47 protein-coding genes and 1 pseudogene are annotated in these 56,500 nt (G+C 69.7%); 26 read left to right on the top strand and 22 right to left on the bottom strand.

The annotated features are described in order from the left end of the window. The first annotated feature begins 59 nt into the window (after positions 1 to 59). The 4 genes from KW843_RS00240 to KW843_RS00225 all read left to right on the top strand — a co-directional run bounded on the left by KW843_RS00240 (position 60) and on the right by KW843_RS00225 (position 3,731). Positions 60 to 1,649 carry an ATP-binding protein gene (locus KW843_RS00240; RefSeq protein WP_218293101.1) on the top strand — a complete coding sequence of 530 codons (1,590 nt, stop codon included), beginning with the start codon at positions 60 to 62 and terminating at the stop codon, positions 1,647 to 1,649. Next, positions 1,646 to 2,269, top strand: coding sequence for a response regulator transcription factor (locus KW843_RS00235; protein WP_218293100.1), 624 nt, complete (start codon positions 1,646 to 1,648; stop codon positions 2,267 to 2,269). Before KW843_RS00240 ends, KW843_RS00235 begins: the two co-directional genes overlap by 4 nt. 185 nt (positions 2,270 to 2,454) lie before the next feature. Next, the gene (locus KW843_RS00230) at positions 2,455 to 2,952 is read left to right on the top strand and encodes a heme-binding protein (protein WP_218293099.1); all 498 of its coding nucleotides are present in this window, start codon (positions 2,455 to 2,457) and stop codon (positions 2,950 to 2,952) included. Between the two features lie 86 nt (positions 2,953 to 3,038). After that, positions 3,039 to 3,731 carry an ankyrin repeat domain-containing protein gene (locus KW843_RS00225; protein ID WP_218293098.1) on the top strand — a complete coding sequence of 231 codons (693 nt, stop codon included), beginning with the start codon at positions 3,039 to 3,041 and terminating at the stop codon, positions 3,729 to 3,731. Between the two features lie 52 nt (positions 3,732 to 3,783). Here the strand turns inward: KW843_RS00225 and KW843_RS00220 are convergent, their stop codons facing one another. From KW843_RS00220 to dbpA, 4 genes are all read right to left on the bottom strand, one after another. After that, positions 3,784 to 4,602: an amidohydrolase gene (locus tag KW843_RS00220; protein ID WP_218293097.1), complete on the bottom strand. Its 819-nt coding sequence runs from the start codon at positions 4,600 to 4,602 to the stop codon at positions 3,784 to 3,786. A 3-nt stretch (positions 4,603 to 4,605) separates the two neighbouring features. After that, positions 4,606 to 5,616: a tripartite tricarboxylate transporter substrate binding protein gene (locus tag KW843_RS00215; protein ID WP_218293096.1), complete on the bottom strand. Its 1,011-nt coding sequence runs from the start codon at positions 5,614 to 5,616 to the stop codon at positions 4,606 to 4,608. Between the two features lie 122 nt (positions 5,617 to 5,738). Next, complete coding sequence (locus KW843_RS00210) at positions 5,739 to 6,482, bottom strand: GntR family transcriptional regulator (RefSeq protein WP_218293095.1); 744 nt, start codon at positions 6,480 to 6,482, stop codon at positions 5,739 to 5,741. A 197-nt stretch (positions 6,483 to 6,679) separates the two neighbouring features. Then, a complete protein-coding gene (gene dbpA, locus KW843_RS00205) occupies positions 6,680 to 8,083 on the bottom strand; it encodes an ATP-dependent RNA helicase DbpA (protein WP_218293094.1) in 1,404 nt (467 codons plus the stop codon). 139 nt (positions 8,084 to 8,222) lie between these two features. On the opposite strand from dbpA, the gene KW843_RS00200 reads away from it, so the two are divergent. From KW843_RS00200 to KW843_RS00190, 3 genes are all read left to right on the top strand, one after another. After that, the gene (locus tag KW843_RS00200; protein WP_218293093.1) at positions 8,223 to 10,319 is read left to right on the top strand and encodes a bifunctional diguanylate cyclase/phosphodiesterase; all 2,097 of its coding nucleotides are present in this window, start codon (positions 8,223 to 8,225) and stop codon (positions 10,317 to 10,319) included. Between the two features lie 66 nt (positions 10,320 to 10,385). Further along, on the top strand, positions 10,386 to 11,867 hold the full coding sequence (locus tag KW843_RS00195; protein WP_218293092.1) for an AMP nucleosidase: 1,482 nt from the start codon (positions 10,386 to 10,388) through the stop codon (positions 11,865 to 11,867). A gap of 30 nt (positions 11,868 to 11,897) precedes the next feature. Further along, positions 11,898 to 13,034, top strand: a complete 1,137-nt coding sequence (locus KW843_RS00190) for a diguanylate cyclase (RefSeq protein WP_218293091.1) — start codon at positions 11,898 to 11,900, stop codon at positions 13,032 to 13,034. A gap of 27 nt (positions 13,035 to 13,061) precedes the next feature. Here the strand turns inward: KW843_RS00190 and KW843_RS00185 are convergent, their stop codons facing one another. Together KW843_RS00185 and KW843_RS00180 are read right to left on the bottom strand one after the other, a co-directional pair. Then, complete coding sequence (locus tag KW843_RS00185; protein ID WP_218293090.1) at positions 13,062 to 13,688, bottom strand: FMN-binding negative transcriptional regulator; 627 nt, start codon at positions 13,686 to 13,688, stop codon at positions 13,062 to 13,064. A gap of 73 nt (positions 13,689 to 13,761) precedes the next feature. Continuing rightward, on the bottom strand, positions 13,762 to 14,568 hold the full coding sequence (locus KW843_RS00180; RefSeq protein WP_218293089.1) for an AraC family transcriptional regulator: 807 nt from the start codon (positions 14,566 to 14,568) through the stop codon (positions 13,762 to 13,764). Positions 14,569 to 14,677: 109 nt separating this feature from the next. Between KW843_RS00180 and KW843_RS00175 the strand changes: the two genes are divergently transcribed. Continuing rightward, complete coding sequence (locus tag KW843_RS00175) at positions 14,678 to 15,619, top strand: ATP-binding cassette domain-containing protein (protein WP_218293088.1); 942 nt, start codon at positions 14,678 to 14,680, stop codon at positions 15,617 to 15,619. Positions 15,620 to 15,775: 156 nt separating this feature from the next. Here KW843_RS00175 and purT read toward each other — a convergent pair whose 3' ends face one another. Further along, on the bottom strand, positions 15,776 to 16,978 hold the full coding sequence (gene purT / locus KW843_RS00170) for a formate-dependent phosphoribosylglycinamide formyltransferase (RefSeq protein ID WP_218293087.1): 1,203 nt from the start codon (positions 16,976 to 16,978) through the stop codon (positions 15,776 to 15,778). Positions 16,979 to 17,210: 232 nt separating this feature from the next. On the opposite strand from purT, the gene KW843_RS00165 reads away from it, so the two are divergent. Beyond that, the gene (locus tag KW843_RS00165; RefSeq protein WP_218293086.1) at positions 17,211 to 17,786 is read left to right on the top strand and encodes a DUF3455 domain-containing protein; all 576 of its coding nucleotides are present in this window, start codon (positions 17,211 to 17,213) and stop codon (positions 17,784 to 17,786) included. Between the two features lie 88 nt (positions 17,787 to 17,874). Here KW843_RS00165 and cynS read toward each other — a convergent pair whose 3' ends face one another. Next, positions 17,875 to 18,318 (bottom strand): cyanase, encoded by a 444-nt coding sequence (gene cynS / locus KW843_RS00160; protein WP_218293085.1) that lies wholly within the window; start codon positions 18,316 to 18,318, stop codon positions 17,875 to 17,877. A gap of 142 nt (positions 18,319 to 18,460) precedes the next feature. On the opposite strand from cynS, the gene KW843_RS00155 reads away from it, so the two are divergent. Genes KW843_RS00155 through KW843_RS00145 form a run of 3 tightly spaced genes read left to right on the top strand, consistent with a single transcriptional unit; the run spans position 18,461 to position 21,178 of the window. Continuing rightward, positions 18,461 to 19,315, top strand: a complete 855-nt coding sequence (locus tag KW843_RS00155) for an ABC transporter permease (RefSeq protein ID WP_218293084.1) — start codon at positions 18,461 to 18,463, stop codon at positions 19,313 to 19,315. Positions 19,316 to 19,331: 16 nt separating this feature from the next. Then, positions 19,332 to 19,826 (top strand): hypothetical protein, encoded by a 495-nt coding sequence (locus tag KW843_RS00150; RefSeq protein WP_218293083.1) that lies wholly within the window; start codon positions 19,332 to 19,334, stop codon positions 19,824 to 19,826. After that, a complete protein-coding gene (locus KW843_RS00145; RefSeq protein ID WP_218293082.1) occupies positions 19,823 to 21,178 on the top strand; it encodes a GAF domain-containing protein in 1,356 nt (451 codons plus the stop codon). Before KW843_RS00150 ends, KW843_RS00145 begins: the two co-directional genes overlap by 4 nt. Before the next feature lie 4 nt (positions 21,179 to 21,182). Here the strand turns inward: KW843_RS00145 and KW843_RS00140 are convergent, their stop codons facing one another. Then, on the bottom strand, positions 21,183 to 21,920 hold the full coding sequence (locus tag KW843_RS00140; RefSeq protein WP_218293081.1) for a hypothetical protein: 738 nt from the start codon (positions 21,918 to 21,920) through the stop codon (positions 21,183 to 21,185). 190 nt (positions 21,921 to 22,110) lie between these two features. Next, positions 22,111 to 23,700: a GMC family oxidoreductase gene (locus KW843_RS00135; RefSeq protein WP_218293080.1), complete on the bottom strand. Its 1,590-nt coding sequence runs from the start codon at positions 23,698 to 23,700 to the stop codon at positions 22,111 to 22,113. Between the two features lie 116 nt (positions 23,701 to 23,816). On the opposite strand from KW843_RS00135, the gene KW843_RS00130 reads away from it, so the two are divergent. From KW843_RS00130 to KW843_RS00085, 10 genes are all read left to right on the top strand, one after another. Continuing rightward, a complete protein-coding gene (locus KW843_RS00130) occupies positions 23,817 to 24,665 on the top strand; it encodes a 3-hydroxybutyryl-CoA dehydrogenase (RefSeq protein ID WP_218293079.1) in 849 nt (282 codons plus the stop codon). Positions 24,666 to 24,748: 83 nt separating this feature from the next. Then, a complete protein-coding gene (locus tag KW843_RS00125) occupies positions 24,749 to 25,570 on the top strand; it encodes a crotonase/enoyl-CoA hydratase family protein (protein ID WP_218293078.1) in 822 nt (273 codons plus the stop codon). Positions 25,571 to 25,755: 185 nt separating this feature from the next. Then, on the top strand, positions 25,756 to 26,220 hold the full coding sequence (locus KW843_RS00120; RefSeq protein WP_218293077.1) for a MarR family winged helix-turn-helix transcriptional regulator: 465 nt from the start codon (positions 25,756 to 25,758) through the stop codon (positions 26,218 to 26,220). A gap of 77 nt (positions 26,221 to 26,297) precedes the next feature. Next, entirely contained in the window at positions 26,298 to 26,714 is a 417-nt protein-coding gene (locus KW843_RS00115) for an organic hydroperoxide resistance protein (protein WP_218293076.1), read from the top strand. Between the two features lie 3 nt (positions 26,715 to 26,717). Further along, a complete protein-coding gene (locus KW843_RS00110) occupies positions 26,718 to 27,104 on the top strand; it encodes a DUF1304 domain-containing protein (RefSeq protein WP_218293075.1) in 387 nt (128 codons plus the stop codon). Between the two features lie 145 nt (positions 27,105 to 27,249). Continuing rightward, positions 27,250 to 28,008 (top strand): metallophosphoesterase, encoded by a 759-nt coding sequence (locus KW843_RS00105; protein ID WP_218293074.1) that lies wholly within the window; start codon positions 27,250 to 27,252, stop codon positions 28,006 to 28,008. Positions 28,009 to 28,119: 111 nt separating this feature from the next. Then, positions 28,120 to 29,571: a bifunctional serine/threonine-protein kinase/universal stress protein gene (locus KW843_RS00100; protein ID WP_218293073.1), complete on the top strand. Its 1,452-nt coding sequence runs from the start codon at positions 28,120 to 28,122 to the stop codon at positions 29,569 to 29,571. A gap of 74 nt (positions 29,572 to 29,645) precedes the next feature. After that, positions 29,646 to 30,746, top strand: a complete 1,101-nt coding sequence (locus KW843_RS00095) for a DUF2855 family protein (protein ID WP_218293072.1) — start codon at positions 29,646 to 29,648, stop codon at positions 30,744 to 30,746. Positions 30,747 to 30,791: 45 nt separating this feature from the next. Then, positions 30,792 to 31,856, top strand: a complete 1,065-nt coding sequence (locus KW843_RS00090; RefSeq protein WP_218293071.1) for a serine/threonine protein kinase — start codon at positions 30,792 to 30,794, stop codon at positions 31,854 to 31,856. 199 nt (positions 31,857 to 32,055) lie between these two features. Continuing rightward, on the top strand, positions 32,056 to 32,748 hold the full coding sequence (locus KW843_RS00085; protein ID WP_218293070.1) for a response regulator transcription factor: 693 nt from the start codon (positions 32,056 to 32,058) through the stop codon (positions 32,746 to 32,748). Between the two features lie 210 nt (positions 32,749 to 32,958). On the opposite strand, the gene KW843_RS00080 is transcribed toward KW843_RS00085, so the two are convergent. Continuing rightward, complete coding sequence (locus KW843_RS00080) at positions 32,959 to 36,369, bottom strand: IPTL-CTERM sorting domain-containing protein (RefSeq protein WP_255594463.1); 3,411 nt, start codon at positions 36,367 to 36,369, stop codon at positions 32,959 to 32,961. A 381-nt stretch (positions 36,370 to 36,750) separates the two neighbouring features. Between KW843_RS00080 and KW843_RS00075 the strand changes: the two genes are divergently transcribed. Next, positions 36,751 to 37,059: a hypothetical protein gene (locus KW843_RS00075; protein WP_218293068.1), complete on the top strand. Its 309-nt coding sequence runs from the start codon at positions 36,751 to 36,753 to the stop codon at positions 37,057 to 37,059. Positions 37,060 to 37,205: 146 nt separating this feature from the next. Here the strand turns inward: KW843_RS00075 and htpG are convergent, their stop codons facing one another. Then, positions 37,206 to 39,182 (bottom strand): molecular chaperone HtpG, encoded by a 1,977-nt coding sequence (gene htpG / locus KW843_RS00070; RefSeq protein ID WP_218293067.1) that lies wholly within the window; start codon positions 39,180 to 39,182, stop codon positions 37,206 to 37,208. A 329-nt stretch (positions 39,183 to 39,511) separates the two neighbouring features. Between htpG and aqpZ the strand changes: the two genes are divergently transcribed. After that, the gene (gene aqpZ / locus KW843_RS00065) at positions 39,512 to 40,207 is read left to right on the top strand and encodes an aquaporin Z (RefSeq protein ID WP_218293066.1); all 696 of its coding nucleotides are present in this window, start codon (positions 39,512 to 39,514) and stop codon (positions 40,205 to 40,207) included. An 11-nt stretch (positions 40,208 to 40,218) separates the two neighbouring features. On the opposite strand, the gene KW843_RS00060 is transcribed toward aqpZ, so the two are convergent. The 6 genes from KW843_RS00060 to KW843_RS00035 all read right to left on the bottom strand — a co-directional run bounded on the left by KW843_RS00060 (position 40,219) and on the right by KW843_RS00035 (position 47,634). Continuing rightward, complete coding sequence (locus tag KW843_RS00060) at positions 40,219 to 41,154, bottom strand: exopolyphosphatase (protein WP_218293065.1); 936 nt, start codon at positions 41,152 to 41,154, stop codon at positions 40,219 to 40,221. A gap of 111 nt (positions 41,155 to 41,265) precedes the next feature. Continuing rightward, the gene (locus tag KW843_RS00055) at positions 41,266 to 42,555 is read right to left on the bottom strand and encodes a triacylglycerol lipase (RefSeq protein WP_255594462.1); all 1,290 of its coding nucleotides are present in this window, start codon (positions 42,553 to 42,555) and stop codon (positions 41,266 to 41,268) included. Positions 42,556 to 42,619: 64 nt separating this feature from the next. Next, complete coding sequence (locus KW843_RS00050; RefSeq protein WP_255591278.1) at positions 42,620 to 43,645, bottom strand: pseudouridine synthase; 1,026 nt, start codon at positions 43,643 to 43,645, stop codon at positions 42,620 to 42,622. A 106-nt stretch (positions 43,646 to 43,751) separates the two neighbouring features. Beyond that, entirely contained in the window at positions 43,752 to 46,097 is a 2,346-nt protein-coding gene (locus tag KW843_RS00045; protein WP_218293064.1) for a bifunctional diguanylate cyclase/phosphodiesterase, read from the bottom strand. After that, on the bottom strand, positions 46,097 to 46,675 hold the full coding sequence (locus tag KW843_RS00040; protein WP_218294373.1) for a methylamine utilization protein: 579 nt from the start codon (positions 46,673 to 46,675) through the stop codon (positions 46,097 to 46,099). Before KW843_RS00040 ends, KW843_RS00045 begins: the two co-directional genes overlap by 1 nt. A 68-nt stretch (positions 46,676 to 46,743) precedes the next feature. Continuing rightward, complete coding sequence (locus KW843_RS00035; protein ID WP_218293063.1) at positions 46,744 to 47,634, bottom strand: DUF4394 domain-containing protein; 891 nt, start codon at positions 47,632 to 47,634, stop codon at positions 46,744 to 46,746. A 394-nt stretch (positions 47,635 to 48,028) separates the two neighbouring features. Between KW843_RS00035 and KW843_RS00030 the strand changes: the two genes are divergently transcribed. Continuing rightward, entirely contained in the window at positions 48,029 to 49,732 is a 1,704-nt protein-coding gene (locus KW843_RS00030) for a methyl-accepting chemotaxis protein (protein WP_218293062.1), read from the top strand. 13 nt (positions 49,733 to 49,745) lie between these two features. Here the strand turns inward: KW843_RS00030 and KW843_RS00025 are convergent, their stop codons facing one another. Next, the gene (locus KW843_RS00025; RefSeq protein WP_218293061.1) at positions 49,746 to 50,483 is read right to left on the bottom strand and encodes a Crp/Fnr family transcriptional regulator; all 738 of its coding nucleotides are present in this window, start codon (positions 50,481 to 50,483) and stop codon (positions 49,746 to 49,748) included. A 160-nt stretch (positions 50,484 to 50,643) separates the two neighbouring features. Here KW843_RS00025 and KW843_RS00020 point away from each other — a divergent pair, with 160 nt between their 5' ends. Next, positions 50,644 to 51,831 carry an ABC transporter substrate-binding protein gene (locus KW843_RS00020; protein WP_218293060.1) on the top strand — a complete coding sequence of 396 codons (1,188 nt, stop codon included), beginning with the start codon at positions 50,644 to 50,646 and terminating at the stop codon, positions 51,829 to 51,831. An 82-nt stretch (positions 51,832 to 51,913) separates the two neighbouring features. On the opposite strand, the gene KW843_RS00015 is transcribed toward KW843_RS00020, so the two are convergent. The 3 genes and pseudogenes from KW843_RS00015 to KW843_RS00005 all read right to left on the bottom strand — a co-directional run. Then, the gene (locus KW843_RS00015; protein ID WP_218293059.1) at positions 51,914 to 54,319 is read right to left on the bottom strand and encodes a glycosyl hydrolase family 18 protein; all 2,406 of its coding nucleotides are present in this window, start codon (positions 54,317 to 54,319) and stop codon (positions 51,914 to 51,916) included. 564 nt (positions 54,320 to 54,883) lie between these two features. After that, on the bottom strand, positions 54,884 to 55,744 hold the full coding sequence (locus KW843_RS00010; RefSeq protein ID WP_218293058.1) for a general secretion pathway protein GspB: 861 nt from the start codon (positions 55,742 to 55,744) through the stop codon (positions 54,884 to 54,886). Between the two features lie 2 nt (positions 55,745 to 55,746). Continuing rightward, positions 55,747 to 56,500: pseudogene (locus KW843_RS00005) on the bottom strand (peptidoglycan-binding protein); the annotation flags it as partial.

Below are 56,500 nucleotides of genomic sequence, written 5' to 3'. Positions count from 1 at the left end.
CAGAGCCAGAGAGGCTGCGCCGCGCAGCCACCGCCAGGGCCCCATGCCAGAATCGGCGCATGACCAGGGCATGGCGCCGCCGTTTCGCGCGGGTTCATTTCACCGGCCTGCTACTGTGGGCCGTGGTGGCCTGCGCGGGCGCGGGCTGGCTGGTTCACGCGCGCCTGCAGCAGCTGCGGGAGGCCTTCGAGACCGATGCCCGCATCGTGCACCGGCTCCTGAGCCAGCGCGTGGTGCAGCACGACGCGGTGATGGCCACCCTGGCCCTGCTGCAGCCTCCGGAGCCAGGCGCCACCCCGGATGCCGCGCGCGCCACCGAAGAGGCCACGGCAGCCTCCCCGCTGCCGCGCCTGCCTTCGGTCTACCCGCAGATCCTTTCCGTGCTGCAGCGGCCTGCGGGGGGCGCATGGCCCACCGCGCTGCAGCCGGCCCTGGCGGCCGCCGAGGCCGCATCGCGCCAGTCAGGCCATGCCGAAATGGCGCTGCCCGACCTGCCTGCGGGCCGCTACCACCTGGTGCTGGCCAGCACCCCCGCAAGCTATGCGCTGCAGATCGACCTGCGCATGACCATCCCCCGGGACGAATGGCCGATGGCCATGGACAGCAGCCCGGTGCGCGTCACGCTCGCCCAGGGCGGCACGGCCTTCGTCGTGCAGCCGGGCCGCACGGAACCGGGCCGCTGGGGCCTGGGCTGGTCGTATGGTTTTCACAAGCTGCTCGCGGCGCCGAGCCAGCCCCTGGATGTGGTGGCGCAGCGCCATGTGGGCCTGCGCGAGCTTCCCTGGCTGGGCATGCTGGGCTGGTGCGTGCTGACCGCCGCGCTGTGGGCGGCGGGCCGGGCGCTGTGGCGCCAGCGCATTGCGCGCCAGCGGGCGGAAGAGCTGCTGCGGCTCGGCCAGGTCGCCCGCCTGAACACCCTGGGCGAGCTGGCCGCGGGCATGGCCCACGAGCTGAACCAGCCGCTCACGGCGCTGCTGTCCAGCACCCAGGCCGCACAGCGGCTGCTGGCGGACGACCCGCCGGATCTGGAGACGGCCCAGACAGCCATGGCGCGCGCGGTGGAGCAGGCCCGGCGTGCCTCCACGGTGGTGGGCCGCCTGCGCCGCCTGGTGGAGCGACCCGACCTGTCGGCGCAGGCCCAGCCGCTGCACCTGGCCACGGCGCTGCAGGATGTGCTGCACCTGCTGGAGCCCGAGCTGGCGCAGCGCGCCATCGCGGCCGAGGTGACGGTGGCGCCCGACCTGGCGCCCGTGCTGGCCGAGCCCGTGGCCTTGCAGCAGATCATCCACAACCTGCTGATGAACGCCATGCAGGCCATGGAGCAGGTTCCCCCCGCCGAACGCCGGCTCACGCTGCGGCTGTCGGCGCGGGATGGCACGCGGATCGCCCTGTCGGTTCGCGACCACGGCCCCGGCGTGCCGCCCGAAGCCCGCGAGCATCTGTTCGAGCCCTTCTTCACCACGCGCTCGGGCGGCCTGGGGCTGGGCCTGACACTGTGCGAAAGCCTTGCCCAGGCCATGGGCGCCAGCCTGGAACTGGCCCCTGCGGCGCCAGGCAACGCCGCCGCCCAACGCGGCGCCGAGTTCGTGCTGGTGCTGCCCGCGGCGCCTGGCACCCCTGCCGCCGCGCCCCCCTCTCCGCAGCCATGAGCGACAGCGCCACGTCCCTTTCCCCCCTCATTCACCTGGTGGACGACGACGCCGCCGTGCGCGACAGCCTGGGCCTGCTCATCAGCACCGTCGGGCTGCGCGTGCAGACCTGGGCCGACCCGCATGCCTTCATGGCCGGATTTGACCGGGCCAGCATCGGCGCCATCGTGCTGGATGTGCGCATGCCCGGCATCAGCGGCCTCGCGGTGCTGGAGCAGCTGCTGGCGCAGGGCGTGGACCAGCCTGTGGTCCTGCTCACCGGCCACGGCACGGTGGAGATGTGCCGCCGCGCCTTCAAGACAGGCGCGGCGGAGTTCCTGGAAAAACCGGTGGATGACGAGGTGCTGATCGAAGCCCTGCAGAACGCCGTGCGCCAGCATGTGCGTTCGCGCGAACGCCACCAGGCCGACCAGCAAGCCCGCGAGCGCTACGCCCAGCTCTCGGGCCGCGAGCGCGAGGTGCTGGGCCTCATCGTCGAGGGCCTGACCAACAAGGAAATCGGCCGGGTGCTGGCACTCTCGCCCCGCACGGTGGAAACCCACCGCGCCAACCTGTTCGCCAAGCTCGGGGCCGAGTCGCTGGCGCAACTGATCCGGCACTACGCCGCCCTGGTGCAATAGCCAGCCCGCGGGCTGCGGATGCGGCCTTCATCCCGCCCACCGCCTGGCGGGCACTGCGTAGTTCTACGGAGGCTCTGGCGTAGGCGTACGAATGGCCGGAATCCACGCCGTTTCCTACAGTTCTCCCACGGCGCCACAACGGGTGGCACCGGACCCGAAACCACCGAACGCCCACGGAGAACACCATGCAGAACACCCTTGCCAAAGCCGCCGCCCTCACCCTGTCCCTGGCCGCCTGCGCCGCCGCCAGCGCCGAAGGCGTGCGCACCGAAAAGAACATCTCGCTGGACCTGGCCAACCAGATCGCCGCCCACACCGTGGCCGCGTGCACGGCCTCCGGCTACAACGTGACCGCCACCGTGGTGGACCGCGCCGGCACCGTGCGCGCCGTGCAGCGTGCCGACAACGCCGGCCCCCACACCCTGGAAGCCAGCCGCCTGAAGGCCTACACCTCGGCATCGGCCAAGAACACCACGCTGGCCATCATGGAAGGCTCGCAGAAGAACCCCGCCGCCGCCAACCTGGGCCAGATCCCCGGCTACCTGCTGCTGGGCGGCGGCGTGCCCCTGAAGGTGGGCAATGAAGTCATCGGCGCCGTGGGCGTGGGCGGCGCGCCCGGCGGCCACCTGGACGAGCAATGCGCCATGGCCGCCATCGCCAAGGTGGCGGACCAGCTGAAGTAAGCCCACAGCGCAGCGCCCCGTCCTGGGGCGCTCGCCCGCTGCGCAGACACCCGCCAAAGCACCACGAACCGCTGAAGGGACACGCCATGAACCGACACACCGCAATGCCCCTGGCCCTGGCCGCTGCCCTGCTGCTGGCGCAGCCCGCCCAGGCGCAGGTGGCGCCCACCGCGGCGCAAACGGCGGCCTACCAGGGCCTGCACGCCGCCGCCGCGCGCGGCGATGTGGGCATGCTGCAAAAGCTCGTGGCGGCACGCGCCGATGTGAATGCCCGCGATGCCCACGGCCGCACGCCGCTGCACGTGGCCGCGTTCGCCCGCCAGCGCGATGTGATCCGGCAGCTGGTGCAGGCCCGGGCCGATGTGAATGCGCTGGAGAACGACCGCTACGACGCCGTGACCATCGCGGCGGTGGCGGACGACGAAGACACCCTGCGCCTGCTGCTGGCCCTGGGCGCCCGCGCCGGGCAGGTGACGAGCCGGTACGACGGCACGGCACTGATCGCCGCGGCCCACCTGGGGCACGACGGCGTGGTGCGCCAGCTGATCGCCGCCGGCGCTCCGCTGGACCATGTGAACAACCTGCACTGGACGGCGCTGATCGAGTCCATCGTGCTGGGCGACGGAGGCCCGCGCCACCAGGCCACGCTGCAGGCGCTGCTGCAGGCCGGCGCCAGCCATTCGCTGACCGACCGGCAGGGCAACACGCCACTGCAGCTGGCCCGCCAGCGGGGCTTCAGCGAGATGGTGCGGATGCTGGAAGCATCGGGCGCCAGGTAGGTAGGTAGCCAGCGGATGCGGGATGCACCCGTGCGGGCGCACTGCCCCCACTTCAGCGGTACAGCGCTGCGCCCGCCATGCGCACCCTGTCGGCGCGTACCGCGCCCAGGGCATTCACCACCGGCTCCCACACACTCGCGTAGGCGGGCATGGAGTCCGGTGCAAATGCGGTATGCGGCCAGTCCGAACCCCACACCAGCCGCTCCCCCGCCAGCCCGGCCACGCGGCGGATCGCATCGTGCAGTTCGGCGTAGGGCGCCGCGGCCTGCAGGCGGTACCAGCCTGACAGCTTGATCCACGCCCCCAGGCCGGCCAGCCTTGCCAGAGCCTGCCAGGCCGCATCGTCCAGCGCCAGGGCCGCATGCATGCCCGCCAGGTGGTCCAGCACGCAGGGCAGGCCCGTTTGCGCATGCAGCTGGGCGATCTGCGCCAGCTGGGCAGGCGCCGCATACCACTGCACATGCCAGCCCAGCGCCTTCAGGCGGGGCGCCAGCGACTGCATGGCCTGCGCCCCGTTGCCCACCGGGGACACCAGATTGAAACGCACGCCGCGCACGCCCAGCGTGTGCATGGTCTGCAGCGCGTCATCGGCAATGTCGGTATCCACCACGACCACCGCGCGGTGCCGACCCGGCTCGCGCGCCAGGGCCTCGAGCACAAGCCGGTTGTCGGTGCCGTACACGCTGGGCTGCACCAGCACGAGGTGCCCCACGCCCAGCCTCGCGGCTTCGGCCTCAATGCGTTCGAGGGGCTGGTGCGCGGGCTGGTAATGCCCGGCCTGGACCGGGGCGGCGGCATCAAAGACATGGACGTGCGTGTCCCATCCCTCCGGGACATCCCGCAACGGCGCGGAGGGGTCCAGCGCACCCATGGGTCAGCCCACCACGATCTTGCGCTCTCGGATGACCTTGCCCCATTGCGCTTGCTGGGCCTGGATGAACCTGCCCGCGCTGGCCTGGGTCGCGTCGGGAAAGGCATCGCCGCCCAGCGCGCGGATGCGGCCCAGCACCTCGGGGTCGGCCAGCGCCTTGCGGATGGCGTTGACCAGCTGCGTGCGCACCTCGGGCGCAATGCCCGCCGGGGCCAAAACTGGGTTCCACTCCAGCACTTCGTAGTCGGCCACGCCGGCCTGCGCCATGGTGGGCACATCCGGCAGCGATCGGGCGCGCAGCGCACTGGTTACCGCCAGCGGCCGCAGCTTGCCCGCCTGGATGTGGCCCAGGGACGAGGCCACATTGGCAAAGAACAGCGGCACCTGCCCGCCCATCACGTCGTTCATGGCGGGGCCGCCCCCCCGGTAAGGAATGTGGGACAGGCGCACGCCCGTGCGCTCTTCAAACAGCGCCCCGGCCAGATGCTGGGCCGAGCCATTGCCGGACGACGCATAGGCCACGTCCTCGGGCTTGGCCTTGGCGCGCGCGATGACTTCCTTGACGGAATTGACACCGAAGCCCGGGTGGCACACCAGCACGTTCGGAAAGGTCGCCAGCACGGCCAGCGGCACAAAGGCGGTGTTGCTGTCGTAGGGCAGCTTGGGATACAGCGATGGATTGACGGCGAACGACGACGCATCGAGCAGCAGGGTCGTGCCATCGGGCGCGGCGCGGGCCACGGCCGATGCGGCCAGCTGGCCGCTGGCGCCGGGCTTGTTGTCCACCACCACGCCTTGCCCCAGCGCCTCGGCCATGCGGGGCGCGATGATGCGCGCCATCAGGTCGGCGCCGCCGCCTGCGGGGTAGGAGACGACCAGGGTCACGGTGCGCCCGCCCCCCACGCCCGCAGCGTGGGTGCGCACCCAGGGCGCTGCCAGCGTGACACCCACGGCAGCCAGCGCCGCACGGCGCGACAGATCTGGTGAATTCTGAGGATCGGATAGATGGTGCATACGGGTCTCCTTGGTTTCGTCTTCAGTCGTTCATGGGAGTGCGCCGGGAGCGGCGCGCCCCAGGCCGGCAGGCGCAGCGGCACGGGTCTTGCCAGGCCCGTGGCACCGCACAGGGGTGCCGTTCATGTAATGGTCACGGTGTAGTGAAAGGCGTGGGCATCGCCGCGCGTGGTGCGCCATTCGATGCAGCGCCCGCCCAGGTCGTAGGCGGCCCGTTGCACCACCACGCCCGGATGGCCTGCGGCCAGCCCCAGGTGGACGGCCTGCGGGGCTGTCAGCATGGCAAAGCCAATGTCGTCCACGGCCCGGTGCACATGCACACCGCAGCGGCGCGCGAACATGGGGTACAGCAGGTCGTCCCACTCGGCGGTGTTTCCTTCTGCCAGGGGCGCAAACACATCCAGCGGCAGCCACAGGTCTTCCAGCAGGCAGGGCTGGTCGGCCAGCAGGCGCAGGCGCTGCAGCCGCAGCACCATCTCGCCCGTCGCCAGGCCCAGCCTGCGGGCCACGGCGGCCGGGGCCGCCATGCGCTGGCGCGACAGGATGCGCGAGCGCGGCATTTCGCCGCCGCCGCTGTCAAACCGGAAAAACCGCAGCATCGAGGCGCCGGCAATGCCCTGGCGCACAAAGGTGCCCCGGCCGTGGATGCGCTCCACCAGCCCTTGCGCCACCAGGAGTTCCAGCGCACGGCGCATGGTGCCCAGCGCCACCTGGTGCTCCGTGGCCAGCAGGCTTTCTGCCGGCAGGGCCGAGCCGGGCGGCCATTCGCCGGCCACCACGCGTGCACGCAGTGCAGCCGCCAGGGCGGCGTACCGGCTCAGGCCCGGGGAGGAATCCAGCGCCACGACTTTTGAAGGGGAGATCATGGCAAAGAACTATAGTCCTCTATAGGTCTTTACACAATAAGTGAATACCACAAACACGGCGGCGGATGCCCAGGCTTCGGAATGGGGGTCCCGTTGCGGACGATCAGCTACCCACAAAAAGGAGCAAAAAAAACCGCCGGACAAGGTCCAGCGGCATTTGCCATCCTGATGGGGGGTGCCCCCTCGGCAAGCCACCATCAATCCGTCACCAGGCGGGCCTTCACGGCCTTGCCCTTCACCCGGCCCTGGTTCAGGCGCTGCGCGGCCTGGGCGCCGATGGCGCGGTCCACCGCCACGTAGGTGGAGAAGTCGTTCACGTTGATCTTGCCGATCTGCTCGCGGCTGTAGCCCATCTCGCCGGTCAGCGCGCCCAGCACATCGCCCGCGCGGATCTTCTCCTTGCGGCCGCCGATGATCTGGATGGTGACCATGGGCGGCACCAGCGGGCCGCTGCCTGCGGGCGTGAGCTCCGCCACCGGGAACCAGCGCGACTCCCGGCCCTGCAGCACCTCGATCTTGCCCACGCTGCCCATCTCGTCCAGGCTGGCCAGGTTCAGCGCCAGGCCCTCGGCGTCGCCCCGGCCCGTGCGGCCGATGCGGTGGATGTGCACCTCGGGGTCGGGCGTCACGTCCACATTGATCACGGCGGCCAGGTTGGCGATATCGAGCCCGCGCGCCGCCACGTCGGTGGCCACCAGCACCGAGCAGCTCCTGTTGGCGAACTGCACCAGCACCTGGTCGCGCTCGCGCTGCTCCAGCTCGCCGTACAGCGCCAGCGCGCTGAAGCCCTGCGCCTGCAGCACGCCCACCAGGTCGCGGCACTGCTGCTTGGTGTTGCAAAAGGCGATCGACGATTCGGGCCGGAAGTGGTTGAGCAGCTGGGACACCGCGTGCAGGCGCTCGCTGTGCTTCACCTCGTACCAGCGCTGCTCGATCTTGCCCTCGGCATGCTGGGCCTGCACCGTGATCTGCACCGGCGCCTTCATGAACTGGGCGCTGAGCTTGGCGATGCCCTCGGGGTAGGTGGCCGAGAACAGCAGGGTCTGGCGGGCCGAAGGGCACTGGCGCGCCACGGTGGCGATGTCGTCGAAGAAACCCATGTCGAGCATGCGGTCGGCCTCGTCGAGCACCAGGGTGTTGAGCGCTTCCAGCGAGAGGTGCTGGCGCTCCAGGTGGTCCATCACGCGGCCGGGCGTGCCCACGACGATGTGGGCGCCGTGCTCCAGGCTCAGCGTCTGGGCGCGCAGCGGCACGCCGCCGCACAGGGTCACGACCTTGATGTTCTCTTCCGCGCGCGCCAGGCGCCGGATCTCGGTGGTCACCTGGTCGGCCAGCTCGCGCGTGGGGCACAGCACCAGCGCCTGCACGGCGAAGCGGCGCGGGTTGAGGTTGGCCAGCAGGGCCAGGGCGAAGGCGGCGGTCTTGCCGCTGCCGGTGCTGGCCTGGGCGATCAGGTCCTTGCCCAGCAGCGCGGGCGGCAGGCTGGCCGCCTGAATCGGAGTCATTTGCATGTAGCCCAGCTGCTGCAGGTTGGACAGCATGGCAGGGCTCAGGGCCAGCGTGCTGAAATCAGTGCCGGCTTGGTTTTCTTTGGAGGTCATGGCCCGATTATCCCGCCCAGGGTATCCGGGCAACTACCTTGCACGCGCGCAAGGTCTATCGGCTATAACGGAAGAACGTGCTGGCGATCTCCACGGGGCCGCGTGCAGACCGCCACACCTTCTCAGCACCGGGTGGGACATGCCAGATTCAATCAACGCAGCCAACGCCCGCCAGGGGGGCTCCAGCGACTCGCTGCTGCGCCTGATCGCCGATTCCGTGCCCGCATTGATGGCGTACTTCGACCTGCCCGGCCTGCGCTGCCAGTTCGCCAACCAGGGCTACGCCGCCTACAACGGCCACACGACCGAATCGATCCTGGGGCTCACGGTGCAGGAAGCCATTGGCGACAAGGCCTGGCAGGTGATCCAGCCGCATGTGGAGCGCTCCACGCGCCGCGAGCACGTGAAGTACACGCGCGAGCAGATCCTGCCCAATGGCGAGACGCGCATGATCGAGGTCAACCTGATCCCGCACTTCGGCGCCGGCTCGCAGCAGCTGGGCTCGTTCGTGCTGATCACCGACATCACCGAGCGCTGGCGCGCGGAACGCCAGGTGCGCCAGAGCGAAGAGCGCATGCGCAAGTTCACCGAGGCCACGGACGAGGCCATCGTGTTCCACCGCGACGGCATCATCACGGACGGCAACGAGGCGCTCACCCGCCTGGTGGGCTACGGGCTGCAGGAGGTGCTGGGGGTCTCGATCTTCCACTTCATCAGTCCCGAATGGCGGGCCGTGGCGCTGGACTACACCCGCAGCGGGCGCGAAGACCCCTACGAAGTGACCATCCGCCACAAGGACGGGCATGCCATCCCCGTCGAGGTGGTGGGCAAGACCATGCCGCTGCACCATGCGGACTACCGCATCGTGGTGGTGCGGGACATCACCGCGCGCAAGCAGGCGCAGGAGCGCGAGGCCTTCATCGCGCTGCACGACACCCTCACGCAGTTGCCCAACCGGCATTTCCTGATGGAGCAGCTGTCGCAGGTGCTGTCGCTGGCGCGCAGGCGCCACGGCCGCGCGGCCGTGCTGTTCGTGAACCTGGACCATTTCAAGACGGTGAACGACTCGCTCGGCCACCACGCGGGCGACCAGTTGCTGTGCAATGTGGCCGAGCGTCTGCGCCAGGGCGTGCGCGATGCCGACGTGGTGGCGCGGCTGGGCGGCGATGAGTTCGTGGTGGTCCTGACCGACGTGCAAAGCCCCGATGACGCCGCCAGGGTGGCCGACAAGCTGCTCGACTCCATGCACGGCGTGTTCACGCTCGACCAGGTGCCGCTGACCGTCTCGCCGTCCATCGGCATCAGCCTCTTTCCGGAGCATGCCGCCACCGGCGACGCGCTGCTGCGCTGCGCCGACGCGGCCATGCACCACGCCAAGGAAAGCGGCCGGGGCAACCGCCAGTTCTACGAACCCAGCATGGAGGCCAGCGCCATCGATGTGCTGCAGCACGAGCGGCTGCTGCGCGAGGCCATCGTCCACAACGCCTTCGTGCTGCACTACCAGCCCCAGATCTGCCTGGAAGACGGCTCGCTGCGCGGCTTCGAGGCCCTGGTGCGCTGGCGCCATCCCCAGCGCGGCCTGGTCGGGCCGGATGAGTTCATCACCTTCTCGGAATCCCGCGGCCTCATCACCCCCATTGGCCGCTGGGTGATGCGCGAGGCCTGCCGCCAGCTCCGGGAGTGGCAGGACCAGGGCTTGGCCATGGTGCCGGTGGCGGTGAACCTGTCGGCCCTCGAATTCCGCCAGCGCGACGTGGCGGGCGAGATCGCGGCCATGCTGCACGAGACCGGGCTGGCACCGCAGTACCTGGAGATCGAACTCACCGAATCCGTGCTGATGCACCAGACGGGCCAGGTGCTGGACACCCTCAATGCCCTCAAGGCACTCGGCGTCGGAATCTCCATCGATGATTTCGGCACCGGGTACTCATCGCTGGCCTACCTCAAGCGCTACCCGATCGACAAGCTCAAGATCGACCGCTCCTTCGTGGTCGACACCCCGGACAACGCCGACGACGTGGCCATCGTCACCGCCATCATCCAGATGGGCCGCAGCCTGCAGATCAGGACCGTGGCCGAGGGGGTGGAGACACAGGCGCAGGTGGATCTGCTGGCGGGCCTGGGGTGCGACCTGATCCAGGGCCATGTGGTGTCGGTGCCCCGGGACGCCGCGTCCATCCTGCGCTGGATGCGCGACTTCCACGGCCTGGAGCCCCTGCTGGCGGTCAATTCCTGAGGCCCTCCGCGGCCCCGGCGCCAGCCCGTCACACAAACACGTTCCCGGCTTGTGGACAATAGGGGCATGCCCCTCATTCCCGACTTCATCGCCCCCACCCGCCACACCGACCCGGCCGAAGCGCTGGCCCAGGTGCAGCGCATCTACCAGCAACAGATCGGCCACCTGCGCGATGCCATGCAGCGCTTCGTGGCGGGCGAGACGCCCGAAAGCGCGGTGCGCGCGTTCTATCCCTTCGTGCGGGTGCACACCACCACGGTGGCACGGGCGGATTCCAAGCTGGCCTACGGCTTCGTGGAAGGCCCCGGGCGGTACGAAACCACCCTCACCCGCCCCGACCTGTTCGCCAACTACTACGCCGAGCAGTTCCGCCTGCTGCGGGCCAGCCACAACGTCGAGCTGGAGGTGGGCACCAGCGCGCACCCCATCCCCATCCACTTCTCGTTCGCCGAGCACGACCACATCGAGGGCACGCTCACGGCCGAGCGCCGCATGCTGATGCGCGACGTGTTCGACCTGCCGGACCTCGCGGCCATGGACGACGGCATCGCCAACGGCACCTGGCAGGCGCGCCCGGGCGAGGCGCAGCCGCTGTCGCTGTTCACCGCGCCGCGCGTGGACTACTCGCTGCACCGCCTGCGCCACTACACGGGCACCGCGCCCGAATGGTTCCAGAACTTCGTGCTGTTCACCAACTACCAGTTCTACATCGACGAGTTCGTGCGCCTGGGCCACGCCGAGATGGCCAGGGAAGACAGCGAGTACGTGGCCTTCATCGAGCCCGGCAACGTGGTCACTCGCCGCGCGGGCCTGCCCGCGCAGCCGGGCGACGAGCTGGGCATCGCCCCGCCGCGCCTGCCGCAGATGCCCGGCTACCACCTGGTGCGCAAGGACGCGAGCGGCATCAGCATGGTCAACATCGGCGTGGGGCCGGCCAACGCCAAGACCATCACCGACCACATCGCCGTGCTGCGCCCGCACGCGTGGATGATGCTGGGCCATTGCGCGGGCCTGCGCAACAGCCAGCAGCTGGGCGACTATGTGCTGGCCCACGCCTACGTGCGCGAGGACCACGTGCTGGACGAGGAGCTGCCGCTGTGGGTGCCCATCCCGGCGCTGGCCGAGATCCAGATGGCGCTGCAGCAGGCCGTCGCCGACGTGACGCGGGTGCCGGAGGACCAGCTCAAGCGCATCATGCGCACCGGCACCGTGGCCAGCACCGACAACCGCAACTGGGAACTGCTGCCCGACAACATGCCCCAGCGCCGGTTCAGCCAGAGCCGCGCCGTGGCGCTGGACATGGAAAGCGCCACCATCGCGGCCAACGGCTTTCGCTTCCGCGTGCCGTATGGCACCCTGCTGTGCGTCTCCGACAAGCCGCTGCACGGCGAGATCAAGCTGCCGGGCATGGCCAACCACTTCTACCGCGAGCGCGTGGACCAGCACCTGCGCATCGGCATGCGCGCCATCGAGATCCTGCGCAACGGCGGCGTGGACAGGCTGCACAGCCGCAAGCTGCGCAGCTTTGCCGAAGTCGCCTTCCAGTGACGACAAGAAAGAAGCAGCGCCCCGTCTCCCATGCCCCTGGACTTCCTCACGCTCATGGCGGCGATGGCCGCCAACCTGTTCATGATCTCGGCCGTCCTGCCGCTCATCATGGGGCGGGATGTGAGCCGCGCCGCACGCCACGTGCAGGCCAGCATGCTGCTGCAGGCGCTGGCCTGGGCCGCCATCATCGCGTCGTCCTCGCTATGGGACCGGGCGCTGTCCACGCTGTCCATCGCATGCAACGCCGCTGCCCAGTGGATGCTCTACCGCGCGCTGGAAGAATGGCTGGGCCCCCGCCCCCTGCGGCGTGTGCTGCTGGCGCTGGTGGTGGCCGCGCCGCTGGGCTACACGCTGGGTTTTGACCACTACGCCTGGCGCGTGGGCTGGGCCAACGGGCTGATGGCGGTCATCCTGTGCATCGTGGCGCGGGCCACGCTGTACCCGCTGGTGCTCGCCGACGTGCGCTGGCGCAGCCTGCTCCTGGGCTGCCTGGCCACCTCGGCCGCCTTCACCCTGGCGCGCGGGCTGCTGGGCGCCTTCACCGACGAGTACCCCAGCTTTCGCACGCCGCACCCGGTCAACCTGGCCGCGGCGCTGGCCACCAACGTGAGCCTGGTGCTGGGCACCGTCGCCGTGCTGGTGGCCTGGCGGTACGAGGCAGAGCAGAAGCTGCGCACGCTGGCCATGACCGATGGGCTCACGGGCCTGCTCAACCGCCGAGGTTTCACCACCCAGGGCGAAAACCTGCTTTCGCATGCATGGCGCCACCGGCTGCCGCTCACCGCGCTGATGCTGGACCTGGACCACTTCAAGCAGATCAACGACACCCACGGGCACGACGCGGGCGACCGTGCGCTGCAACTGTTTGCGCGGCTGCTGGGCGACACCTGCCGCAGCGGCGACCTGATTGCGCGGCTCGGGGGCGAGGAGTTCGGCGTGCTGATGCTGCACAACACGGCGTCGGCGGGCGTCTCGTTCGACCGGCGCCTGCGCCACAAGCTGCATGACGCCAGCGCGGCAGAACTGGGCTTCATCCTGGACTACAGCGCCGGCATGGCCGTGCTGCAGCCCGGAGAATCCAGCCTGGCGGCCCTGATGGCACGGGCCGACAGCGCGCTCTACGACGCCAAGGCCACGGGCCGCGGCCGGCTGACCGCCGCCACCTGAAGACCACCTCCGGGCAACGGCAGGCGGTCAGGGAACGATCAGCGCCGCGACATCGTGCGCCGCCCCCTGGCGCTCCAGCGCCAGGTGCGCGACGAGGCTGGACCGGTCCGCGGGCGTGCGCTGCTGGGACAGGAAGCGCTTGCCCTCGAGGCGGGTGACTTCGATCTCGAAGCCCCGCAGATGCAGCGCCGCCTCGTCGATGAAGGCGGGCGAGGCATCGTGCAGGGACCACGGCTGCGCGCGGTGCGCCTCCTGGGACGCCGTGAGCGCGGCAAGGTGGTCCCTCATCCAGCCGCCGTCGTCGACGAAACGGATTCGCCCCCTGACTTCCACCGCCACATAGTTCCAGCTGGGGGCCAGGCGCGCGCTGCGCTGGCCGTTCACGTACCAGCGCGGAGAAATATAGGCATTGGGACTCTGGAACACCGCGAGCACCTCCGCGCCCTGCGGGACAGACCGCGCCAGCGTGTGCATGCGCGCCACATGGCCCTGAAGCAGCCCCAGGCCGCCGCCTTCGGCCAGCAGCAGAAGCGGAAGCAGGTGGGCCTCCAGGCCCGCGTGCGCCGCCGCGACCACGGTCGCCAGGGGGTAGGAGCGCACCAGGCCCTGCAGTTCGCGGACATCGTCGATGGAGAAGAGGGATTGGCTGTACATCGCACGGGCTCAAAAAAAGAGGGAAGTCTGGCCGTTGCGCACGCGCGCGTCTTGAAGGTTTCGGCCAACGCCGTCAGGGCAAGCAGGGCGCCCGCCGGACCAGCGGCGCCGGTGCCGGCGCGGCGGGCGTGAAGCCCCCGTAGCGGCGGAACTCGCGGGTCATGTGCGCCTGATCGGCATAGCCCGCCGCCAAGGCGACCTCGCCCAGCGAAGGGCGGCCGGCCTGCAGCAGGTCCATGGCGCGCTGAAAGCGCAGGATGCCCGCCAGGCTCCGCAGGGGCAAGCCCGCCACCACCGCCATGTCCCGGCGCAGCGTGCGCGAGGAGGGTACGGCCCAGCCGCCACCGCCTTCCTCCACGGTCTGGCCCTGCCGCACCATCTGCTCGATGGCCGCGAGCGCCCGACCCTGGGCCGCCGCCACCGAGGCCCGGGCCGCCAGCGCGCGGGCGGTGGAGCGCAAGGCCTGCTCCACGCCCCGCAGCGTGCGCGCCTGCAGCAAGGGATTGGTGGCACAAGAAGGACCCAGCATCCGCGCGGCCTCGGCGCCGAAAACCGTCCGGTTGCGCAGCGCCCCGGGCGCCGTGCCCAGGCAGGCGCCGCCCCAGCCCATGTGAAAACGCACCCCGAGGACGACCGTCGCGGCGCGCAGGCTCACGAACGCAGGCTGGTCGGCGGGGCCCGCGATCACCGGCCAGACCGACGCCACCGTGCCATCGTGCCGCAGGGCGCAATGCACCACCAGGTCCATCCTGCCGTCCGGCAGCACCAGTTGCCGGCCTTGGGCCGCCGCGTCGTAGCGCCAGACGGCTTCGATCCGGGTCGCATCCAGGGCGTCCAGTGGCAATTCGACATAGCTGGTATCGGCGGGGCTGGGTTTCATGGTGCAGGCAGGATGGCGCATTTCTCGTTCAAAGGGGCGGGCGCTCTGCGGGGGGGCGGCCATCATCCGCCGCGCGGCCCGAGGTGCCAGCATGGCACACAATCGGGCCATGACCGCACTCTTCGAAGCCCTGCAACTGCGCAAGCGCTATGGCAACACCACCGTGGTGGACGATGTCTCCTTTTCCATCGCTCCCGGCGAATGCCTGGGCGTCATCGGCCCGAACGGCGCGGGCAAGACCACCACCATCCGCATGTGCCTGGGCCTGACGGCGCCCGACGGCGGTGCGGTGCACTTCACACCCGCGCCGGGCGGCGCCCCGCTGCACATGCCGCGCGATGCCCTCGCCATCAAGGCCCAGCTGGGCGTGGTGACCCAGTTCGACACCCTGGACCCCGACTTCACCTGCGCCGAGAACCTGCGCGTGTTCGGCCGCTATTTCGGGCTCAAGGGCCCGGTGATGGACGAGCGCGTGCCGCGCCTGCTCGACTTCGCGGCGCTCACGCACAAGGCGAACGCCAAGCCGGGCGAACTCTCGGGGGGCATGAAGCGGCGCCTGAGCCTGGCCCGCGCACTCGTCAACGACCCGCGCCTGCTGCTGCTGGACGAACCCACCACGGGGTTGGACCCGCAGGCCCGCCACCTCATGTGGGAGCGCCTGCAGTTGCTGCTCCAGCAGGGCAAGTCCATCCTGCTGACCACCCACTTCATGGACGAGGCCGAGCGCCTGTGCTCGCGCCTCCTGGTGCTGGACCACGGCAAGAAGATCGCCGAGGGCCGCCCGCGCGAACTGATCGCGCAGCACCTGGAGCCGGACGTGGTGGAAGTGTTCGGCGTGGGCGCCGTGGCGCTGGCCGAGAATGCCGCCCTGCGGGCCCTGGCGGCGCGCGTGGAGATCAGCGGCGAGACGGTGTTCTTCTACACCCAGAACGCAGGGCCCCTGCTGCAGGCGCTGGGCGCGCACCCGCACCTGCGCACCCTGCACCGGCCGGCCAACCTGGAGGACCTGTTCCTCAAGCTCACGGGGCGGCAGATCCGCGAGGATGGCTGAACTGAAGTCTGGATCAGTGCACTCCGGTGCGCCACGCTTCACGCAACGGCGAAAACTGACGCAGCGCAAGCCGGTGCCACCGTGGAACTGGCTTTGCCAGGCCACGGGTGGCGCCCCCCTCCCGCGAAGCGAGACAGAGGGAAGGCGCGAAGCGGCTCAGGGGGTGCGTGGTTTCACCTTGCTGGCCGCCAGCTTGGCATTGGTGCGCGCCGTCTCCACCTCGGCCGCACGCGCCAGTGCCACGCCCATGCGGCGCTTGGCAAAGCTCTCGGGCTTGCCGAACAGGCGCAGGTCGGTGCCAGGCACGGCGAGGGCCTCGTCCACGCCGTCGAACACGATGCCCTGGGCCTCCACGCCGCCGTAGATGACGGCGCTGGCGCCGGGGTTGCGCAGGCTGGTATCGACTGGCAGGCCCAGGATGGCGCGGGCGTGCAGCTCGAACTCGCTCTGGTGCTGGGTGCACAGCGTGACCAGGCCGGTGTCGTGCGGGCGCGGGCTCACCTCGCTGAACCACACCTGCTCGCCCTTGACGAACAGCTCCACGCCGAACAGGCCCTGGCCACCCAGGTTGTCCGTGACCGCCTTGGCGATCTGGCGCGACTTCTCCAGCGCGGCCGGGTGCATGGGGTGGGGCTGCCAGCTTTCCACGTAGTCACCGCTCACCTGCACATGGCCGATGGGGTCGCAGAAGCTGGTGGCGATCTGGCCGTCCGCGCCCACCGAACGCACGGTGAGCTGGGTGATCTCGTAGTCGAAGTCGATGAAGCCCTCGACGATGACACGGCCATGGCTCACGCGGCCGCCGGCCATGGCGTAGTCCCAGGCCTTTTGCACGTCGGCGGGGCCATCGATCTTGCTCTGGCCCTTGCCGGAGCTGCTCATCACGGGCTTGACGATGCAGGGGTAGCCGATTCCGGCATCGATGGCCGCCTGCAGTTCCTCAAGCGAGTTGCAGAACTTGTACGGGCTGGTGGGCAGGCCCAGCGTCTCGGCGGCCAGCACACGGATGCCTTCACGGTCCATGGTCAGGCGCGCGGCGCGGGCGGTGGGGATCACGCGCACGGTGCCGGCGGCTTCCAGCTCTTCGAGCATGGGCGTGGCGATGGCTTCGATCTCGGGCACCACCAGGTGGGGTTTCTCGGCCTCGACCAGGGCCTTGAGCTGGGCCGGGTCGCTCATCGTGATGGTGCGCTGGTGGTGGGCCACCTGCTGGCCGGGGGCGTTCTCGTACCGGTCCACGGCGATGGTTTCCACACCCAGGCGCTGCAGCGCGATCAGCACCTCCTTGCCCAGCTCGCCCGAGCCCAGCAGCATGACTTTGGTGGCATGGGGCGACAGCGGGGTTCCGAGGGTGGTCATGGGAGGTTTCCAGAAAAAAGTGAGGACGGGCGGCAGAAAGGGTCGTGAAGCCGCGGCGATCGGCCAACTTTAATGCACGGGTTGCGCGCCCCGCCACCCCGGCCACAGGGCGTGCGGACTATTTTTTGCGCCGGGTGGATCCAGGCGGCGCTGGCGCGCGTACTCCCAGGGGCAGCAGACCGTTCTTGGGACCGCTGCGCTTTTTCAACCCACTGAAGAAAAGGGAAATACCATGCACACCCAGCCATTGCGCTCCCGTTTCGCGGCCCTGACGGGCGCATTTGCCGCCACGGCCCTGCTGGCCGCCTGCGGGGCGATGAAGCAGCCCACCCCCAGCCCCATGTTTTCGCAGGACAGCCTGCCGGACGCCATCAAGGTACCCGCCGGCAACCGGGTCGCCATGGAAACCGTCGGCGTGGGCGACATCACCTATGAATGCCGCGACAAGGCCAACGCGCCCGGCCAGACCGAATGGGTGTTCGTGGGCCCCAAGGCGGTACTGAACGACCGCAGCGGCAAGCAAGTGGGCACCTACTACGGCCCACCCGCCACCTGGGAGTCGGCCGATGGCTCCAAGCTGACGGCCACCCAGTTGGCCGTGGCGCCATCGGGTGCAGGCAACCTGCCCTACCAGCTGGTCAAGGCCAACCCCGCCATGGGCAGCGGCGCCATGACAGGGGTGACCTTCATCCAACGCGTGGCCTTGAAGGGCGGCGTGGCGCCTGCCTCGCCCTGTGCGACCGCCAACAAGGGCGAGCGCCAGACCGTGAAGTACCAGGCCGACTACATCTTCTGGAAAGCGGCGTAGGCCGCTGCCCGCCCCGCCGCGCACCGCTTCGCGCATCCATCCGCATTGCGGGGCCAGCGCGGGGGGGGGTAGGGATTGATGGCACGCCCTAGTACTGCTTGTACGGCAGGAACTTGCCCGACAGCACCACCTTCACGCGGTCACCCTTGGGGTCGGCCTCGCGCGTGATGTCCATGCTGAAGTCGATGGCGCTCATGATGCCGTCGCCGAACTCCTCGTGGATCAGTTCCTTGATGGTCGTGCCATACACGCTCACGATCTCGTACCAGCGGTAGATCAGCGGGTCGGTGGGCACGGGCGTGGGCAGCGAGCCCTTGTAGGGCACGACCTGCAGCCACTTCTGCTCCTCGGCCGTGAGGCCGAAGATCTTGCCCAGCACCTTGGCCTGCCCGGGCGATGCGGTCATCTGGCCCAGGCACAGGGCGGTGGTCCACTCCTTGGACTGGCCGACCTTCCTGGCAATGGCATCCCATTGCAGGCCCTTGGCGACCTTGGTGCTGATGATCTTCTCGGTGACGTCGTTGCGGTTCATGGGGGCTCCTTGGGGGCGGGTGTCGGATCAGTGCGCTATGGCACGACCGCAAGCAATGCCCGTGCCTGCCGGCCCCACGGGCCCGTGGGGCGGTGGACACGGCCACCTATCCACCCCCGGCCCGACACAGCACAATAAGCCCATGCAATCCGTATCCCCCTCCACGGCAACCGCTGCCGCCCCGCCCCTTGCCTCCGTCTGGCGCGCGCCCAGCCTCTCGGCGCGCTGGTGGCCCGTGTTCCTGCGAAACCTGCTGGTCTGGCGCAAGCTGGCCATCCCCAGCCTGGTGGGCAACATCGCCGAGCCGCTGATGTGGCTGGTGGCGTTTGGCTACGGCATGGGCGCCCTGGTGGGACAGGTGAACGTGGGGACGGCGGGCGGCGCGACGACGCAGGTGCCGTACATCCTGTTCCTGGCCAGTGGCTCGATCTGCATGAGCGCGATGAACGCCGCCAGTTTCGAGGCGCTGTACTCCGCCTTCTCGCGCATGCATGTGCAAAAGACCTGGGACGGCATCATGAACGCGCCGGTGCGGCTTGACGACGTGGTGCTCGCCGAAATGCTGTGGGCCGCCTTCAAGGCGCTGTTCACGGTGACGGCCATCCTGGGCGTGATGCTCGCGCTCTCCATCAGCCACAGCCCCAAGCTGCTCGTGGCCTGGCCGGTGCTGCTCTTCGTCGGCATCATGTTCTCCAGCATCGCGCTCATCTTCAACGCGCTCGCCAAGGGCTACGACTTCTTCACCTACTACTTCACGCTGGTGCTCACGCCCATGATGTTCCTGTCGGGGGTGTTTTTCCCGCGCGAGCAGCTGCCGCCCATCGTGCGCGCCATCTCGGACTGGCTGCCGCTGACCAATGCGGTCGAGCTGGTGCGGCCCCTGTTCATGGACCAGTGGCCTGCCAATGCGCTGCGCCACGGGCTGGTGCTGGTGATGACCACGGTGGTGGCCTTCTGGGTGGCCCTGGCGCTCACGCGCAGGCGCTTCAAGGCCTGAACCGGCGGCACCCGCCATGGCCCTTCCCCCGCTGCTGGATTCGGACCGCATGGCCATGGTCGCCAAGGGCGTGTCGGCCATCGTGGCATCGTGCAACGCCCAGCTGCAGCCGAGCATCATGCGCGCGGTCGGCTCCCACATCAGCGCGGACGGGCATCAGGTCACCGTCTTCCTGCGCCGCAGCCAGTCGCGGCAACTGCTGCAGGACATTGCCGAGACAGGGCAGATCGCCGTCGTCTTCAGCGAGCCGTCCACGCACCGCACGCTGCAGCTCAAGGCCAGCCGGGCGGTGCAGCGCCCGGCCGCCGCCGCCGACGCGCCGCTGCTGGAGGCGTACCTGCGCTCCATGGAACACGAGGTGGGCCTGGTGGGGTACGGTCCGCGCTACGTGGGCGCGATGCTGGCAGCGCCGCTGGCGGACGTGGTCGCCGTCAGCTTCACGCCGGCCAGGGCCTTTGACCAGACACCGGGGCCGCGCGCGGGCGCCGCGCTGCCCGCGCCGCAGCCATGAGCCAGCCCCTCCTGTCCCTGCACACGATCCGCCCCTGCCTGGAAGGAGCGATACCGGCCGTCATGGCCACCTGCGACGCCGATGGAACCCCCAACGTCGCCTACATCTCGCAGGCGGTGTACGTGGACGAAGGGCATGTCGCCCTGTCGTTCCAGTTCTTCAACAAGACGCGCCAGAACATCCTGCGCAACCCCCGCGCCTCGGTGCTGGTCCTGGACCCGCGCACGGCCAGCTTCTACCGCCTGCACCTCGTCTACCAGCGCACGGAAGCCACGGGCCCGGTGTTCGAGAGCATGCGCGCGCAGCTGGCGGGCATTGCCTCGCACGCGGGAATGGCGGGCGTCTTCGAACTCAAGGGGGCCGACATCTACGCGGTGGGCCGCATCGAATCCGTGGCGGGCGAGAGCCTGCCTCCGCCAGCGCCGCGCCCCGGCATGCTGCACGCGCTGCGGGCCTGCAGCGAGCGCATGGCCCGCTGCACCGCGCTCGACGAGCTGCTGCAATGCACCCTGGCCGCATTGCGCGAGCAGCTGGACATCGAGCACGCGATGGTGCTCCTGCTCGACGCGCCTTCCAGCCAGCTCTACACGGTGGCCAGCTGCGGCTACGCAACCTCGGGCGTCGGATCGGAGATCCGCCTCGGCCAGGGGGTGATCGGCGTCGCGGCCCAGGAAGGGACACCCGTGCGCATCAGCCATTTCACCAATGCCGCCCGCTACAGCCACGCCATCCGCGAGAGCCTGGATGCCCATGCCGGCACCAGCGATCCCCAGCCCGCCCGCGGCCTGGACATTCCCTACCCGGGCCTGGCCCAGCCGCACAGCCAGGTGGCGGTGCCCCTGATGTCCGCCGGGCGCCCGCTGGGCGTGCTGTTTGCCGAAAGCCCCCAGGACATGCGCTTTGGCTCCGAGGATGAAGACCTGCTGGTGGCCATTGCGGGCCAGCTGGCTGCCGCCACCGACCTGCTGCAGGCAGCGCCCGATGCGACCGAGCCCCTGCCCGCCCCCGCTGTAGCAACGCCAGTGAGCGGCAGCGCGCTGCGGGTGCGCCACTTTGCGGCCAATGACAGCGTGTTCATCAACGACGACTACCTGATCAAGGGGGTGGCAGGAGCCATCATCTGGAAGCTGCTGCGCGACCACCAGCACACCGGGCGCGTGGACTTCACCAACCGCGAACTGCGGCTGGACCCCACCCTGCGCCTGCCCGATGTGGCCGATAACCTGGAGGCCCGCCTGCTGTTGCTGCAGCGCCGCCTGCAGGAGAACTGCCCGCACATCCATATCGAAAAAACAGGGCGCGGGCGTTTTCGGCTGTGCGTGCTGCGCCCCGTGGTGCTGGAAGACGCCTGACGCCTCAGTGCACCAGACCAGGCACCACCGGCAGGCCCAGGCTGCGCATCAGCTTGGTCCACTCGGGCTGCGTGAGGTGCGGCTGCACTTGCGCCAGCACGGCGGCCAGCACGGGGGCGGGCGCATGCTGCTGCATGTCCGACAGCATGGCCGTGCGCTCGGCCGGTGACATGTAGGGCACCATCCAGCGGGCTACCATCATCATTTCGTGCGGCGGGATCGAGGCCACCAGCGCATCGTGCACACCCGCCAGTTCCGCGTCGGTGTAGCACTGCCAGAGCACGCGGTTGTGCGCAGTCTCTTCCTCGTGCATGTGCTCGAAGTTGTGTGCCACAAACAGCGCCAGCTGGCGGTACAGGGCCAGGGTGGCCGCAGCCCGTGCGGGCTTGGCACAGGCCATGAGGTGGTTCACCCCGTCTGCCAAGGCCGTGATGGCCTGTTCGTGCTCCACATGCTCACCCGCAATGCTCTGGCTGGAGCCGGGCTGGCGCGCCTCCATGGCGGCGTGCACAAACTGGTTCTCGTGGTGCAGGTGCGCGCGGCACAGGTCCAGCAGCTGCATCACACGGTCGCAGGTGTGGGCGAACTCCAGGTCGTCCTCCACATCCATGCGACCCAGGCCCAGCAGCGTGTCGGCCATGAAGGCGCGCAGCGCCTTGTGGATGCTGGCGTACATGTCCATGCGGGGAGCGGCGGGCTGGGCTTGGGTCAGTGCGGCAATTTCGCGGGCATCAATCTTCATCTGCTTCTTTCATGGCCTCGTGGGGCCTCTCAACACCTTGCTTCTAGGGGTGCCGGGCCGGGTGCACCATGCACCCGCTTCCATGAAAAGAAGTCTAGAAAAGCGCGGCCGGTTTGCCTGTTAAAAACTCCTTAAGCAGACCTTCTTCGAACCTTAAAAACCGCGTTCAGTGCCGCAAATGTGAATTCCTTCACACCCGCGCACGCAGCAGGTCCACCGCCTTCTCCGCGATCATCACCGTCGGTGCGTTGGTATTGCCGCTCACGATGCGAGGCATGATGGACGCGTCCACCACGCGAAGGCCCGACAGGCCATGCACGCGCAGTTCGGCATCCACCACGTCCATGGGCCCCGTCCCCATGCGGCAGGTTCCCACGGGGTGGTAGATGGTGTCGGCGTACTGGCGGATGAACTGCTCGATCTCCACGTCGGTGCGCGCGTTGGCGGATGCCGCCAGCTCCTTGGCGCCGAACTTCGCCAGCGCAGGCTGCGCGAGGATCTCGCGCGTGCGCTGGAAGCCGCGCACCATGCGCCGCATGTCATCGGGGTCGGCGAGGAACTGCGGGTCCACCAGCGGCAGGGCCATGGGGTCTTTGCTCGCCAGCGTCACCGAGCCCCGGCTGCGCGGCTGCAGCAGGCACACGTGGGCCGAGTAGCCGTGGCCGAACACCGTCTTGCGGCCGTGGTCCACGAGCTTGCCGATCACGAAGTGCAGCTGCAGGTCGGGCGCGGGTTCGGACGGATCGCTCTTGATGAAGCCACCGGCCTCGGCGAAGTTGGTGGTCAGCATGCCCGTGCGGCTGCGCCGCCATTCGCGGATGCCGCGCAGGGTTTGCGCCATGCCCGAGAGCGACAGCCCGAACAGGTCCTTGAGCGCGGGCGCATCCATGACCTGCACCACGTCGGGATGGTCGTGCAGGTGCGCGCCCACGCCGGGCAGGCCATGCAGCACCGGGATGCCGTGGCTTTGCAGCTGCGCGCCCGGCCCCACGCCGGAGAGCATGAGCAGCTGCGGCGACAGCAGCGCCCCCGCGCTCAGCAGCACCTCGCGCGAGGCCTTCACCTGCCGCAGCGCGCCGCCCTGGCGGTATTCCACGCCCACGGCGCGCCGGCCGTCAAACAGGATGCGGGTGGCCTGCGCGCCGGTGACGACCTGGAGGTTGGGCCGTGCCAGATGCGGCGTGAGGTAGCCCTTGGCGGCGCTGTGGCGCTCGCCGTTCTTGTGCGTGACCTGGTACGGCCCCACGCCCTCCTGCGTGGCACCGTTGAAGTCGGGGTTGTACGGATGCCCGGCCTGCACCCCCGCGTCGGCGAAGTACTGGCTGAAGCGGTTTGGCGCGCGCAGGTCCGCCACGTTGAAGGGGCCGCCCTGGGCATGCCAGGCATCGGCGCCGCGCTCGTTGTTCTCGGCACGCAGGAAGTAGGGTTTCACATCCTCCCAGCCCCAGCCGGGATTGCCCTGGGCGGCCCAATGGTCGTAGTCGGCATGCTGGCCCCGGATATAGACCATCGCGTTGATCGAGCTGGAGCCCCCGAGCACCTTGCCGCGCGGCTGGTAGCCGCTGCGGTGGTTCAGCGCGGCCTGCGGCGTGGTGTTGAAGCCCCAGCCGTTGAGTTCGAACTTGGCCATCACGGCCAGCCCCGCGGGGCAATGGATGAGCACGCTGCTGTCGGCCGGGCCTGCTTCGAGCAGGCAGACCCGCACGGCGGGGTCCTCGGTCAGCCGGCCCGCCAGGACGGAGCCCGCCGAACCGCCGCCAATGACGATGTAATCGAACATGTTGTGTTGCCTCCTGCGCCGTACATGGCGGCGGTGTGGAGGCACGATAACCGAACGGGCGTTCGATTCGCTTTACCATGCTGCCCGTCTGTTTCACTTTGAAGAGAGCTCTCTATATGACGATTCGAACGGTTGGCATCATCGGCGCGGGCACCATGGGCAATGGCATTGCACAGGCCTGCGCGGTCTCTGGCATCGATGTGGTGATGGTCGACATCTCCGATGCCGCGGTGCAAAAAGGCCTGGCCACGGTGTCGGGCAGCCTGGACCGCCTGATCAAGAAGGACAAGATCACGGCGGCCGACAAGGACGCGGCGCTGGCGCGCATCAAGGTCTCCACCAGCTACGACGACCTCAAGGCCGCGCAGCTCGTGATCGAGGCCGCCACCGAGAACTACGAGCTCAAGCTCAAGATCCTGAAGCAGGTGGATGCGCTGGTCGCGCCCGAGGTGCTGATCGCCTCGAACACCTCCTCGATCTCCATCACCAAGCTGGCCGCCGCCACGTCGCGTGCCGACCGCTTCATCGGCATGCACTTCTTCAACCCCGTGCCCATGATGGCGCTGGTGGAGATCATCCGCGGCCTGCAGACCAGCGATGCCACGCACGACGCCGTGAAGGCCCTGGCCGAGGCCCTGGGCAAGAGCCCCATCACCGTGAAGAACGCGCCCGGCTTCGTGGTGAACCGCATCCTGGTGCCGATGATCAACGAGGCCTTCTTCGTGCTGGCCGAGGGCCTGGCCACGCCCGAGGACATCGACGCGGGCATGAAGCTCGGCTGCAACCAGCCCATCGGCCCGCTGGCGCTGGCCGACATGATCGGCCTGGATGTCTGCCTGGCGGTGATGGACGTCTACCTCACCGAGTTCGGCGACAGCAAGTACCGCCCCTGCCCGCTGCTCAAGGAAATGGTGGCCGCCGGCCGCCTGGGCCGCAAGACCGGCCAGGGCGTTTACACCTACTGAGGACCCCAGGCGCGCTGTCCCCCCGGGGACGGCGCGCCCATCGCGTTGGGTTTTCAATCATGGGCAAGGAGACATTTGCGCCCATGACCAGCAGCATCACCCCCACCACGCCCCCGGCCGAAGGCTGCATCGACACCCAGGTGCTCGGCCACATCCTGCTGATCGGCATCAACCGCCCGGCCAAGCGCAATGGCTGGACGCCGCCCATGTTCCGCCAACTGGCCGAGGCCTACACCCGGCTCGACGATGACCCAGAGCTGCGCGTGGGCGTGCTGCATGCCTTTGGCGACCACTTCACCGCCGGGCTGGACCTGCCCGCCGTGAGCGCCTACATGCAGCGCGGCGAAAAAGCCATCCCCGAAGGCCTGGTGGAGCCCCACGACTACGGCCTGCCCGGCTACCGGCGCCGCAGCAAGCCCATGGTGGTGGCGGTCAAGGGCATCTGCTTCACGGTGGGCATCGAGCTCATGCTGGGCGCCGACATCGTGGTCGCCGCCGATGACTGCCGTTTCTCGCAGATGGAGGTGCAGCGCGGCATCATGGCCACGGGCGGCGCCACGCTGCGCATGGCCGAACGCGCGGGCACCGGCAATGCGCTGCTGCATTTGCTGACCGCCGACGAGTTCGGAAGCAGCGAGGCGCTGCGCCTGAACTTCGTGCAGAAGGTGGTGCCCGCCGCGCAGGTGCTGGACGAGGCCATCGCCATCGCCCGGCGCATCGAGGCCCAGGCGCCACGGGCCGTGGTGGCCACGCGGCTCAACGTGCTCAAGGCCATCGAGCAGGGGCAGGCCGCCGCGGTGGCCGATTTCATTCCCGTGCAGAAGCAGCTGGCCAACAGCGAGGATGCGGCCGAGGGCGTGCGCGCCTTCGTTGAAAAGCGGCCCGCGCGTTTCACCGGGCGTTGACGGCCCGCAGAGGCCGCGGCCAGGCCGGGCCGGGCCGGGCCTCTTGCGCCTTGATGGCACGCGCGCTGCGCGCGGATAGCACCGCAGGCGAAAGGCCGCCGCGTCCGTCCGCAAAAACCAATCCAGCAACAAAAGATTACACAATTCAATTGCGCACAATTGAATTGCACCGCACAATCCACCCCATGGCACGCAGCAACACTTCCACCACCCCCAGCCCGGCAGCGCTGCGCCTGGACAACCAGGTGTGTTTCGCGCTGTATTCCGCCTCGCTGGCGATGACCAAGCTGTACAAGCCCCTGCTGGAGGCCGTGGGCCTGACCTACCCCCAGTACCTCGTGATGCTGGTGCTGTGGGAGCAGGATGGCGTGACCGTCTCCGACCTCGGCGAGCGCCTGTTCCTCGACTCGGGCACGCTCACCCCGCTGCTCAAGCGCCTGGAAACCTCGGGCCTGATCGCCCGCATCCGCGATGCGCAGGACGAGCGCCGCGTGCGCATCAGCCTCACGGCCCCGGGCCGGGCGCTGCGCGACAAGGCGGAAAGCATTCCGCCCTGCGTGCTCGAAAGCAGCCAGTGCACCCTGCCCGAGCTGACCGCCCTGACCGGCCAGCTCAAGACCTTCCGCGACCGGATCAACCCGCCGCGCTGACCCTTTTCTTTCACCGTTCGTTTCCACCCCCCGTCCGCATCGCGGACATTCATTGACCCACTGCAAAGGAAGACACCATGACGCAACTCGAAAAAGTCCTCTACACCGCCAAGGCCCACGTGACCGGTGGCCGTGACGGTGCCGCCAAGACCGATGACGGCCGCCTGGACGTCAAGCTGTCCTCGCCCGGCACCTCCGGTACCGGCACCAACCCCGAGCAGCTGTTCGCCTCGGGCTACGCAGCCTGCTTCATCGGCGCGATGAAGGCCGTGGGCGGCAAGATCGGCATCCCCGTGCCGCAGGACGTGTCCATCGACGCCGAAGTGGACCTGGGCCCCATCCCGAACGCCTACGGCATCGCCGCGCGCCTGGCCATCAGCCTGCCCGGCCTGGACAAGGCCACGGCCCAGAAGCTGGTGGACGCAGCCCACCAGGTCTGCCCCTACTCCAACGCCACGCGCGGCAACATCGACGTGACCATCACGCTGGTGTAAGCCATGGGCCGGCTGCTGCTTCCCCGCATCGCGGTGGCCCTCGTGGCCATCGAGCATGTGTACATCCTGGTGCTGGAGATGTTCTTCTGGAACAAGCCCCTGGGCCTGAAGACCTTCAACCTGACCCAGGAGCTGGCCGATGCCACCGTGACGCTGGCGGCCAACCAGGGGCTGTACAACGGCTTCCTGGCCGCCGGGCTGTTCTGGGGGCTGTTCACCGGCAACCGGCTGTTCAAGATCTTCTTCCTGGGCTGCGTGATCGTGGCCGGGGTCTTCGGCGCCGCCACCGCCGTGCCCAAGATCTTCTTCACCCAGGCGCTGCCGGCCATCATCGCCCTGGCCCTGGTGCTGGCCCTGGACAAGCCAGCGCGCCAGCGCAGCCTGCAATAGCTACAAAAATCATAGCTTCCAGCGCTTGCCAGCCAAGCGTTGGAAGCTATTTTTACGTGCGGCATGGCGCTCCCCGGCGCCCGGCCCGCGCGCTGCAAGCTGGCATTCAGCCACGCGCGCGATGATGGTGCCCAATACTCGCGCCATGAAGACCGCCCTCCTCTCCGACATCCACGCCAACCGCCAGGCCCTGGACGCCTGCCTGCAGCATGCCCGCGCGCAGGGCGCCCAGCGATTCGCCCTGCTGGGCGACCTCGTGGGCTACGGCGGCGACCCCGTGGCCGTGGCAGACCAGGCCATGGCGCTCGCGCAGAATGGCGCGCTGTGCGTGCTGGGCAACCACGACGCCATGGCGCTCGCGCCGCCCGCGACGCCCCGCAACCGCGCAGAGCTGGGCGCGCGGTGGACACACGACCGCCTCGCGTCGCGGCACCACGCCTTCCTGCAGGCCTTGCCGCTGACCGCGCGGCTGGGCGGCAACGCCCTGCTCGTGCACGCCAGCGCCGACGCACCTGCCCAGTGGCGCTACGTGGACGACTCCAACGCGGCCGAGCGCTGCATGATGGCGGCGCAGGCCATCGACCCCGCCATCCGCTATGTGTTCTGCGGCCATGTGCACGAGCAGGTGCTGTACTTCCTCACGCCCACCGCCAAGCTCATGCGCTTTGCGCCCGAGCCCGGCGTGCCCGTGCCCGTGCCGCCGCACCGCCAGTGGCTCGCCATCGTGGGCTCCGTGGGCCAGCCGCGCGACGGCGACGCACGCGCCATGTACGCGCTGTTCGACGACGCGGCGGCGCAGATCACCTTCCACCGGGTGCCGTACGACCACCTGGCCGCCGCGGCGGCCATCCGCGCGGCGGGCCTGCCCGGCTTCTATGCGGACCGCCTGGAAAAAGGCCAGTAGGGATGAAACACCCCCCTGAGCGGCCGCGCCGCTTCTCCCGCCCCCGCATCGCTGGGGGATGCGGGCAGGGGGACGGCGCCAGCGCGGCACGCGGCGCAAGGGAAAATCAACATGAAACTGCTTGAGCCCGGCACCGAGATCGACGGCTTTCGCGTGGCCGAATGCATCCACGCGGGCGGGATGGCGCATATCTATGCCGTGGAGTACGCGCAGGCAGGCCGCAGCCCCGGCTTTCCGATGGCGATGAAGATCCCGCGCATGACCGCGGGCGACGGCGCGGAGAACATCGTGGGCTTCGAGGTCGAACTGCAGATCCTTCCGGTCCTCACCGGCCCCCACGTGCCGCGCTTCGTCGCCGCCGGCGACCTGGTGCGCCTGCCCTACCTCGTCATGGAATACGTGCCGGGCCAGACGCTGCAGCACTGGCTGGACGGCGCCGCCGGTCCGGGCATGGCGCCCACCCCGCCAGAGACCATTGCGCGGCTGGGCGCGGCCATTGCCCACGCCGCGCACAGCCTGCACCAGCAGAACGTCTGCCACCTCGACCTCAAGCCGGCCAACGTGCTCATCAAGAGCGACGGCGACGCCGTGCTGCTGGACTTCGGGCTCTCGTGCCACGCGCACTACCCCGACCTGCTGGCCGAGGAAATGCGCCAGGCCGTGGGTTCGCCCACCTGGATCGCCCCCGAACAGGTGGTGGGCGTGCGCGGCGACCCGCGCAGCGACATCTTCGCCATCGGCGTGATGCTGTACGAGCTGGCCACCGGCGAGCTGCCCTTTGGCTCGCCCACCACGCAGGGCGGCCTGCGCCAGCGGCTGTGGATGACGCCCGCGCCCCCCCGCAAGCACCGCGCCGACATCCCGCCCTGGCTGCAGGAAGCCATCCTGCGCTGCCTGGAGCCCGAGGCCGCCAGCCGCTACCCCTCGGCCGCCCACCTGGCGTTCGACCTGACCCACCCGGCGCAGGTGCCCATCACCGCGCGCGGCCAGCGCACGCAGGGCACGCCGCTCACCACGCACCTGCGCCGCTGGGTGCGCGCGGCGGGCATGCACTACCAGCCCAGCCCCCTGCCCGCGCAGCAGATCGAGGAGACTCCCATCCTCATGGTGGCCGTGCCACATGCCGACGTGAGCGATGCCACGCTGTATTCGCTGCGCCAAGCGGTCGCGCGCTCGCTGGGCATCCGGCCCGGCGCGCGCCTGGCCTGCGTGACGGTGATCTCGCCCTCGGCCAGCAGCACGAGCGACAGCGAACGCAGCGAGACCACGCTGCACCGCCAGCACATGGCGCGCCTGCGGCAATGGGCGCAGGGGCTGGACCTGTCGGGCCACCACGCGAGCTACCACGTGCTGGAAGCCAGCGACGTGGCCCAGGCGCTGGTGCGCTACGCCGCCAGCAACCACGTGAGCATGATGATCCTGGGCGCGGCCACCCACGGCCTGCACACCCAGCGCTTCATCGCGACGGTGCCCATGCGCGTGGCGCGCGACGCGCCCTGCACCGTCATCCTGGTCAAGCAGTCGCTTCCGTTCGAGCAGCTGGCGCACCCCCTGGGCGGCTGAGCGGCCGGGCCGCGCTGTCGCGCAGGCGGCGCGGGCATCTTGAGCCGGTGGGGGGTTTCGTTTAGCGTCGCGGCATGAGCACCACCACCACCCTCCTCGTGCGCCAGGACCAGCTGGCCACCACCCGCCAGTGGGCCGCCGAAGAACCCGCACTCGCCGGGGGCCAGGTCCGCGTGCGGGTCGAACAGTTCGCCCTCACGTCCAACAACATCACCTACGCCGCGCTGGGGAACATGCTCAACTACTGGCAGTTCTTCCCCACCAGCGAGCCCGGCTGGGGCATCGTACCCGTGTGGGGGTTTGGCACGGTGACCGAGTCATCGCACCCCGACGTGGCGGTGGGCGAGCGGCTGTACGGCTACTGGCCCATGGGCACCCAGGCGGTGCTCTCGCCCCAGCGCGCCAACGCGGCCGGCTTCAGCGATGGTGCCCCCCACCGCGCGGGCCTGCACGCCGTCTACAACCACTACCTGCGCACCCGCACCGACCCGCTGTACCGCGCCGACAACGAGGACGTGCAGGCGCTGCTGCGGCCGCTGTTCATCACCTCGTGGCTCATCGACGACTTTCTGGCAGACCAGCAGTTCTTCGGCGCCAGGCGCATGCTGCTGTCCAGCGCGTCGAGCAAGACGGCCTACGGCACCGCGTTCCAGCTGGCGCAACGGGGCGGCATCGAGGTCGTGGGGCTGACGTCGCCGGGCAATGTGGCCTTCTGCGAAAGCCTGGGCTGCTACGACCGCGTGGTCACCTACGACGCGCTGGAATCGCAGCTCGACGGCGCCACGCCCAGCGTGTACATCGACTTCGCGGGCAGCGTGGGCCTGCGCCAGCGCATCCACGCCCACTTCACGGGCCTGGCCTACAGCTGCTCGGTGGGTGCAAGTCATGTGGGCGATCTGGGCGGCGCCGGCCAACTGCCCGGCCCGCGCCCGGTGATGTTCTTCGCGCCCGCCCAGGTCAAGAAGCGCCACACCGACTGGGGTGCGCAGGGCCTCAACGACCGCCTGGTGGCGGCCTGGAACCAGTTCAGCGCCGCCGTACAGACCGCCTCCAACCCCTGGCTGGTGGTGCACAACCATGAGGGGCCCGAGGCCACGCAGGCGCTGTTTGCCGCCGTGCTGGCCGGCAGCGGCGACCCGCGCGCCGGGCACATCGCCACCATGCTGCCCCGCTGACACGCAACGCGCGGGACATGCCGGGGCGGGCGGCGACAATGGGGCATGACCCCATTGCCTCCCGACACCGCGCCCGACACTCGCCCCCCCGCCGACCAGCACCCCTACGCCCGCCTCACTCCCGACCAGGTGCTGGACGCGCTGGCCGGCGTGGGCCTGTATGGCGACGGGCGCCTCATGGCCCTGTCGTCGTACGAAAACCGGGTGTACCAAGTCACGCTGGAAGACGGCGAGCGCGTGGTGGCCAAGTTCTACCGCCCGGGCCGCTGGAGCGAGGCGCAGATCCTGGAAGAGCACGCCTTTGCCGCCGAGCTGATGGCCGCCGAGGTGCCCGCCGTGGGGCCCCTGGTGCTGAACGGCAGCACCTTGCACCAGCACGACGGGTTTGCGTTTTCGGTCAGCCCCTGGCGCGGCGGCCGCCAGCCCGAGCTGGATGACTTCGAGGTGCTCGAATGGATCGGCCGCTTTCTCGCCCGCATCCATACCGTGGGCGCGGCCCGGCCGTTTGTGCACCGCCCGCTGCTGGACGTGCAGACCTTTGGCACGGCGTCGTACGACTGGCTGCTTGCCCGGGAAATCATCCCGCTCGACATGCAGGCCCAGTGGAAGGCCCAGTGCGAAAAAGCTCTTGAATTGATAGCTGCCAGCGCTTATCCATCAAGCGCTGGAGCCCCATTTAGCTTGAAAGATGCCACCCCCATCCGCCTGCACGGCGACTGCCACCCCGGCAACATCCTCTGGACGCCGCTGGACGAATGGGGCCGGGGCGGCCCGCACTTCGTGGACCTGGACGACGCCCGCATGGGCCCGGCCGTGCAGGATCTGTGGATGCTGCTGTCGGGCGACCGGCGCCAGCGCACCCACCAGCTCGGCGCCCTGATCGACGGCTACGAGCAGTTCCGCGGCTTCGACCGCCGCGAGCTGGCGCTCATCGAGCCGCTGCGCACGCTGCGCCTGATCCACTACAGCGCCTGGCTCGCGCGCCGCTGGCAGGACCCGATCTTCCCGGTCAACTTCCCGTGGTTCGGCACCAGCGACTACTGGCGCGGGCAGGTGGACATGCTGATCGAGCAGATCGAGGCCATGCAGGAAGAGCCCCTGTCCGCCTGAGGCAGCCCCGCGGCCTGCGTGCCGCGCCACGGGGTTCACGCCGCGGGTGCCGGCGATGCCCTTGGCGCCTCTTCATTGCAAACGATTGTCAACCCGTGTGCACGCGGGTGCGATGTCGCGCACCATCAGAAAAACGACCTTCAAGAAGGGCATTTTTCTGACTTGCGAAGGGCCTCCAGGCCCGAAGACTCACACCACCATGCGCATTGCCGTCCTCAACGACGACCCCCTCCTGCCCGACATGATCAAGGGCGCCCTCGAGCGCCTCCACCACGTGTGCCACTTCTATGCCAGCGGCGCGAGCCTGCTCAAGGACGTGCGCCACGAGACCTTCGATCTGCTGATCGCAGACTGGCATCTTCCCGACATGAACGGGATCGAGGTCATACAGCGCATGCGCGAGATGATCGGGCACCAGCTTCCCATCCTGCTGGTCACCCGGCGCAACGAGGAGCGCGACGTGATCGAGGCCCTCAACCGGGGCGCCGACGACTTCATGACCAAGCCGGTGCGCATGGGCGAGCTGGTGGCACGCGTCTCGGCCCTGCTGCGGCGGGCCTACCCGCAGACCATGGGCGAGGCGCTGGTCTTCGGCCCCTACCGCTTCGACGCGGAGCGGCGGCTGCTGACCCTGCACGGCGCTCCGCTGGCGCTGAAGAACCGCGAGTACGAACTGGCCCTGTTCATGTTCCGCAACGCGGGGCGGCTGCTGTCCCGCGCGCACCTGCGCGAAGTCGTGTGGGGCGAAATCAGCGAGGCGGCTTCGCGCTCGCTCGACACCCATGTATCGCGCCTGCGCGCCAAGCTGCAGCTGACCCCGGGCAACGGCTACACGATCACCGCGATCTACGGCATGGGCTACCGGCTGGACGCCGCGGATTCGCGCGGCTAGACGGCCCCCGCGCCCTCCCCCGCCAGCGTGCGGGCCGGCCCACGCGGCGCACACGCAGCCCGCGGCACACACCCGGCGGACCTCCCGCACCCCACACGCATCCCGGAATGAAAAAAGGCCAGCACGCAGGCAGCGTGCTGGCCTTGGACCGGGCCGCGAGCAGCAGGCTATCCCGGCGCGATCACCGCGATAGCCGCTGCCACGCGCGCACTACCGGCGGCGACCCACGGCAGGGTGCTGCCAGGCCATCAGCCCCAGCAGGACCGCCAGCAGGATCAGGCCCCACTCGGACAGCGTGGGGATGCTGCTGGTGGTGTTGGACACCGTGGTCGTGGCGCTGGCCGTGTTGTTGGGCGGGTTGGTATCGCCCGGCGCATCCACGGTGGCGGAGTTCACCAGCGGACGTGCGCCGCTGTAGGGGGACGACAGCATGGTGCTGATCGTGAAGGTGCGCGAAGCCCCTACCGCCAGTGGGCCGACCGCACAGCGCACGGTGCCCGAGGCATTGACGCACCCGGCAGCGGAGACGAAGTTGACACCCGCCGGCAGCACATCCACCACCTGCGCGCCATCGCTGGCCAGCGGGCCGTTGTTGGTCACCACCAGCGTGTAGTCCAGCGCCGCGCCCGGTGCGATCGGGCCTGCGGGCGCCGTCTTGGTCAGGGCCAGGTCCGTGGCCACGGTGAAGCGGCGCGCGGTCGTGTCATGCGTCACCACGTTGTTGGCCAGCGTGGTCTCGGTTTCCTCCACCACCACGCTCGCCTGGTTGAACGCGGTGCCGCTCGTGGCCCCCGCGACGGTGAGGGTTTCAGCGCGCATCACGTAGGTGATGGTGGCGCTCTGGCCGCTGCTGAGCCCTGGGAAGGAGCAGATCAGCGTGCCGCTGGTCGCACCCACCGCGGGCTCGGTGCAGGAGCCGCCCGCATTCACCGTGAGCGAGCCCCGGTAGCTGAAGGTGGCCGTCGGCGAGGAGCCCGGCGCGGGGAACACGTCGGTCATCACCACGTTGGTGCCGAAGGACGGGCCGCTGTTGTTCACCGTGATCGTGTACGTCGTCGACTGCCCCAGGTCCACCGGGTCGGAGCTGTCCACCTTGTTCACCAGGATGTCCAGCTGCGGCGCCGTGACGGGCGTCGTGGTGGTGGCGCTGTTGTTGGCCAGGCTCGACTCGGTGGTGGCCGTGGTCGCAGCGACGCTGTTGACCACGCTGCTGCCTGCCGCGTTGCCCAGGGGACGCATGCGGTAGTTCACCGTCTGCTGCACGCCGGCATTGATGCTGGCCCAGTTGCAGGTGAGCGTTCCGCCCACCGTGCCTGCCGCGATGGGGACGCAGCTGCCGCCCCCGCTCACGCTCACCACGTCGATAAAGGCGGCATTGGACGGCAGGGTGTCCACCATCTGCACGGTCTGTGCCGTGGAAGGCCCCGTGTTGCCGATGGTCGCCACGAAGGTGATGGGCGCACCGGCCGCGACCGTGGAGGGCGTGGCCGTCTTGGCGGCGGTCACGTCCACGATGGCCGTGACCTGGCTGGTCACGCTGCCGCTGTTGTTGGCCTGGTTGGGGTCGCCCACGTCGGCGGAACGCACGGTGGCGATGTTGGTGCGCGGGCCGGTGGCGGCGATGCTGGGGCGCACCACCACGGTCACCGTGGCCTGCGCGCCGGAGTTCAGCGTGCCCAGGTTGCAGCTCAGGTTCTGCGAGGTGCCGTTGGTGACGCCGTTGGGCGTGCAGCTGCCCTGCGAGGCCACAGCGGACTGGAAGCCGCCGGTGGTCACCAGGCTGGCCAGCGTGTCCGACACGATGACATTGCTGGCGGCCGCCGGGCCGACGTTGTCGACCGTGATGACGTAGGTCAGGTTCTGGCCCGCGACCACGGGGTCCGGCGCTGCGGTCTTGGACACGACGCGCAGGTCGGCCTGGGTGGCGGTGGCGGTGACGCCCACGCCCACGCAGTTGTTCGTCCCGTTGCTGTCCACTCGCGCACCTCCCCCCAGCGCCACGCAGGCATTGTTGGTGACGGTACCCGCGCTGGCCAGCACGCCGGACACCGTGACGGCAGGCGCATTGGAGTTCGCGTTCAGGCCCGTGGAGCGGGTGCAGTTCCAGGCTGCCACGCCGTTGCCGACAAAGGGCAGTGCATCGCAGGTCCAGCCCGTGGCGCTGACAAGGCTGTTGAGCGTCACACCGGCAGGCACCACGTCGGAGATGGTGATCGCCTGGCCGTTGGGTACCGCCAAGGGGCCGGTGTTGCGCGCCGTCAGCGTGTAGTTGAACGCCTGGCCCGGCACTACCGGGTTGATGCTGGCCGTCTTGGTCAGCTGCATGTCCGCATCGTTGCTGGCCGTCACGTTGACCGAGTCCGAGTTGTTCGCGGGCACCGGGTCGGCCAGCGGCGTGTTGACGGCGGCCGTGTTGCCCAGCGTGCCCGCGCTGTTGGCCGTGGCGGTCACGGTGATGACGGGCATGTTGGTGAAGTTGGCACCGGTGTACTCCGTGCGCGTGCAGGTGATCGTGGCGTCACAGGTCCAGCCCGTGCCCACGGCGGACACGAAGGTGAGCCCCGCGCCCAGCGTATCGGTCACCGTGACGGGCCGGCCCACCAGCGACTCCCCGCCATTGAGGCGCGGCGTGAGCGTGTACACCACGTTGGTGCCCTGGGCCACATTGGAGCTGGCGGCGCTCTTGGTGATGGCCACATCGGCACCGGAGGCGGAAGTCACGTCGGCGGAGGTGGTGTTGTTGGAGGTGTTGCCGTCCGGCATGGCCGAGTTGTCGGGCTTGAGGCCGTCGATGGCGAATGCGGCGGTCACCGTGCCGTTGACGTTGGACACGGCGGGGACCGTCAGCACGGCGGCGGACGCTCCATTGGCGAGCGTGCCCGCGCGGGTGCAGGTCACCGTGCCGCTGTTCAGCGGGTAACCGCCCGAGGCCGTGCACGACCAGCCCGTGCCCGTGGGCGTCGACGTGATGGAGGCGCCGGCCGGCACGGTGAAGGTGATGCGCTGGCTCCCATCGGCCGCATTCGGGCCGTTGTTCGCAGCCTGCAGCGCATAGCTGTAGGCCTGCCCGGCCACCACGTTGGCCGTGGAAGGCGTGGCCACGAGCGCCAGGTCGGCCGCCTGCGTGGCGGTGGTGTCCTGCACGCTGTTGACATTGTTGCTGGTGTTGGGATCGGACGTGGCGCTGGAGGCCGTGGCGGTGTTGGTCCACACGCCCGCGGAAGGCAGCCGCACGCGGATCGTCACGGTCTGGTTGGTGTTGAACGCGATGTTGCCCACGGCGCAGTTGACGGTGCCGCCAGCCTCGCTGCACGAGCCCGCCGTGGTGTTCACGTCGATGAACGTGGAGCCCGCGGGAAGGGTGTCCACCAGCGTGACGCCGGTGGCGCCGTTCGGGCCGTTGTTGTCGATGCGCAGCGTGTACGTGAAGATGCCTCCGGCGGGCCCCGGGTCCGGGGAATCCGCATGGTTCACCACCAGGTCGGCGGACTGCGCCAGGGCGGCCCCGGCAAACAACCCGCTGGCCAGCAAGAGCCAGCGGAAGCGGCGCACGGCGCGCTGCGCGGGCGCAGCCGCAGGAACCTCGCGTGCCTGCGCGGTGGCATCGCTGGCAGGCTGCATGGACCCGCTGGATGTCTGCGCGCGCCAGGGAGCGCGGCCGCTCGTCCATAGTCGCGTCAATCGATAGGGCATTGAATTCTCCTGAAGTGGATGGCTCGAACTTCCGGCCACGCCGCGACCTCACCAGGCCCCTCAGGGCTGGCAAAAAATGCGAGGGAGTGCGTGAACGCGCCTGGGCCGCCATGGGCAAAGGCAGGGCCTGAATTTATCGAGCGCGGCAGGCGTAATCCGCGCAGAAACAATCGTTAACGTTCGTGAACCGTATTGCGTATTGTTTCCACCACGCCGGCCGTGGCGCGCAGGCGCCCCCGGACAGTGGACCGGTTCCACGGCACTGGGCTATGCTGCGCCATCCCAGATCCCCAGCGAGTTGCCCCGGCCATGAAGGATTTGTTCCGCAACCTCTTTTCCATCCGCCAGCAGCGCCGGCCTGCCCCGGTGGGGCCCTTGCCGGCGGTGGGCACGTTCATCATCCGGGGGCCGGTCAAGATGGCGATCACCTGCCCCGTGCCGCCCGAGCTCTGGGACTGGCTGGTGCTCTCGGGCTGGCGCAACCTGCCCGTCAAGAATGACCGGCGCAAGGGGCTGCTGGCGCCGCAGGGCGCGCTCAAGGAGCTGATCGACGCCGACCCGCAGGAGCGCAACCGCGCGCACGACCGCCTGCTGGAGCAGGCGCGGCCGGAGGATTGAGGCGCACCGCCCCCGCCCGCTGGCGCGGAGGACGCCAGCGCCGGCGCAAAAAAACCCCGTGATGCCCTGGCATCGACGGGGTTTGCTCTATTTTTAATAGCTACCGGCGCTTGATGGCCGGTCTCCAGAAGCCTATTTCATCCCCGTCACACCAGCAGCGCATTCACCCGCCGCACGTAGGCCGCCGGGTCTTCGGGCAGGCCGCCTTCGGCCAGCAGCGCCTGGTCGAACAGGATGTGCGCGAGGTCGTGGAAATGCACGCTGCCGTCGAGCTTCTTGACCAGCGCATGCTCGGCATTGACCTCCAGCACGGGCTTGGTCTCCGGCGCCTGCTGGCCCGCCTGCTTGAGCATGCGCGCGAGCTGGGTGCTCATGCCATCGTCCTGCACCACCAGGCACGCGGGTGAATCGACGAGGCGCGTGGTCACGCGCACGTCCTCGGCCTTGTCCTTGAGCGCCTCCTTGAGCTTGGCGAGCACGGGCTTGAAGGTCTCGGCGGCCTCTTCGGCGGCCTTCTTCTCGGCCTCGTCCTGCAGCTTGCCCAGGTCCACCGCGCCCTTGGCCACGCTTTGCAGCGGCGTACCGTCGAATTCGTGCAGGTAGTTCAGCGCCCACTCGTCCACGCGGTCGGTCATGAGCAGCACCTCGATGCCCTTCTTCTTGAAGACTTCGAGCTGCGGGCTGTTCTTGGCCGCCGCCAGGGTGTCGGCGGTGATGTAGTAGATGGCCTCCTGGCCTTCCTTCATGCGGGCCTTGTAATCGGCAAAGCCCACGGTGGCGGTGTCGCTGGTGGTGGACGCAAAACGCAGCAGCTTGGCCAGGCGCTCGCGGTTGCCAAAGTCTTCGCCCAGGCCTTCCTTGAGCACGGCGCCGAATTCGGCGTAGAACTGGCTGTACTTGCCTTCCTTGGCCTTGTCGTCGGCGTCGACCACATCGGTCACGCCGTCGTCGCCCGCCGTGGCCTCATGCTTGTCGTGCTTGGCCAGGTCTTCCAGCATGCTGAGCACGCGCTTGGTCGAGCCTTCGCGGATGGCGCGCACGTCGCGGCTTTCCTGCAGCAGCTCGCGGCTCACGTTCAGCGGCAGGTCGGCCGAGTCGATCACGCCCTTGACGAAACGCAGGTAGGTGGGCATCAGCGCCTCGGCGTCGTCCATGATGAACACGCGCTTGACGTACAGCTTCACGCCGGCCTTCTTGTCCCGGTTCCACAGGTCGAACGGCGCCTTGGCGGGGATGTACAGGAGCTGCGTGTACTCGGTGTTGCCCTCGACGCGGTTGTGCGCCCAGGTCAGCGGGGCTTCATGGTCGTGGCTGATGGTCTTGTAGAACTCGGCGTACTGCTCGTCGGTCACGTCCTTCTTGGGGCGGGTCCACAGGGCGCTGGCCTTGTTGATGGTTTCCCACTCGCCGGTCTTGACCATGCCGCCGGGCTGGCGGCCGCCGGCTTCGTCGCCGGGGGTGATGAGCTCGCCGTCTTTCCACTCTTCCTTTTCCATCAGGATGGGCAGGCTGATGTGGTCCGAATACTTGGCGATGACGGACTTGAGCTTCCAGGCGTTGAGGTATTCCTCGGCGTCGTCGCGCAGGTGCAGGATGATGCTGGTGCCGCGCTGCGGACGGGTGATGGTTTCCACCTCGAAGTCGCCCGTGCCGCCGCTCACCCAGCGCACGCCTTCGCCGGCAGGCAGGCCCGCGCGGCGCGACTCGACCGTGATCTTGTCGGCCACGATGAAGCCCGAATAGAAGCCCACGCCGAACTGGCCGATGAGCTGCGCGTCCTGCTTCTGGTCGCCCGAGAGCTTGCCCATGAAGTCCTTGGTGCCGCTCTTGGCGATGGTGCCCAGATGCTCGATGGCCTCCTGCTGGCTCATGCCGATGCCGTTGTCGGTGATGGTGAGCGTCTTCGCGTCCTTGTCGAAGGTCACGCGCACTTCCAGGTTGGGAGCGTCCTCGAACAGCGCGGAATTGTTCAGGCCTTCGAAGCGCAGCTTGTCACACGCGTCCGAGGCGTTGGAGATCAGCTCGCGCAGGAAGATCTCCTGGTTGGAGTACAGCGAGTGCGTGACAAGGTGCAGCAGCTGGGCCACTTCGGCCTGGAAAGACAGGGTCTGTTTGGTGCTCATGGTGTCTTGGAGATTGCTGTGTAAGGTGCAAGGGAACGCCTTTCACGGGCCACGGGGGTGGCGAGGAAAGGCGTTCGCGCGTGTTCACCTCGGGGCGGACTGGCTGATTTCAAGGGTGTTTCGCACACGGCGGCCTCCGGCGCGGCCTGCCGTCCGTCCCTGCAGACGGCGGGCAGGCGGGGCCGGGCGCTGAAGATTGTTGACAATTTGCAGGCAACTGGCAGTATTTTTTGTCATTTGCCCCCCATAAGATGCACGCGCCGCCGCTGTTCCGAAGGGAGCAGCCTTCCAGAACCCTGTGCCCTTTTTTCTTTCGGAGCCGTCCTGCCATGCCCACATCCCTTCAAAAATGGTCCGCCGAGTTCCTCGGCACGTTCTGGCTGACCCTGGGCGGCTGCGGCAGCGCCGTGCTGGCCGCGGCCTTTCCTCAGCTGGGCATTGGTTTTGTCGGCGTGTCCCTGGCCTTTGGCCTCACGGTGCTGACGGGGGCCTATGCCCTGGGACCGATCTCGGGCGGGCACTTCAATCCCGCCGTGTCGGTGGGGCTGGCGCTGGGTGGCCGCTTCAAGGCGTCCGAGCTGCCCGGCTACGTGCTGGCCCAGGTGCTGGGCGCCATCGCCGCGGCGGGCGTGCTGTACCTCATCGCCACCGGCAAGCCGGGCGCGGACATCGGGGGTTTCGCCACCAACGGCTATGGCGAACACTCCCCCGGCGGCTATGGCCTGGTGGCCGCCGTGGTGACGGAGGTCGTGCTGACGGCCGTGTTCCTCATCGTGATCCTGGGCGCCACGGCCAAACGCGCGGCCAGCGGCTTTGGCGGGCTGGCGATCGGCCTGTGCCTCACGCTCATCCACCTGATCTCCATCCCGGTGACCAACACCTCGGTCAACCCCGCGCGCAGCACCGGCCCGGCGCTGTTTGGCCCGGCCTATGCGCTGTCGGAACTGTGGGTGTTCTGGGCAGCGCCCATCGCAGGCGCGCTGCTGGGCGCCGCCATCTACCGCGCGCTGCTCAGCGACGACTGAGGGGGCGGGCTTCAGCCCTCGATCGTGATGCGCTGCACCAGCGTCTGCAGGATCTTGTCGGCCTTGTCGTTGGCCACCTGGCAGGTGCCCGCGGCCGCATGCCCGCCGCCGCCAAACTCCAGCATGAGGTTGCCGATGTGCACCTGGCTGCTGCGGTCGAGGATGGACTTGCCCGTGGCGAACACCGTGTTCTGCTTTTGCAGGCCCCACATCACGTGGATGGAGATGTTGCACTGGGGGAACAGCGCGTAGATCATGAAGCGGTTGGTGGCCCAGATGGTTTCTTCCTCGCGCAGGTCCAGCACCACCAGCTTGCCGATGCGGATGGCGCAGCGCTGCAGCTGCTCCTGGGCCTTGGGGGCATGGTCGCGGTACAGCTGCACGCGCTCCTGCACGTCGGGCAGAGCCAGGATGTCGGCGATGTCGTGGTCGCGGCAATACTGGATGAGGTCCATCATCAGCGCATAGTTGCTGATGCGGAAGTCGCGGAAACGCCCCAGTCCCGTGCGCGAATCCATCATGTAGTTCAGCAGCACCCAGCCCTGGGGGTCCAGGATGTCTTCGCGGGAGTACTGGGCGGAGTCGGCCTGGTCCACCGCCGCCATCATTTCGTCGGTGATGCGCGGAAAGGCCGCCTTGCCGCCGTAGTGGTTGTAGACCACGCGGGCCGCCGACGGCGCATGGGCCTCGATGATGTGGTTTTCGTCGCGCCGGCCCGAGTTGCGCACGGTTTCCGATTCGTGGTGGTCGAAGACCAGGTGGGCCCCCGGCACATAGGGCAGGTTGGTGGTGATGTCGCGGCTGGTGATGGCGATCTTGCCGTCCTGCATGTCCTTCGGGTGCACGAAGGTGATCTCGTCGATGAGATTGAGCTCATTGAGCAGCACGGCACACACGAGGCCGTCGAAGTCGCTGCGGGTTACCAGCCGGTATTTCACGTCGCTCACTAGTTTCTCCTTGTCACATATTCATGGCCACATGGTAGCCGCGGGCCAAGGCCCCACAAGGCCGTTGGCGTGGAAAAGCGGACCACCGGACCGCTTTCCTCCCTTTGCCGCTCACGCGGGCCGAAGCCACTGCTCCAGCTGCCGCGCCACGCCCGCATCGCCCAGCAGCGCCAGATGGCCCATCCGGTGGAACACGGCCTGCCGATCCTTGGCAAAACCCAGGGTCCGCCGCGCATCATCGTGGATGCCCAGGGCACTGTGCAACGGCACCAACCCGTCGCCCACCAGCCGCTCGGCCACCGGACTGCGCCGCGCGGCCAGCGTGGCGGCGACGGCATGGCAGGCCACGCCCTCGGGCAGCGGCACCGGAACGCGCCGGTCAGGCTGCCGGTGAAAGCGGTCGCGCCCCTGCCCGTCGGATTCCAGCACGTGGCCGTGGCGCAGGTCGGTGATGCCCGCGCTGCGCAGCTGCGCCAGCCGTGCGAAGGGGCGCGAATACGGCGTGCTGCCCAGCAGGATGTCCACCCAGTGGCCGGCTTTTTCCAGCGGCGCGCCATGGTGGGGCGTGCCCAGGCACACCAGGTGGCGCAGCAGCGCCGGCCAGCCCAGCCCCTGCGCCACCGCCTGGTGGCACGCACTGCGCGCGACCAGCCCGCCCATGCTGTGGGCCAGCACCGCCACCTCCGTCACGGGCACCGGCCAGTCCCTCACGAGGGATTCCAGCTGCGCCGCGAGCTCCGCGCCATTGGCGCAGGTGTGCAGGCCCGTGTTGTAGCGCAGGTAGACCGGCGTGCAGCCCAGCGCCTGCGCGAGGTAGGCGCCATGGTCATGGCCGCCGTGCCGCCACTGCAGATCGTTCATGCACAGGCCGTGGACCAGCACCAGCACCTTGCCGGTGGCCGCGCCGCTGGCGGCCAGGGCGGGCAGGTCGAGCGGCAGCCCCTCCCGGTGGAACCCCATGCGGGTGCACAGCGGGTTGCCGTCGCGCTGGAGGCGGTCCCCCATCACGCCGTTGAGGGCGGCCAGCACGGCCTCGCGCTCCCACTGCACGCCGGTGTGCGGCACGGCAGGCTCGAAAAACGGCTCCAGCCGCGCCAGGCCCGCCTGCAGCCCTGCATCCACGAGCCATGTCACGCCCCGAATGCTCTGGTAGACCAGCCCCGTGAGGCCCCGCGCCTGCCCGGGCTGCGCCCCGCCATGCAAACCGAGGGTGCCCAGCACCGACTGGTGCACGCCCTCGGCCACGCGGCTGATGCCCGTGGTGGCCTGCGTGGCCAGCCGTGCCACGCCGCGCAGGTCGGAAACGCGCAACTGCCGCAGGGGGCCAGGCGTGGAAGGTTCGGCGGGGCGCCTTGCCCCGGGGCCGGCTGCATTGGCGCCGCGGCGCGGTGATGGGGACATGGGTGGAAAGGCTCCGTTCAGGAATGGTCAAGCGACACAGGAAGAAGCCGGGGCGCGCGGCCTGTCAGAACCGTTCGCCGGGAGAAAGGTAGCGCCACTGCCCGACCGGCAGGTTGCCCAGGGTGACACGGCCGATGCGAATGCGCTTGAGCCCCACCACCTTGAGCCCCACCAGCTCGCACATGCGGCGGATCTGGCGCTTCTTGCCTTCGGTGAGCACGAAGCGCAGCTGCTCGGGGTTCTGCCAGTCGACCTGGGCGTGCTTGAGCGGCTGGCCGTCGAGCGCCAGGCCGTGGCACAGCCGCGCGAGCTGTTCGCGCGGGAAGGCCGACTGCACGTCGGTGGCGACATCGCCGTACTGCACGCGCACGAGGTACTCCTTGTCCACCGTGGAGTCCTCGCCGATGAGCTGGCGCGCCACACGGCCGTCCTGGGTGAGAACGAGCAGGCCCACCGAATCGATGTCCAGCCGCCCGGCCGGCGCCAGGCCACGCAGCTGCGGCGGCGAGAACCGGTTGCGGCTGGGGTCGTCGCGCCAGTGCGTGCGGGGGTTGATCAACGCCACGGCGGGCGTGTGGCCGTCCTCGGCCTGCCCGCTCACATAGCCCATGGGCTTGTGCAGCAGGATGGTGACGCGCTGCTCCTGGAACCCCTGGGCGACCTTGTCGACCTCGATGCGGTCGGTGGGCAGCACCTGCACGCCCATCTCCGCGACCTCGCCATTGACCTTGACCCAGCCCTGGGCGATCCAGTCATCCGCCTCGCGCCGGGAGCACATGCCCAGCTCGGCCATGCGCTTGTTCAGGCGGGAGCTGACCAGGCCGTTGGGTGCCACGGTGCGTGCGGCAGGCGGGGGTGCCTGCCGCACCGGCGCGACAAAGCCGCCCGACGCCGTGCGGTAGGTGGGCGGTGCGGGCGCGCGGGAGGGCCGGGGCGGCGGCGCGGGACGGGCGGGCGCTGCCTTGGCCGCCTTGGCTTCGATGACGGGACGGCGAAGCACGGGGCGCGGCGCGGGTGCGGACGGGCCGCCGGCATCCGGGGCGGGAGCCGCTGCGGGGCCGGCGGGCGGACGGGAACTGGAAGAGGACATTGCGCGTATTTTCGCCTGTGGGCCGCACGGGCCTTGCGGGCCCGGCGCGGAAAGGCCGGCCAGCGGTGCCTCTGCGGCATCCGCCACCGGTGAAAAACCGGACAGCTTACCCCTGGCGCGCCTGCCAGGCCAGGAAATCATCGACGGGCAGGGGCCGTGCAATGTGGTAGCCCTGCGCCTCGTCGCACGCCAGTGAGCGCAGCCGCTCCAGGATGTCCGCGGTTTCCACGCCCTCGGCCACCACGCTGAGCCCCAGGTTGTGCGCCAGGTCGATGGTCGAGCGCACGATCATCGCGTCGTCCTCGCCCGCCGCCATGCCCATCACGAACGATTTGTCGATCTTGAGCTCGTCCACCGGCAGGCGCTTGAGGTAGGCCAGCGAGGAGTACCCCGTGCCGAAATCGTCGATGGAGAGCTTGAAGCCCTGCTGGGACAGGCGGTTGAGCATGGCCTCGGCGCGCTGGGGGTCGTCCATGATGGCGCTTTCGGTGATCTCCAGGCAGAAGGCGCTGGCGGACACGCCATGGCGTACCAGGATGTCGGCCAGCCGCGCGCTGAGCTCCGGGTCCAGCAGGTCGCGCGTGGACAGGTTGACCGAGACCCTGAGCGGCAGGCCCCGGGTGCGCGGGTCGGCCAGCAGGCGCGCGACCTCCTCGAACATCCACAGCGTGAGCTGGCGCACAAAGCCCGTCTGCTCGGCGAACGGGATGAACTGCATGGGCGGCACCAGGCCGCGCTGCGGATGCTGCCAGCGCACCAGGGCCTCGGCGGCCAGGCCGGGCTGGCCGCGCAGCGCCACCTTGGGCTGCAGGTACAGGCGCAGTTCGCGGTGTTCGACGGCGCGGCGCAGTTCGGTCAGCAGGGACAGGGTCTGCGTGCTGGCCGAATCGAACGACGCGTCGTACTGCAGCGCCCCGCTGAGCTTGCGCTTGGCGGCGTACATGGCGATCTCGGAACGGCTGAGCAGCGTGTCGGCATCGTCCGCGTCGCCTGGCCAGCAGGCAATGCCGATGCCGGCGCTCAGGTCCACCGTCTGGTCCTCGAAGGCCAGCGGCTCCTCGAACGAGCGCGTGATGCGCAGCGCGGTGTCGTGGGCGGCGGCCGCATCGGCGCCCTGCAGCAGCACGGCGAATTCGTTGCCGCCCAGGCGTGCCACCATGTGGCCGGGCAACGGCACCTGCTGGCGCAGGCGCTCGGCCACGGCCTGCAGCAGGCGGTCGCCAAAGGCATAGCCGAGCACGTCGTTCACATGCTTGAATCGGTCCAGGTCGAGCGTGAGCACGGCCAGCGGCTGCGGTGGCCCTGCCGCCACGCCGCCCGCGCCCGCGATCGCCTGCACCACCGCTTCGCGAAAGCGCTCCCGGTTGGGCAGTCCGGTGAGCCGGTCCCAGTAGGCCAGGCGGCGGATTTCCGTTTGCTGCGCGCCGATGTCCACGCGCATATGGTCGAACGAGCGCGCGAGGTTGCCGATCTCGTCGCTGCGGGCGGTGTGCGCCAGCGGCACGTCGTACTCGCCGCGCGAGAGGCGCTGCGTGGCGGCCAGCAGCGAGCGCAGCGGCGTGGTCAGGCGCTGCGCCACCAGCCCCGTGCCCACCGCGAACAGCAGCACGCCGGCGACGGTGATGATGGCCAGCAGCACCTGCAGCTGGCGGTAGGGCGCGAGCACCTCGTCCACCGAGCGCAGCAGCAGCGCCTGCACCTCGCCGCCCACGCTGTGCAGGCGGATGGTGCGCGCCAGCAAGGTGCCTTCCGGCGTCTGCAGTTCACCCGAAGCAATGCCCTGGCGCTGCAGCAGCGCCAGCGGGCCGGGCGGCAGCGTGCTCACGGGCACCTGGACCGAGCCGTCCGCGCCCTGGACGACCAGCGCCACATGCACCGACAGCAATTGCCGCATCTCGTCGGCCAGCGGCTGGTGGATGGGAAAGCCCATCAGCACCCAGCCGATGACCACCGGTGCGCGCAGCGGCACCATCACGAACTGGTAGGGCACGCCGTCCATCACCGCGATCTGGCTGCCCTGGGCCTGCGCGGCCAGCGGCGGCACCAGTTCGCGCAGGGTGGCCGGAAACGCCTCCATGCTGCCCGACAGGCTGACCGCGCGCAGCGTGAGGTCGGTGCCCAGCAGCGCCGTCACGGCGGCGCCGATGCGGCTGCCGTGGTTCTCCAGCACGGACTGGATGGTTTCCTCGTCGCCCGAATTCACGGCGGAGCGAAAGCCGTAGTCGGCCGCGAGCAGGGCCGAGCCCTGGCGCAGCTTGTCGGCGTTCTGTTCGAGGAGCCGGCGCCAGACGTTCTCGTCCAGGTCCAGGGCCTGGGCGATCTGGGCGCGCGCATTGCGCTCGATGGTGGCGCGCACCACCGCAAAACCCGCCGCCTGCACGATGAGCAGCAGCAGCAGCGAGAGTCCCACCAGCCGCAGGATCAGGCTGCGCCGCAGCAGGCGCAGCTGCATCAAGGCTGCAACCCCGCCAAACGCACCGACGCGGCGGCGCCGCCGGCGGCGGGCACCGTCAGCGCCTGCTCCTGCGCGGGGGCGCCCACCGGCAGCCGCGTGTGCCAGGCGCGCAGCGTGTAGGTGCCGGGCGGCACATTGTCGAGCTGCGCCCTGCCCGTGGCGGCGGAGCTGCGCGCGTAGTGCGGGGTGTCCACCACCAGTATCCAGCCCACCATCTGGTCGTGGATGTTGCAGCCGAGCACCACCACGCCCGGCCGGTCGAACAGCACGGGATTGGAGGGCGTACCGGTGTAGAGCTTGAGCTCGAATTTCTTGGCGGGCGAGAACGAATAGACGTGGTGGCGCACCGAGTCATGGTTGGGAAAGCGCACCTCGGTGCCCACCGGCACCACGAGCACGCCGGGCACGAACCTTCGCTTCTCCTGCGCCATCTCCACACCGGCCAGCGGCCGGGCCTGCCGGGCCGCGTCGGCCGAGTCGAGGAACACCACGGCGTCGGCCAGCGGCTTGCCCGCGGTGTCCAGCACGTCCACCTGCACCGTGGCACCCCGCGCCGCCGTGGCCAGGCCCGCCATGCACGCGCCGGCCAGCAGGAACGCGGCCACCGGGCGCCCGGTGCGGCGCGCGGGAAAGCAGGCATGCGTCATGGTTCGATGGCCATGCCCAGCAAGGGCGCGCCCTCGCCCACCCTGCCCAGCGCACGGGTGGCGCCAGTGTCCAGGTTCACCAGGTGCAGCCGCGTCTGGCCGTCGGCCGGCGTGCGCACGGCGATCAGCGCGGTGTTGCCGACATCCGAGATGTCGAACGACACATCGGTCAGGGGCCCCAGGCCCAGCGGCCCCACGGTGCGCAGCTGGCCGGTGTTCGGCGACACCACGGGCGTGGCGCCTTCCCGCGAGCCCTGCGTCACCAGCACGCCGAGCGCACGGTCGATGGCGTAGTTGGTGGTGAGCTTGCCGTCCTGCGCGTTGTAGGTATAGGCGGCGCCCGCGATATCGGGCGCGCGGCCGGCGTTCGTGTCGCTCCAGGCATAGCGCAGGGCCGGGTCGGGCTGCACGCCCTCGACGGCCGGGTCGCCGTCCACCACGGCGCCGGTGTCCGGGTGCAGCCGCAGGTTCTGGCCCGCGTTCGAGACGACGCGGATGCGGTCGGCCACGGGGTTGAAATCAAAGCCGAAGGCCGTCCCCCGCAGGGCCAGGACGGCCGGCGTTGGGCCCACGGGGCGCAGGGCCCCGGTGGGGATGTCGAGCGTGTACAGCCGCCCCGCCTGCGAGAGCGCATACAGCACGCCGCGCGCCACGCGAAAGTCCAGGCCCACCAGCCGCTCGCCCGGGGCCAGGCCCGTCACGGAGCGGCGCTCCAGGATGCGCTCCGGCTGGCCGGCATGGAAGGTGATGAGCTCGTGCGACGCCGTGACCGCGACGACCAGTTCGCGCTGGTCCGGCGCGGGTGCCGTGGCGCAGCTGGCGAGCGCGGCGACCACCAGCGCGGCGGCGGCGGCGCGGCACGCCAGGGGGAGGGAAAGCGGGTTCATCCTGAGGCCTCACATCTGTAACGGGTTTATACATGATGGGGTGCGCCACCGGGGGCCACCGGCCAACGAAGCACCCGTCAAGTGCTACCAATCAAATAGCAAAAAACCCAATGCAGTACACCGATTTGCCGTATTTTCCCTCATTTTCCACAGCCTCCACCCCGCCTTCTGCCCTGCGGGAGTGGTGCACGCCCTGGAAGGCCATTTGTAACAAACACCCATGCACAACGGGCATGGCGCCATCCGCAAGCCTCATGACACTTCTTGTCAATTCTGCCTACACTGCCCTGGGCCGGCGTGCGGGGCGCGGCCGCCGGCCCGGCTGATGCGGGCCCCGTTATTGCTTTGCCTTGTGCATCCCGATCCATTGCACCCAGAGACCTCAAGGAACACCATGCCGGCCGCTTCATCACTCAAATCCCTGTCGATCTCCAGCCGGCTCGGCCTGGGCTTCGGCTGCATGCTGGTGCTGGTGGTGGCCGTCGCTGCCGTGGGCCAGCTTTCCGTGGGCAAGGTGCATGAGCAGATGCGCCAGGTCACCGGTGCCGGCGCCAGCAAGTCCAAGCTCGTCAACGGCATGCTGGAGAGCGTGAGCGCCATCGGCATCCAGAGCCGCTCGGCGGCCATGCTCAACGACATCGACCCCAAGCAGGCACACGAACAGATCGCTGCCATTTCCGCGACGCTCAAGGAATACGGCCGCCAGGAAACCGCCCTGGGCGAACTCCTCACCCCCGCCGGCGCCACGCCCGCCGAGATCAAGCTGCTGGGCGAGGTGCAGGCGCTGGGCCGCAAGGCGCGCCCCGAGCTCGACAACGCGATCAAATCGGCCGACGACGGCGACACGGTGAGCGCGACCCTGGCACTGATGACCCGCGTGGCGCCCGTGGAAACCGCGTGGCGCGCCAAGCTGCGCGAACTCATCGAGCTGCAGAACAGCCTCAACGCCGACGCCACGGCCTCGGCCGAGCAGACCCAGAGCAACGCCCGCATGGTGGGCGGCCTGCTGGTGCTGCTGGCCATCGGGCTCGGCGCGCTGATCGCGTGGCGCATCACCGCCAGCATCACCGCCCCCATCGGCCGCGCCGTGGTGGTGGCGGAACGCATCGCGCGCGGCGACCTCACCTCGCAGGTGGAAGTGCGCATCCAGGACGAAACCGGCCGCCTGCTGGAAGCCATCGCCGCCATGCAGGAGCGCCTGCGCACGCTGGTGGGCGAGATCGGCCAGACCGCCGACTCCATCCTCGTGGCCAGTTCGGAAGTCGCCTCGGGCAACCTGGACCTGAGCCAGCGCACCGAGCAGACCTCGCACAATCTGCAGGGCGCGGCCACCGCGCTGGTGGACCTGACCGGCACCGTGTCGCAAAGCGCCGACTCGGCCCGCCAGGCCAACCAGCTCGCGTCCACCGCGTCCGACGCGGCCACGCGCGGGGGCGAGGTGGTGTCGCAGGTCGTGCGCACCATGGACACCATCAGCGCCAGTTCGCGCAAGATCGCCGACATCATCAGCGTGATCGACGGCATCGCCTTCCAGACCAACATCCTGGCCCTCAACGCCGCGGTGGAAGCCGCCCGCGCCGGCGAACAGGGCCGGGGCTTCGCCGTCGTGGCGGGCGAAGTGCGCAGCCTGGCCGGCCGCTCGGCCAATGCCGCGCGCGAGATCAAGGCCCTGATCGGCGCCAGCGTCGATCAGGTGCAGGAGGGCAGCACCCTGGTGAACCACGCGGGCAAGACCATCGAGGAGCTGGTGCTGTCGGTGCGCCGCGTGTCCGACATCATGGGCGAGATCACCGCCGCCACGCAGGAACAGAGCCAGCGCATCGGCCACGTGAGCCATTCGGTGGGCGAACTCGAGGAAATGACGCAGCAGAACGCCGCCCTCGTGGAGGAAGGGGCCGCGGCGGCCGACAGCCTCAAGGACCAGGCGGGCCGCCTCACCCAGATGGTGGGCACCTTCCGCCTCACGCGCGATGGCGGCGGCGAGAACCACTGGAGCGGCGGCGCGGCCTCGCCCGCGCCGGTGCCCGTACCGGCGCCCCCGCAGCGCGCCAGCCTGCAGCCCCCTTCGCGCGGCCAGCAACCCTCGCTGCCGGGCTGAGGCCCGCCGCCGCTCAAACGCCCTGCTGCAGCGGGAAGATGCTCGAGCGCAGCGCCAGCAGATCCAGCACGCGCAGGCCGCCGTATTCCACCCGGATCGCGCCCTGCGCCTCCAGCGCCGCCAGCGCCTCGTTCACGCGCTGGCGCGACAGGCCCACCAGATAGGCCAGCTCCTGCTGCGTGATGCGCAGCACCTCCCCCACGCCGGGGTACAGCACCGGGTTGAACAGCGATGCCAGGCTGCGGGCCACGCGCACGTCGGGGTTGTTCAGGCGGTCGATCTCGCGCGCGGCGATGAACTGGCCCAGCCGCTCGTTGAGCTGGTTCATCACGAAGCGGTTGAAGCCGATGGAGTGGTCCAGCAGCCAGTGGAAGCTGTCGATCGGCAACCCGGCCACCACGCTCTTGCGCAGCGCCTGGATGTTGTAGCGATAGGGCTCGCGCTTCAAGGCCGTGCCCTCGCCAAACCAGCCCCCGGGCGGCAGGCCGGCGTAGGTCATGGTCTGCCCCTGGGCGTTGTCGCTGCTCATCTTGAGCAGGCCCTCCACCACGCCAAACCAGTAGGTCACCGGCCGCCCCACCCGGCAGACGTAGTCGCCCGCGTTGGCGTCCCCCACCAGCAGCGACGCCACGGCCCGCTCGCGCTCGGCGGGCAGCAGCAGGCTCAGCCAGGGTATGCCGCCGAGCTCGTCCACCGTGGGCGGCCGGCGCCGCTGGTGGAGCGAAAGATCCTGGTTCATGCGTGAGTCCATGGCGGTGCGGGTCCGGGGGAGAGCGACAAAGGGGGCATGCGATGCGGGAATACCACGACCCGGATTGTCGTCAGAACGACAAAAAAATGTCAATTGTGACGGGATGATGTCGCCTCCCCAGCAGCCGATGCGCCCGCCTGGGCCACCCGAGGAGACACGCATGCCCGACAACCACCCGCCCGCAGGCCTGGCACGGCCAGCCATCCGCCCTTCGCCACGCCTTGCCCGGCGCCAGCTGCTGGCCGCGGCCGTCAGCCTGCCCTGGCTGGGACTGGGCAGCGCCCGCGCGCAGGAAGGGGCCATCCGGATTGCACAGTCCACCGCCCTCACCGGCCCGCTGGGCGATCTCGGCTCGGCCATGCACCAGGGCGCCAAGGCGGCGTTTGCGGGCATCAATGCACGGGGCGGCATCCACGGCAAGACCATCGAGCTGGTCACCCAGGACGACACCTACGACGTGCCCAAGGCGCTGGCCAACATGACGCAGTTCCTGGCCGATCCGGGCACCTTCGCGCTGTTCAACTGCATGGGCACGCCCATGATCGACGCCATGCTGCCCAAGGTGGTCGACAGCGGGATCCCGTTCTTCGCGCCGTTCACGGGCGCGCAGCTGAGCCGCACCAAGAGTGCCCGCAACGTGTTCAACATCCGCGCGAGCTACGCCGACGAGGCCGAAAAGCTGGTGCAGCACCTGTCCACCATCGGCATCCAGCGCATCGGCATCGTCTACCAGAACAACTCGTTCGGCAAAGAGGTGTTCACCGCCGCCAAGCAGTCGATGGACCGCCTCAAGCTGCCCGAGGCGCTGACCGTGACGGTGGAGAACAATGCCTCGGACGCGGGCACGGCGGCGGCCAAGCTGGCGGGCGGCAACCTCGAGGCCATCGTGATCGGCCTGGCGGGCAAGCCCACGCTGGAGTTCGTGAAGGCGTTCCGCGCCATCAAGCGCGGCGTGACGCTGTATGCGCTGTCGGTGATGGGCACGCCCGCCACCGTGAAGGCCCTGGGCGCGGACGCCACGGGCATGGCGATCTCGCAGGTCGTCCCGCTGCCCTCCAATGCGGTCATGCCGGTGGTGCGGGACTTTCAGGCGGCCTGGAAGGCGGCGGGCGCCACCGCAGAACCTTCGCACCTGGCGCTGGAGGGCTACATCAACGCCCGCGTGTTCGCCGAGGCACTGCAGCGCGCGGGGCGCAACGCCACGCGCGCCGCCTTCATCGATGCCACCTGGAACCTCAAGAAGTGGGACCTGGGCGGCTTCGAGATCCATGCCACCACCCCGGACCGCAACGCCTCGCGTTTTGTCGAGCTGACGCTGGTCGGGCGCGACGGGCGCTTCCTGCGCTGAGCCCGGGCCTCGGCGGCCTTCGGCCGTTCTGCCCTCCCCCGGCCACCGGACGGGCGCCGCCCGCCCCGTGGCGCGGGCGGAATCAGGGCACCTGAACCACCACCGCGGCGGACAGGGGGCCTTCGTTGCCGGACGCATCCAGCATGCTGACCTGGTAGCTGTGGCTGCCGCTGGGCGCGGTGGTGTCGGTGTAGGCCGGATCGGTGACCGTGGCGATCGCCACGCCGTCGCGGTACACCCGGTAGCTGGCGGCACTGCTTGCAATGAAGGACTTCTTGACCGCCTGCATCTGCGGGTTGGTGCCGGACTGCGGCAGATAGCCGTAGTTGATGGTCCACACCAGCGTGCCGCCCAGGCCCTGCTCGCGCACCCATTTGCCCTTCTCGGCGATGGAGCGCTCATCCTCGAAGCTCAGGTAGGTGACCGGCGTGGAGCCCCGGTACCAGGGCTGCGAGTACGTGATGTACCCCTGTTTGGCCACGTCGTCCCAGCGATAGGCGGCGCCGGGCTGCCCGAAGGCGTTTTCCTCCATCAGGCGCTGGTAGTTGTTCATCCAGTCGCCGTTGTCCACCCAGCCCTGCATGCCCGTGAGGTCCTGGCGCGGCCCCGTCACCGGACGGGGGTAGTACACGCCGTAGAGCCCGATGCCAATGCCCAGCTTGGTGCGCGGCACGCCCGCGTTCAGGTAGGCCTGCACCGTGGAGGCGATGGACGTGGGGTGCAGGTCGCCCTCGCCGAACAGGGGGGAGTGGTGCCACGACTTCCAGCCCCAGTCGCCCGCCATGCTGTAGGTCATCAGGTTGTACTGGTCCACCAGCTCGGCCACCTGGGCGTGCCAGGGCGTGATGTCCGGCTGGTTCTTGTTCACCCAGAAGCCGGGCCAGCTCAGCTCCAGCGGCGCGTTCGGCGCCTGGTAGCGGGCACGCAGCGCCGAGGCGGCGCGCAGCTCGCGCAGCAGCGCCAGGGCCTGGGCGCGGCCGGCCTCGGTGTCCAGCTTTTCTTCCCAGTCGATGTCCACGCCGTCGTAGTTTTTCTGCACCGCCTTGTCGAGGATGTTCTTGATGAAGCGTGCGCGCACCGTGGGGTTCGCCGTGGCGGCGATGAACCCCGCGCCATCGCTGTCCCCGCCCACCATCATCACCGCCTTGACGCCCGCCGCATGGGCCTTGGCGATCAGCGCATCCTCCACATGGGCGAGGTGGCCCGTTCCGGCGCCCTCCAGCAGATCGCCCGCCTGTCCGCCGGGCAGCGAGCCCAGGGCGGGCGCATAGCGGCCGAACACGAAATGGGTCATGGTGGTCATGTCGACGGCGTCCGGCGGGAACAGGTTCCAGAACCAGCCCGCGTAGTAGCCATTGACCCACTTGCCGCTCTTGGTCACGGGGTTCCAGCCAACACGCACGCCCTGCTGGGTGGCCGTGGCGGTGACGCCGCCCACCGGGGGCAGCGGGTTGCCTGCGTCCACCGTCACATTGACGAGCGCGCTGGTGGCCTGGCCCGCGCTGTTGACGCACTCCAGCGTGTAGGCGGCGCTGGCGGCAGGACTGACCTGCTCGCTGCCCTGCACCGGGCGCGCACCGCTCCAGCCACCCGAGGCGGTGCAGCCGGAGGCGTTCTGCGACTGCCAGTCCAGGCGCGCGCTTTCTCCCGGCCGGATGCGGCTGGGCGTCGCGGCGAAGCTGGCGATGGTGGGGGGCACCGGCGGCGGACTGTTGCGCACGAGGATCACCGTGGAGGCCCCGGTGGCGTCTCCCTGCGCGTTGCTGCAGCTCAGGCTGTAGGTGGTCGTCACCACCGGGCTGGCGGGGGCGGTGCCGCTGACGGGGCGGTCGCCGCTCCAGCCGCCGGATGCCGTGCACGTGGCGGCGTTCTCGGTGCTCCACGCCAGGGTGCTCGTGGCGCCAGCGTCAATGGTGCCCGGGTCCGCCCCGAACGACAGGATGCGTGGCGGCGCGGGCGGCGGCGGCTCGGCCCCGCCTTCGATGACGAGCTGGGCCAGGCCTTCTCCGCCGGCCTCGAAATACTCCATGCGCACCGTATGGTTGCCGGCCGCCAGGGGCAGTTCGGCCACGTCCATCGTGATGCCGTGCGGGGTCCAGTTGTCGATCACCCGCTGGCCGTTGACGAACACGCGCACGCCATCGTCGGTGAACGTCACGAACCGGGCGGTGCCGGCCGCAAAGGGCACCGAGGCCGTCCAGCGCGCGGAGAAACCGTCCACCGGCAGCCGGGGATCGGGGCTGTCGGTCATCCAGTAGCGGTCGATCGGCCCCTCCTCGCAGCGGGTCAGCACCGGTGCGCCGGACAGTCCGGTATTGGGAAAGTACTCCGCCAGCCACTGGCCCGGCGCGCAACTGGCCTGCGCCATCGCGCTGCCGCCGGCCAGCATCCAGGAGGCGGCCAATAGCCGCAGCAGGGTCCCGGCATGGCGGGACCGGATGCGCCAGGAGCGCGCTGCGCGCTCCCTCGCCGCTGGTAGATGGGGCATGGTGAAATTTCTCCTGGAAGACAAGGCAAAGGGCAAAGGAAAACAAAAACGCCGCGCGGCAGAACGGTGTGATTCCCGAATCAAATGTGGCTTTGACGCTTGTCCCATATTGATTCTTTGCTATTGGATTCATACCGGCAGCAGGCACGGCGCTTTGGCGGCGGCAGGCAGGAACGCAGGCCTTGCAGGCAGCGCTCCGCCACCGGGCCCATTGTCCGAAGGGGTGGGCGGCAAATCCATCCGACTGATGTCCTACGACCTTGTGCGCCGGGTCGTAAGACCCGCTCCACCCACCCCGAACACGGCGCGCGGCAGAAAGGCGTGGCCGCCCCGTGCACCGGCGCGGCCCCCCCGGTGGCGCACCGCGGTCCACCGGCCCGCACGGAACCCAGGCGTTCGCCGCCCTGCGGCGGCGGCCAGCCCCGCAAAAGCGCGCTCAGCGCGGCCCGCGCCAGGAGAGCAAAAGAGTCCACGGCCGCGCCACGGGCGGCCCTGGTGGAGCGGCAGGCGTCATGCAGACGCACCGGCCGGCATCCCAGGGGGTGCCGGCGCCCCGGGGACGCCCTATTGCGCGGCCACCGCGTACCGGTAGCCGCGGAAGGTCCAGACCGTGCGCCCCGGCTCGATCTTCTCCAGCACCAGGCCCGGCGCGGCCTGGTCGCCCTCGTGCAGCACCTGCCCGTTGACGATGGCCATGCGGTACACCGGGTTGCTGGAATGCGTGGCCCCCGTGACCTTGAGCGCGGGCAACTGCGCGCGCAGGGTGTCCGGCAGGTCGGTCTGGGCGAACACCGGGCTCGCGGGCGGCGGCGCGGCGCCGGGGTCCTGCGTGGCGCGCGGGGCAGACCCGTTGGCTGGGAGCGGGGCGCCAAGCGACTCACGCGGGCGCGCCGGATCGGCCGCCGGCGCCCGTGCGGCGGGTGGTGCCACCACCACCGCGGCCACAGGCCGCTCGCGCTCACGCGCGGTGCCGCCGCGCTTGTCCGCCGCGCGCTTGCTGTCCGCCGGGCGCGGCTCGGGTGCGGGCGCCGGCGGGGCCGTCCGGGCGAGCGCGGGCTCTGGCGGCGGCGCTGGCGCGGGCACGGAAGAAGCCAAGGGCGGCGGCGCCGCCAATGGAGCTGCCGTCGTGGCAGGTGCTGCGGGTGTGGCGGGCGCGGCAGGGGCAGGCGCCACCACGGCGGGCGCGGCCGGGGCCATCGCCGTCGCCACCGGGGCCTGCGGCCGCAGGGCCCACCAGGTACCTCCGGCCGCCAGCACGGCCACGCCCACCACCGCCGCCGCCACGGCCCACAGCGGGGCCGGCGCCGCCCGGTGGACGGCGGGCAATTCCCCGGCCGCGGGCGCGGCCTGGGAGTGCAGGCCCGGCACGGCCCCCCGGCCGCGTTCGGCGTCGGCACGCCGCAGCGCATCAAGGATGTAGGACATGGTCAGTCTCCGTTGCGCAGGCGCGGCTCGTTCACGCCCGTGGCGCGGTTGAGCAGCATGAGTGTCAGGGGGCCGGCACGGCCATCGGGCGTCACGCCCTGGGCCAGCTGGAAGCGGTGGATGCGCGACTGGCGCAGCGCGGGCGTCACCGGCCGGCTTCCGGAGCCCGTGCCGCCGGCCGCCTTGCTGGCCAGTTGCTGGTCCAGCCAGGCCGCGCCGGCCGGGGTGTCGCTGATCTCGCCGCGATCGGGCATGCCGGCCGGGGCGCGCCACAGCGTGGCGATGTCGCCGCGCCACGCCTGCGCCAGTTCGGCCACAGGCACCCGCAGCGTGCGGCCGCCGCCTTCCAGCGTGGCGGTCTCGCCGTCCAGGCCGCGCAGCAGCACGGAGACCGGGGCCTCGGCTTCATCCGACGGATACAGCGCGAGCAGCACGGGCCGGTCGATCTGCCGCACCAAGTTCAGGCCCGCGCGGCGGTTGCGGTAGCAGCGCAGCCCCTCGCGCGGCAAGGTGGCGCAAGCGTCCGCCCCCGCGGGCAGCTTCACGCCCCAGGCCGAGGCCAGCGCCTGCCAGGCTGGCGCATCGCTGGCGGGCTGCGCCAGCACGAATTGCTCCAGCGCGGAAGGTTGCGCCCCCGGCGGGATGGTGGCCGCGGCCGCCCCCTGCGCGGCGGACGCGGTGGACGCCGCCGCCAGCACCGCGGGCGCCACCAGGGGCGCGGCTACGGGCGGCGGGGGCGTGGCGGCGGGACGGGAG

This window comes from Acidovorax sp. sif1233 (assembly GCF_019218755.1).
GTDB lineage: Bacteria > Pseudomonadota > Gammaproteobacteria > Burkholderiales > Burkholderiaceae_C > Acidovorax.
Note: the sequence above shows the minus strand (reverse complement) of the source record. Positions and strands in the feature narration are given on the sequence as shown.

Excerpts from the sequence above, each read along its gene's own strand:
- KW843_RS00180 (WP_218293089.1), bottom strand. The coding sequence starts at position 14,568 with ATGAAACCCAGCCCCGCCGATACCAGCTATGTCGAATTGCCACTGGAC.
- KW843_RS00175 (WP_218293088.1), top strand. The coding sequence starts at position 14,678 with ATGACCGCACTCTTCGAAGCCCTGCAACTGCGCAAGCGCTATGGCAAC.
- KW843_RS00075 (WP_218293068.1), top strand. The coding sequence starts at position 36,751 with ATGAAGGATTTGTTCCGCAACCTCTTTTCCATCCGCCAGCAGCGCCGG.
- KW843_RS00135 (WP_218293080.1), bottom strand. The coding sequence starts at position 23,700 with ATGTTCGATTACATCGTCATTGGCGGCGGTTCGGCGGGCTCCGTCCTG.
- KW843_RS00190 (WP_218293091.1), top strand. The coding sequence starts at position 11,898 with ATGCCCCTGGACTTCCTCACGCTCATGGCGGCGATGGCCGCCAACCTG.
- KW843_RS00140 (WP_218293081.1), bottom strand. The coding sequence starts at position 21,920 with ATGAAGATTGATGCCCGCGAAATTGCCGCACTGACCCAAGCCCAGCCC.
- KW843_RS00235 (WP_218293100.1), top strand. The coding sequence starts at position 1,646 with ATGAGCGACAGCGCCACGTCCCTTTCCCCCCTCATTCACCTGGTGGAC.
- KW843_RS00120 (WP_218293077.1), top strand. The coding sequence starts at position 25,756 with ATGGCACGCAGCAACACTTCCACCACCCCCAGCCCGGCAGCGCTGCGC.
- KW843_RS00115 (WP_218293076.1), top strand. The coding sequence starts at position 26,298 with ATGACGCAACTCGAAAAAGTCCTCTACACCGCCAAGGCCCACGTGACC.
- KW843_RS00055 (WP_255594462.1), bottom strand. The coding sequence starts at position 42,555 with ATGTCCCCATCACCGCGCCGCGGCGCCAATGCAGCCGGCCCCGGGGCA.
- KW843_RS00150 (WP_218293083.1), top strand. The coding sequence starts at position 19,332 with ATGGCCCTTCCCCCGCTGCTGGATTCGGACCGCATGGCCATGGTCGCC.
- KW843_RS00125 (WP_218293078.1), top strand. The coding sequence starts at position 24,749 with ATGACCAGCAGCATCACCCCCACCACGCCCCCGGCCGAAGGCTGCATC.
- KW843_RS00090 (WP_218293071.1), top strand. The coding sequence starts at position 30,792 with ATGACCCCATTGCCTCCCGACACCGCGCCCGACACTCGCCCCCCCGCC.
- KW843_RS00240 (WP_218293101.1), top strand. The coding sequence starts at position 60 with ATGACCAGGGCATGGCGCCGCCGTTTCGCGCGGGTTCATTTCACCGGC.
- KW843_RS00020 (WP_218293060.1), top strand. The coding sequence starts at position 50,644 with ATGCCCGACAACCACCCGCCCGCAGGCCTGGCACGGCCAGCCATCCGC.
- KW843_RS00210 (WP_218293095.1), bottom strand. The coding sequence starts at position 6,482 with ATGATCTCCCCTTCAAAAGTCGTGGCGCTGGATTCCTCCCCGGGCCTG.
- KW843_RS00215 (WP_218293096.1), bottom strand. The coding sequence starts at position 5,616 with ATGCACCATCTATCCGATCCTCAGAATTCACCAGATCTGTCGCGCCGT.
- KW843_RS00035 (WP_218293063.1), bottom strand. The coding sequence starts at position 47,634 with ATGAACCCGCTTTCCCTCCCCCTGGCGTGCCGCGCCGCCGCCGCCGCG.
- KW843_RS00105 (WP_218293074.1), top strand. The coding sequence starts at position 27,250 with ATGAAGACCGCCCTCCTCTCCGACATCCACGCCAACCGCCAGGCCCTG.
- KW843_RS00225 (WP_218293098.1), top strand. The coding sequence starts at position 3,039 with ATGAACCGACACACCGCAATGCCCCTGGCCCTGGCCGCTGCCCTGCTG.
- aqpZ (WP_218293066.1), top strand. The coding sequence starts at position 39,512 with ATGCCCACATCCCTTCAAAAATGGTCCGCCGAGTTCCTCGGCACGTTC.
- KW843_RS00080 (WP_255594463.1), bottom strand. The coding sequence starts at position 36,369 with ATGCAGCCTGCCAGCGATGCCACCGCGCAGGCACGCGAGGTTCCTGCG.
- KW843_RS00230 (WP_218293099.1), top strand. The coding sequence starts at position 2,455 with ATGCAGAACACCCTTGCCAAAGCCGCCGCCCTCACCCTGTCCCTGGCC.
- KW843_RS00130 (WP_218293079.1), top strand. The coding sequence starts at position 23,817 with ATGACGATTCGAACGGTTGGCATCATCGGCGCGGGCACCATGGGCAAT.
- purT (WP_218293087.1), bottom strand. The coding sequence starts at position 16,978 with ATGACCACCCTCGGAACCCCGCTGTCGCCCCATGCCACCAAAGTCATG.
- KW843_RS00095 (WP_218293072.1), top strand. The coding sequence starts at position 29,646 with ATGAGCACCACCACCACCCTCCTCGTGCGCCAGGACCAGCTGGCCACC.
- KW843_RS00025 (WP_218293061.1), bottom strand. The coding sequence starts at position 50,483 with ATGGACTCACGCATGAACCAGGATCTTTCGCTCCACCAGCGGCGCCGG.
- cynS (WP_218293085.1), bottom strand. The coding sequence starts at position 18,318 with ATGAACCGCAACGACGTCACCGAGAAGATCATCAGCACCAAGGTCGCC.
- KW843_RS00200 (WP_218293093.1), top strand. The coding sequence starts at position 8,223 with ATGCCAGATTCAATCAACGCAGCCAACGCCCGCCAGGGGGGCTCCAGC.
- KW843_RS00085 (WP_218293070.1), top strand. The coding sequence starts at position 32,056 with ATGCGCATTGCCGTCCTCAACGACGACCCCCTCCTGCCCGACATGATC.
- KW843_RS00110 (WP_218293075.1), top strand. The coding sequence starts at position 26,718 with ATGGGCCGGCTGCTGCTTCCCCGCATCGCGGTGGCCCTCGTGGCCATC.
- KW843_RS00045 (WP_218293064.1), bottom strand. The coding sequence starts at position 46,097 with ATGCAGCTGCGCCTGCTGCGGCGCAGCCTGATCCTGCGGCTGGTGGGA.
- KW843_RS00155 (WP_218293084.1), top strand. The coding sequence starts at position 18,461 with ATGCAATCCGTATCCCCCTCCACGGCAACCGCTGCCGCCCCGCCCCTT.
- KW843_RS00015 (WP_218293059.1), bottom strand. The coding sequence starts at position 54,319 with ATGCCCCATCTACCAGCGGCGAGGGAGCGCGCAGCGCGCTCCTGGCGC.
- dbpA (WP_218293094.1), bottom strand. The coding sequence starts at position 8,083 with ATGACCTCCAAAGAAAACCAAGCCGGCACTGATTTCAGCACGCTGGCC.
- KW843_RS00195 (WP_218293092.1), top strand. The coding sequence starts at position 10,386 with ATGCCCCTCATTCCCGACTTCATCGCCCCCACCCGCCACACCGACCCG.
- KW843_RS00050 (WP_255591278.1), bottom strand. The coding sequence starts at position 43,645 with ATGTCCTCTTCCAGTTCCCGTCCGCCCGCCGGCCCCGCAGCGGCTCCC.
- KW843_RS00145 (WP_218293082.1), top strand. The coding sequence starts at position 19,823 with ATGAGCCAGCCCCTCCTGTCCCTGCACACGATCCGCCCCTGCCTGGAA.
- KW843_RS00185 (WP_218293090.1), bottom strand. The coding sequence starts at position 13,688 with ATGTACAGCCAATCCCTCTTCTCCATCGACGATGTCCGCGAACTGCAG.
- KW843_RS00030 (WP_218293062.1), top strand. The coding sequence starts at position 48,029 with ATGCCGGCCGCTTCATCACTCAAATCCCTGTCGATCTCCAGCCGGCTC.
- KW843_RS00220 (WP_218293097.1), bottom strand. The coding sequence starts at position 4,602 with ATGGGTGCGCTGGACCCCTCCGCGCCGTTGCGGGATGTCCCGGAGGGA.
- KW843_RS00010 (WP_218293058.1), bottom strand. The coding sequence starts at position 55,744 with ATGTCCTACATCCTTGATGCGCTGCGGCGTGCCGACGCCGAACGCGGC.
- KW843_RS00040 (WP_218294373.1), bottom strand. The coding sequence starts at position 46,675 with ATGGCGGGCCTGGCCACGGCGGCGCGGGGTGCCACGGTGCAGGTGGAC.
- KW843_RS00165 (WP_218293086.1), top strand. The coding sequence starts at position 17,211 with ATGCACACCCAGCCATTGCGCTCCCGTTTCGCGGCCCTGACGGGCGCA.
- KW843_RS00100 (WP_218293073.1), top strand. The coding sequence starts at position 28,120 with ATGAAACTGCTTGAGCCCGGCACCGAGATCGACGGCTTTCGCGTGGCC.
- htpG (WP_218293067.1), bottom strand. The coding sequence starts at position 39,182 with ATGAGCACCAAACAGACCCTGTCTTTCCAGGCCGAAGTGGCCCAGCTG.